Annotated in this window: 55 protein-coding genes, 1 pseudogene and 1 riboswitch (2 of these 57 running past the window's edge); of the genes and pseudogenes, 39 read left to right on the plus strand and 17 right to left on the minus strand. The window is 66.0% G+C overall.

Annotation, left to right across the window (positions count from 1 at the left end):
- Positions 1–1,529 carry the final stretch of a carbamoyl-phosphate synthase large subunit gene (gene carB / locus A5788_RS07905; RefSeq protein WP_005202689.1) on the plus strand. It extends 1,807 nt beyond the left edge of the window, so only the last 1,529 of its 3,336 coding nucleotides appear in the window; its start codon lies off the left edge, out of view; it ends in the stop codon at positions 1,527–1,529.
- Positions 1,529–2,371, plus strand: coding sequence for an orotidine-5'-phosphate decarboxylase (gene pyrF / locus A5788_RS07910; RefSeq protein WP_005202690.1), 843 nt, complete (start codon positions 1,529–1,531; stop codon positions 2,369–2,371). Before carB ends, pyrF begins: the two co-directional genes overlap by 1 nt.
- Positions 2,372–2,451: 80 nt before the next feature.
- Here the strand turns inward: pyrF and A5788_RS07915 are convergent, their stop codons facing one another.
- Entirely contained in the window at positions 2,452–3,006 is a 555-nt protein-coding gene (locus A5788_RS07915) for a hypothetical protein (RefSeq protein ID WP_005202691.1), read from the minus strand.
- Between the two features lie 613 nt (positions 3,007–3,619).
- On the opposite strand from A5788_RS07915, the gene mihF reads away from it, so the two are divergent.
- The 12 genes and pseudogenes from mihF to ribD all read left to right on the plus strand — a co-directional run bounded on the left by mihF (position 3,620) and on the right by ribD (position 15,709).
- A complete protein-coding gene (mihF, locus tag A5788_RS07925; RefSeq protein WP_064870783.1) occupies positions 3,620–3,934 on the plus strand; it encodes an integration host factor, actinobacterial type in 315 nt (104 codons plus the stop codon).
- Positions 3,931–4,533, plus strand: coding sequence for a guanylate kinase (gmk, locus tag A5788_RS07930; RefSeq protein ID WP_197494644.1), 603 nt, complete (start codon positions 3,931–3,933; stop codon positions 4,531–4,533). Before mihF ends, gmk begins: the two co-directional genes overlap by 4 nt.
- On the plus strand, positions 4,530–4,829 hold the full coding sequence (gene rpoZ / locus A5788_RS07935) for a DNA-directed RNA polymerase subunit omega (protein ID WP_005202695.1): 300 nt from the start codon (positions 4,530–4,532) through the stop codon (positions 4,827–4,829). The genes gmk and rpoZ overlap by 4 nt, the downstream gene beginning before the upstream one ends.
- 12 nt (positions 4,830–4,841) lie before the next feature.
- The gene (gene coaBC, locus A5788_RS07940) at positions 4,842–6,086 is read left to right on the plus strand and encodes a bifunctional phosphopantothenoylcysteine decarboxylase/phosphopantothenate--cysteine ligase CoaBC (protein WP_064870781.1); all 1,245 of its coding nucleotides are present in this window, start codon (positions 4,842–4,844) and stop codon (positions 6,084–6,086) included.
- A 129-nt stretch (positions 6,087–6,215) separates the two neighbouring features.
- The gene (metK, locus tag A5788_RS07945; protein WP_005202699.1) at positions 6,216–7,427 is read left to right on the plus strand and encodes a methionine adenosyltransferase; all 1,212 of its coding nucleotides are present in this window, start codon (positions 6,216–6,218) and stop codon (positions 7,425–7,427) included.
- 64 nt (positions 7,428–7,491) lie between these two features.
- Positions 7,492–9,423 (plus strand): primosomal protein N', encoded by a 1,932-nt coding sequence (locus A5788_RS07950; RefSeq protein WP_005202701.1) that lies wholly within the window; start codon positions 7,492–7,494, stop codon positions 9,421–9,423.
- Between the two features lie 39 nt (positions 9,424–9,462).
- Positions 9,463–10,407, plus strand: a complete 945-nt coding sequence (fmt, locus tag A5788_RS07955) for a methionyl-tRNA formyltransferase (RefSeq protein ID WP_005202703.1) — start codon at positions 9,463–9,465, stop codon at positions 10,405–10,407.
- Positions 10,404–11,777, plus strand: a complete 1,374-nt coding sequence (locus A5788_RS07960; protein WP_064870780.1) for an RsmB/NOP family class I SAM-dependent RNA methyltransferase — start codon at positions 10,404–10,406, stop codon at positions 11,775–11,777. The genes fmt and A5788_RS07960 overlap by 4 nt, the downstream gene beginning before the upstream one ends.
- A 161-nt stretch (positions 11,778–11,938) precedes the next feature.
- Positions 11,939–13,198 (plus strand): annotated as a pseudogene (locus tag A5788_RS07965) (DUF222 domain-containing protein).
- A gap of 232 nt (positions 13,199–13,430) precedes the next feature.
- Positions 13,431–13,997, plus strand: coding sequence for a GtrA family protein (locus tag A5788_RS07970; protein WP_005202714.1), 567 nt, complete (start codon positions 13,431–13,433; stop codon positions 13,995–13,997).
- A gap of 10 nt (positions 13,998–14,007) precedes the next feature.
- On the plus strand, positions 14,008–14,706 hold the full coding sequence (gene rpe / locus A5788_RS07975) for a ribulose-phosphate 3-epimerase (RefSeq protein ID WP_231894377.1): 699 nt from the start codon (positions 14,008–14,010) through the stop codon (positions 14,704–14,706).
- Positions 14,707–14,725: 19 nt separating this feature from the next.
- Positions 14,726–15,709 carry a bifunctional diaminohydroxyphosphoribosylaminopyrimidine deaminase/5-amino-6-(5-phosphoribosylamino)uracil reductase RibD gene (gene ribD / locus A5788_RS07980; RefSeq protein WP_005202717.1) on the plus strand — a complete coding sequence of 328 codons (984 nt, stop codon included), beginning with the start codon at positions 14,726–14,728 and terminating at the stop codon, positions 15,707–15,709.
- Between the two features lie 3 nt (positions 15,710–15,712).
- Here ribD and A5788_RS07985 read toward each other — a convergent pair whose 3' ends face one another.
- Complete coding sequence (locus A5788_RS07985; protein WP_005202719.1) at positions 15,713–15,970, minus strand: lipopolysaccharide assembly protein LapA domain-containing protein; 258 nt, start codon at positions 15,968–15,970, stop codon at positions 15,713–15,715.
- Between the two features lie 185 nt (positions 15,971–16,155).
- Positions 16,156–16,313, plus strand: a riboswitch (FMN riboswitch).
- Between the two features lie 120 nt (positions 16,314–16,433).
- On the opposite strand from A5788_RS07985, the gene A5788_RS07990 reads away from it, so the two are divergent.
- The 13 genes from A5788_RS07990 (at position 16,434) to ppc (ending at position 31,067) form a co-directional block, all read left to right on the plus strand.
- Positions 16,434–17,084, plus strand: coding sequence for a riboflavin synthase (locus tag A5788_RS07990; protein ID WP_005202721.1), 651 nt, complete (start codon positions 16,434–16,436; stop codon positions 17,082–17,084).
- Between the two features lie 5 nt (positions 17,085–17,089).
- A complete protein-coding gene (locus tag A5788_RS07995) occupies positions 17,090–18,442 on the plus strand; it encodes a bifunctional 3,4-dihydroxy-2-butanone-4-phosphate synthase/GTP cyclohydrolase II (RefSeq protein ID WP_039854555.1) in 1,353 nt (450 codons plus the stop codon).
- A complete protein-coding gene (gene ribH, locus A5788_RS08000; protein WP_005202726.1) occupies positions 18,439–18,927 on the plus strand; it encodes a 6,7-dimethyl-8-ribityllumazine synthase in 489 nt (162 codons plus the stop codon). The genes A5788_RS07995 and ribH overlap by 4 nt, the downstream gene beginning before the upstream one ends.
- Positions 18,928–18,944: 17 nt before the next feature.
- A complete protein-coding gene (locus A5788_RS08005) occupies positions 18,945–19,430 on the plus strand; it encodes a PH domain-containing protein (RefSeq protein WP_085941911.1) in 486 nt (161 codons plus the stop codon).
- 48 nt (positions 19,431–19,478) lie between these two features.
- On the plus strand, positions 19,479–21,527 hold the full coding sequence (gene uvrC / locus A5788_RS08010) for an excinuclease ABC subunit UvrC (RefSeq protein WP_064864401.1): 2,049 nt from the start codon (positions 19,479–19,481) through the stop codon (positions 21,525–21,527).
- The gene (rapZ, locus tag A5788_RS08015) at positions 21,520–22,422 is read left to right on the plus strand and encodes an RNase adapter RapZ (RefSeq protein WP_064864403.1); all 903 of its coding nucleotides are present in this window, start codon (positions 21,520–21,522) and stop codon (positions 22,420–22,422) included. Before uvrC ends, rapZ begins: the two co-directional genes overlap by 8 nt.
- Entirely contained in the window at positions 22,419–23,429 is a 1,011-nt protein-coding gene (locus A5788_RS08020) for a gluconeogenesis factor YvcK family protein (protein WP_064870779.1), read from the plus strand. Before rapZ ends, A5788_RS08020 begins: the two co-directional genes overlap by 4 nt.
- A 108-nt stretch (positions 23,430–23,537) precedes the next feature.
- The gene (gene whiA, locus A5788_RS08025) at positions 23,538–24,515 is read left to right on the plus strand and encodes a DNA-binding protein WhiA (RefSeq protein ID WP_039854557.1); all 978 of its coding nucleotides are present in this window, start codon (positions 23,538–23,540) and stop codon (positions 24,513–24,515) included.
- Between the two features lie 140 nt (positions 24,516–24,655).
- A complete protein-coding gene (gene gap / locus A5788_RS08030; protein WP_005202735.1) occupies positions 24,656–25,678 on the plus strand; it encodes a type I glyceraldehyde-3-phosphate dehydrogenase in 1,023 nt (340 codons plus the stop codon).
- On the plus strand, positions 25,678–26,889 hold the full coding sequence (locus A5788_RS08035; RefSeq protein WP_005202736.1) for a phosphoglycerate kinase: 1,212 nt from the start codon (positions 25,678–25,680) through the stop codon (positions 26,887–26,889). Before gap ends, A5788_RS08035 begins: the two co-directional genes overlap by 1 nt.
- A complete protein-coding gene (tpiA, locus tag A5788_RS08040; RefSeq protein ID WP_005202739.1) occupies positions 26,889–27,677 on the plus strand; it encodes a triose-phosphate isomerase in 789 nt (262 codons plus the stop codon). The genes A5788_RS08035 and tpiA overlap by 1 nt, the downstream gene beginning before the upstream one ends.
- 149 nt (positions 27,678–27,826) lie before the next feature.
- Complete coding sequence (gene secG, locus A5788_RS08045; protein ID WP_005202741.1) at positions 27,827–28,060, plus strand: preprotein translocase subunit SecG; 234 nt, start codon at positions 27,827–27,829, stop codon at positions 28,058–28,060.
- A gap of 172 nt (positions 28,061–28,232) precedes the next feature.
- Entirely contained in the window at positions 28,233–31,067 is a 2,835-nt protein-coding gene (ppc, locus tag A5788_RS08050; protein ID WP_005202743.1) for a phosphoenolpyruvate carboxylase, read from the plus strand.
- Between the two features lie 33 nt (positions 31,068–31,100).
- Here ppc and pgl read toward each other — a convergent pair whose 3' ends face one another.
- The 5 genes from pgl to tkt form a co-directional block, all read right to left on the minus strand.
- Positions 31,101–31,853: a 6-phosphogluconolactonase gene (gene pgl / locus A5788_RS08055; protein WP_005202746.1), complete on the minus strand. Its 753-nt coding sequence runs from the start codon at positions 31,851–31,853 to the stop codon at positions 31,101–31,103.
- Positions 31,850–32,767, minus strand: a complete 918-nt coding sequence (locus A5788_RS08060; protein WP_005202747.1) for a glucose-6-phosphate dehydrogenase assembly protein OpcA — start codon at positions 32,765–32,767, stop codon at positions 31,850–31,852. The genes pgl and A5788_RS08060 overlap by 4 nt, the downstream gene beginning before the upstream one ends.
- A 61-nt stretch (positions 32,768–32,828) precedes the next feature.
- Positions 32,829–34,364: a glucose-6-phosphate dehydrogenase gene (gene zwf / locus A5788_RS08065; RefSeq protein WP_064870778.1), complete on the minus strand. Its 1,536-nt coding sequence runs from the start codon at positions 34,362–34,364 to the stop codon at positions 32,829–32,831.
- A 5-nt stretch (positions 34,365–34,369) separates the two neighbouring features.
- A complete protein-coding gene (gene tal / locus A5788_RS08070; RefSeq protein ID WP_064870777.1) occupies positions 34,370–35,491 on the minus strand; it encodes a transaldolase in 1,122 nt (373 codons plus the stop codon).
- A gap of 97 nt (positions 35,492–35,588) precedes the next feature.
- On the minus strand, positions 35,589–37,667 hold the full coding sequence (tkt, locus tag A5788_RS08075) for a transketolase (protein ID WP_064870857.1): 2,079 nt from the start codon (positions 37,665–37,667) through the stop codon (positions 35,589–35,591).
- A 329-nt stretch (positions 37,668–37,996) separates the two neighbouring features.
- Between tkt and A5788_RS08080 the strand changes: the two genes are divergently transcribed.
- Positions 37,997–38,992 carry a heme o synthase gene (locus A5788_RS08080; RefSeq protein WP_064863169.1) on the plus strand — a complete coding sequence of 332 codons (996 nt, stop codon included), beginning with the start codon at positions 37,997–37,999 and terminating at the stop codon, positions 38,990–38,992.
- Between the two features lie 27 nt (positions 38,993–39,019).
- Here the strand turns inward: A5788_RS08080 and A5788_RS08085 are convergent, their stop codons facing one another.
- Positions 39,020–39,982: a quinone oxidoreductase family protein gene (locus A5788_RS08085; RefSeq protein ID WP_005202755.1), complete on the minus strand. Its 963-nt coding sequence runs from the start codon at positions 39,980–39,982 to the stop codon at positions 39,020–39,022.
- Positions 39,983–40,036: 54 nt separating this feature from the next.
- Positions 40,037–40,555 (minus strand): phosphoribosyltransferase, encoded by a 519-nt coding sequence (locus A5788_RS08090; RefSeq protein WP_005202757.1) that lies wholly within the window; start codon positions 40,553–40,555, stop codon positions 40,037–40,039.
- A gap of 80 nt (positions 40,556–40,635) precedes the next feature.
- Here A5788_RS08090 and A5788_RS08095 point away from each other — a divergent pair, with 80 nt between their 5' ends.
- Entirely contained in the window at positions 40,636–41,028 is a 393-nt protein-coding gene (locus A5788_RS08095) for a hypothetical protein (RefSeq protein ID WP_005202760.1), read from the plus strand.
- Between the two features lie 22 nt (positions 41,029–41,050).
- Here A5788_RS08095 and A5788_RS08100 read toward each other — a convergent pair whose 3' ends face one another.
- The 4 genes from A5788_RS08100 to mptB form a co-directional block, all read right to left on the minus strand.
- The gene (locus A5788_RS08100; RefSeq protein WP_064870776.1) at positions 41,051–42,112 is read right to left on the minus strand and encodes a COX15/CtaA family protein; all 1,062 of its coding nucleotides are present in this window, start codon (positions 42,110–42,112) and stop codon (positions 41,051–41,053) included.
- Positions 42,109–42,915: an ABC transporter permease gene (locus A5788_RS08105; protein WP_064864415.1), complete on the minus strand. Its 807-nt coding sequence runs from the start codon at positions 42,913–42,915 to the stop codon at positions 42,109–42,111. Before A5788_RS08105 ends, A5788_RS08100 begins: the two co-directional genes overlap by 4 nt.
- A complete protein-coding gene (locus A5788_RS08110; RefSeq protein WP_064870775.1) occupies positions 42,912–43,883 on the minus strand; it encodes an ABC transporter ATP-binding protein in 972 nt (323 codons plus the stop codon). Before A5788_RS08110 ends, A5788_RS08105 begins: the two co-directional genes overlap by 4 nt.
- A gap of 118 nt (positions 43,884–44,001) precedes the next feature.
- Complete coding sequence (gene mptB, locus A5788_RS08115; protein WP_064870774.1) at positions 44,002–45,777, minus strand: polyprenol phosphomannose-dependent alpha 1,6 mannosyltransferase MptB; 1,776 nt, start codon at positions 45,775–45,777, stop codon at positions 44,002–44,004.
- A 117-nt stretch (positions 45,778–45,894) separates the two neighbouring features.
- Between mptB and A5788_RS08120 the strand changes: the two genes are divergently transcribed.
- The 8 genes from A5788_RS08120 (at position 45,895) to A5788_RS08160 (ending at position 52,932) form a co-directional block, all read left to right on the plus strand.
- Positions 45,895–46,668 carry a helix-turn-helix transcriptional regulator gene (locus A5788_RS08120; protein ID WP_051993727.1) on the plus strand — a complete coding sequence of 258 codons (774 nt, stop codon included), beginning with the start codon at positions 45,895–45,897 and terminating at the stop codon, positions 46,666–46,668.
- Positions 46,665–48,098 (plus strand): Fe-S cluster assembly protein SufB, encoded by a 1,434-nt coding sequence (gene sufB / locus A5788_RS08125; RefSeq protein ID WP_005202775.1) that lies wholly within the window; start codon positions 46,665–46,667, stop codon positions 48,096–48,098. Before A5788_RS08120 ends, sufB begins: the two co-directional genes overlap by 4 nt.
- A complete protein-coding gene (sufD, locus tag A5788_RS08130; protein ID WP_005202777.1) occupies positions 48,098–49,285 on the plus strand; it encodes a Fe-S cluster assembly protein SufD in 1,188 nt (395 codons plus the stop codon). Before sufB ends, sufD begins: the two co-directional genes overlap by 1 nt.
- Positions 49,286–49,490: 205 nt before the next feature.
- Positions 49,491–50,264: a Fe-S cluster assembly ATPase SufC gene (sufC, locus tag A5788_RS08140; protein ID WP_005202779.1), complete on the plus strand. Its 774-nt coding sequence runs from the start codon at positions 49,491–49,493 to the stop codon at positions 50,262–50,264.
- A gap of 3 nt (positions 50,265–50,267) precedes the next feature.
- Positions 50,268–51,551, plus strand: coding sequence for a cysteine desulfurase (locus A5788_RS08145; protein WP_005202783.1), 1,284 nt, complete (start codon positions 50,268–50,270; stop codon positions 51,549–51,551).
- Position 51,552: 1 nt separating this feature from the next.
- Positions 51,553–52,023, plus strand: a complete 471-nt coding sequence (gene sufU / locus A5788_RS08150; protein WP_005202785.1) for a Fe-S cluster assembly sulfur transfer protein SufU — start codon at positions 51,553–51,555, stop codon at positions 52,021–52,023.
- Positions 52,020–52,445, plus strand: coding sequence for a metal-sulfur cluster assembly factor (locus tag A5788_RS08155; RefSeq protein ID WP_064864423.1), 426 nt, complete (start codon positions 52,020–52,022; stop codon positions 52,443–52,445). The genes sufU and A5788_RS08155 overlap by 4 nt, the downstream gene beginning before the upstream one ends.
- A gap of 118 nt (positions 52,446–52,563) precedes the next feature.
- Complete coding sequence (locus tag A5788_RS08160; protein ID WP_005202788.1) at positions 52,564–52,932, plus strand: J-domain-containing protein; 369 nt, start codon at positions 52,564–52,566, stop codon at positions 52,930–52,932.
- Here A5788_RS08160 and A5788_RS08165 read toward each other — a convergent pair.
- Both A5788_RS08165 and A5788_RS08170 read right to left on the minus strand, forming a co-directional pair.
- Complete coding sequence (locus tag A5788_RS08165; RefSeq protein WP_039854566.1) at positions 52,913–53,389, minus strand: VOC family protein; 477 nt, start codon at positions 53,387–53,389, stop codon at positions 52,913–52,915. The two genes, A5788_RS08160 and A5788_RS08165, sit on opposite strands and share 20 nt — an antisense overlap.
- Positions 53,390–53,391: 2 nt before the next feature.
- Positions 53,392–54,543, minus strand: a complete 1,152-nt coding sequence (locus A5788_RS08170) for an FAD-dependent monooxygenase (protein ID WP_005202792.1) — start codon at positions 54,541–54,543, stop codon at positions 53,392–53,394.
- 93 nt (positions 54,544–54,636) lie between these two features.
- Here A5788_RS08170 and A5788_RS08175 point away from each other — a divergent pair, with 93 nt between their 5' ends.
- A complete protein-coding gene (locus A5788_RS08175) occupies positions 54,637–55,239 on the plus strand; it encodes a TetR/AcrR family transcriptional regulator (RefSeq protein ID WP_005202793.1) in 603 nt (200 codons plus the stop codon).
- 4 nt (positions 55,240–55,243) lie between these two features.
- Here the strand turns inward: A5788_RS08175 and A5788_RS08180 are convergent, their stop codons facing one another.
- A complete protein-coding gene (locus A5788_RS08180; protein WP_197494639.1) occupies positions 55,244–56,380 on the minus strand; it encodes a lycopene cyclase family protein in 1,137 nt (378 codons plus the stop codon).
- Positions 56,377–57,153, minus strand: a complete 777-nt coding sequence (locus tag A5788_RS08185) for an SDR family oxidoreductase (RefSeq protein ID WP_039854571.1) — start codon at positions 57,151–57,153, stop codon at positions 56,377–56,379. Before A5788_RS08185 ends, A5788_RS08180 begins: the two co-directional genes overlap by 4 nt.
- Positions 57,154–57,269: 116 nt before the next feature.
- Here A5788_RS08185 and A5788_RS08190 point away from each other — a divergent pair, with 116 nt between their 5' ends.
- Positions 57,270–57,671, plus strand: the 5' end (the start) of a protein-coding gene (locus A5788_RS08190; protein ID WP_005202799.1) for an ABC-F family ATP-binding cassette domain-containing protein. The gene runs 1,227 nt beyond the window's last position; only the first 402 of its 1,629 coding nucleotides appear in the window; the start codon lies at positions 57,270–57,272; the stop codon falls past the right edge of the window.

Here is a 57,671-nt window from a genome sequence, read left to right on the forward strand (position 1 = left end):
GCTACGAGACGGTCATGGTCAACTGCAATCCGGAGACGGTCTCGACCGACTACGACACCGCCGACCGCCTCTACTTCGAGCCGCTGACCTTCGAGGATGTGCTCGAGGTGTACCACGCGGAGTCGCAGTCGGGCACCGTCGCGGGAGTGATCGTCCAGCTCGGTGGGCAGACACCGCTCGGACTCGCCGACCGTCTCGAGGCGGCCGGGGTACCGATCGTCGGAACCAGCCCTGCGGCAATCGATCTCGCGGAGGATCGCGGTGAGTTCGGCAAGGTGCTCACCGCAGCCGGACTGCCCGCGCCAGCGTTCGGCACGGCCACCTCGTTCGAGGAGGCACGCGATACCGCCGCCCGGATCGGCTATCCGGTGCTGGTGCGCCCGTCCTACGTGCTCGGCGGTCGCGGCATGGAGATCGTGTACGACGAGGCATCGCTCGCCGACTACATCTCGCGCGCAACAGAATTGACGCCCGACCATCCGGTGCTCGTCGACCGCTTCCTCGAAGACGCGGTCGAGATCGACGTCGACGCCCTGTGCGACGGCACCGAGGTGTACATCGGTGGCGTCATGGAGCACATCGAAGAGGCCGGCATCCACTCCGGCGATTCGGCGTGCGCACTGCCGCCGATCACGCTCGGCCGATCGGATCTCGAGATGGTCCGACGCTCCACCGAGGCATTGGCCAAGGGCATCGGCGTGCGTGGACTCATGAACGTGCAGTACGCGCTCAAGGACGACATCCTGTATGTCCTGGAAGCGAATCCGCGTGCAAGCCGCACCGTGCCGTTCGTGTCGAAGGCGACGTCCGTCCCGCTCGCAAAGGCGTGCGCGCGCGTCATGCTCGGCGAAACCATCGCCGAACTGCGTGAGCAGGAACTGCTGCCCGCCACGGGAGACGGCGGCACCGCGCCGATCGACGCTCCCATCGCGGTCAAGGAAGCAGTGTTGCCGTTCAACCGCTTCCGCCGCTTCGACGGCACGGGAGTCGACGCGCTGCTGAGCCCGGAGATGAAGTCGACGGGCGAGGTCATGGGAATCGACGCCGATTTCGGGCGGGCCTTTGCCAAGTCGCAGACCGCGGCATACGGCTCACTGCCCACGCAGGGCGCCGTCTTCGTGTCGGTGGCCAACAAGGACAAGCGCGCGCTGCTGTTCCCGGTCAAACACCTCGCCGACCTCGGGTTCACCATCCTGGCCACCGAGGGCACCGCAGAGGTTTTGCGACGCAACGGAATCGTCGCGACGACGGTGCCCAAGCACTTCGAGGCCAAGCCGGGGGAGCGCACGATCGTCGACGCGATTCTCGCCGGTGAGGTCGCGATGGTGATCAACACGCCCTACGGCCAGTCGGGGCCGCGCGTCGACGGCTACGAGATCCGCAGTGCCGCCGTCACCGCCGGAATCCCGTGCATCACCACCGTGCAGGGAGCCAGCGCCGCGGTGCAGGGCATCGAGGCCGCGATGCGAAAAGAGATAGGCGTCGAATCGCTGCAGCGTCGGCACGCGACGCTGGTCAACGAGGGGTGATGAGTGTGACACGTTCGGACACAACAGGTTTCGCGGTTCACTACCGATCTGCTGTTGCCGAACGTGGCAGGCTGTGCGCCGGGATCGATCCCCACGTCGAGTTACTCGAGCAGTGGGGGTTGCCCGTCGACACCACTGGGCTGCGGCAGTTCGCCGACGTCTGCGTCGACGCGCTCGGCCCGGTCGCAGCCGTGATCAAACCGCAGGTGGCGTTCTTCGAGGCGTTCGGCGCAGCGGGATTCGCGGTGTTGGAGTCTGTCATCGCGGGGTGCCGCGCGGCGGGTGCCGTCGTACTCGCCGATGCCAAACGCGGCGACATCGGCTCGACGATGCAGGCGTACGCCCACGCGTGGCTCGACGAACGGTCACCACTGTGCGCCGACGCCGTCACCGTCTCGCCGTATCTGGGATTCGGCTCACTGTCGCCTGCGATCGACGCCGCGCGGCACGGGGGGCGCGGAGTCTTCGTGCTCGCACGCACATCCAACCCCGAGGGGGCAGGAGTGCAACTCGCCACGACGGGCGACCGGGCAGTCGGACAGACGATCGTCGACGACGCCGCTGAACAGAACGCTGACGGATCGGCGACGGTCGGGCTTGTCGTCGGAGCGACCCGTGCGCACGGGCTCGATCTGAGCGCACTGAACGGCCCCATCCTGGCTCCCGGTCTCGGGGCGCAGGGTGCGACGGCCGCCGACCTCCCCGAGGTCTTCTCCGGCGCCGACCCGGCCTGGGTGCTGCCCGCGAGTTCCCGCGGAGTGCTGCGCGTCGGTCCCGATGTCGCTGCGCTGCGGACGGCGTTCGCGCTTGCTCGCGACGAGGTAGAGGCCGCTCTGCGCTGATCGTCGGACGTTCCGAGGACTCCGACGACGAAACGCCCGCCCGACACTGTCTGTGCCGGACGGGCGCCTGCTTGTTCCTATCACCACAGGTCGTAGACGGCGTTCGCGTTGGGGAATCCGCTCGCGACCGAGGCATTGACGAAGTAGTGACCACCGGTGGTGCCGGTCATGTTGGTGTTCACAGCGCCGCGGACGTTCTCCAGCTCGTAGATCGCACGCGGGCCGAAGGCACCGACCTGGTAGTTGACGAACACCGTCTCCGACGGTGCGTTCGGTGCGCTCGCGGTGACGACCTCGCTGGCCCCCGGGGCCAGGGCGAACTGAGGTGCGTTGATCCACTGACCGGAGCCAGGCGTACCGCCCGCGTAGAACTCGGTGTGATTGGTGTGGTTGGTGATGGTCATGGCGACGGTCGGCTCTCCCGGGTGGTTCACCGGCAAGGTGCCCGCGTGTGCAGCGCCGACTCCGGCGGCAGCCAGCGTGCCGGCGATGCCGAGTCCTGCGACAACCGCCGCGGTGCGGATCGCGAAGGTCTTCCGGTGACGCGGCTTGGTCTGCTCGGTGCTTGCGGTGTTGGCGGTCTCGGTGCTTGCGGCGGCGGTGTTGGTCTCGGGGGTGGTGGTGTTGGCGTTCATGGTGTTTCTCCTTGCGACGGGGCCGCGTCCTTGGGGGGCGTGGTCGCTGTTTCTGACACCAATGACTTTGCCGCTCAGAAGCCCTTCGCAACCTCCGCCGACGGGCTGATCAGCAGGATGATCAGCGCATCCCCCGATCGGTGGATGTGGGCGTCAGCACAGGGGAGCGTCGAGGACGCGGCCGCGCGACACGCTCAAGCTGTGCATCAATTCGCGGAGTTTGTCGGTCGCAACTGCTGTCACAGCAGTACCAGGCGAGATTCGATGAGCATCGACGACGTCGAGGCGTCCGAGACACACGTGTCGCGGAGTCGACTCTGTGACCTGCGGTTTTGTGTGGATTCGTGGTCTGTCACAGCGAACGCGTAGGCTCTGCCGAGTCGTCGGTGAGCAGGGAGTTTCCCAACCCTCTACATCACCGAGGCCGACCGAAAACGCGGGGGTGCCTCTCGCAAATGCCTGTTCAGATGGGTACGGTCGCTTTCGCTGCAGTCATTCGACGTGATGGCGCCCCTGATCGGGCGAGTACACGTCGAGACACGCGGCCACACGCCACCGGAGCCTGCCCCGGGCGCCGGTGTAGTCAGTTCTAGAACGAAAGACGGAGGAACCCGTGGCGCTTCCCCAGTTGACAGACGAGCAGCGCGCCGCTGCGTTGGAGAAGGCAGCTGCCGCTCGCCGAGTACGCGCCGAGCTCAAGGAGCGTCTCAAGCGCGGCGGCACCGATCTCACGCAGGTGCTCAAGGATGCCGAGACCGATGAGATCCTCGGCAAGATGAAGGTCTCGGCTCTGCTCGAGGCGTTGCCGAAGGTTGGCAAGGTCAAGGCGCAGGAAATCATGACCGAACTCGAGATCGCCCCGACGCGCCGCCTGCGCGGCCTCGGCGATCGTCAGCGCGCGGCGCTGCTCGAGAAGTTCCCGTCCTGAGCGGGCAGAACACACACACGAGGGGCCGACTGGTTATTCTGGTCGGCCCCTCGGCCGTGGGTAAGTCGACCGTCGTGAGGCGAGTCCGCGAGCTCGTGCCCAACCTGTTCTTCAGCGTCTCCGCCACGACCCGCGCGCCGCGCCCGGGCGAGGTCGACGGGCGTGACTACTACTTCGTGTCCGACGCCGAGTTCGATCGCATGATCGCCGACGACGAATTCCTCGAGTGGGCAGAGATCCACGGCGGACTCCAGCGATCGGGCACGCCGGCGAAGCCTGTCGAAAACGCCCTCGCGACCGGTCAGCCGGTACTGTTGGAGATCGACCTGGCCGGTGCACGCAACGCGGTACGCCGACTTCCCGAGGCCATCACCGTCTTCCTCGCGCCGCCGAGTTGGGACGATCTCGTCGAACGACTCGCAGGTCGCGGCACCGAAACACCCGAGGCGGCGCAGCGTCGTCTCGAAACCGCCAGAACCGAAATGGACGCGCAGGGCGAGTTCGACCACGTGGTGGTCAACAACGAAGTCGACTCAGCCGCCCGCCAGTTGGTATCCTTGCTGGTTGGATCCGACAATACAAAGCAGGAGTTCGCGTGAGCACGCAGACCAATTTCGACACCCCCGAGATCGTCGACGCACCGTCGTACGACACCCCGCTCGGTATCACCAACCCTCCGATCGACGATCTCCTCGAGCGCGCGTCGTCGAAGTACGCCCTGGTGATCTACGCAGCCAAGCGCGCACGTCAGATCAACGACTACTACAACCAGCTCGGCGACGGCATCCTCGAGTACGTCGGCCCGCTGGTCGAGCCGGGTATGCAGGAGAAGCCGCTGTCGATCGCCATGCGCGAGATCCACTCGGATCTGCTTCAGCACACCGAGGGCGAGTAGCACTCACAGGAGATGTCCACTCCGGACGCCAAGCGGCGCATTCTGGTCGGTGTCGGCGGCGGCATCGCCGCATACAAGGTGTGCTCGGTCATCCGACACTTCACCGAGGCCGGACACGAGGTGCGGGTCATCCCGACCCGTGCAGCTCTCGAGTTCGTCGGCAAGGCAACCCTGGAAGCACTGTCGGGTCATCCCGTCTCGACCGAGGTCTTCGACCACGTCGACGAGGTGCCGCACGTGCGATTGGGCCAGGCTGCCGACCTGGTGATCGTCGCACCGGCCACAGCAGACCTGATGGCCCGTGCCGCGACGGGACGGGCCGACGACCTCCTCACCGCGTCGCTGCTGACGGTCACCTGTCCGGTGATGTTCGTGCCCGCCATGCACACGGAGATGTGGGAGCACCCCGCAACGCAGGCCAACGTCGCCACATTGCGTGAGCGCGGCGCCACTGTCGTGACACCGGCGTCCGGTCGGCTGACCGGTCGCGATACCGGCGCCGGGCGCCTACCCGAGCCGCAGGAGATCGCGCTGCTCGGCGAGTTGCTGCTCGACCGCTCCGACGCGCTGCCCTACGACCTCGCGGGTGCGCGCATCGTGATCAGCGCGGGAGGCACCCGTGAGCCGCTCGACCCCGTGCGCTACTTGGGCAACCGCAGTTCCGGGAAACAGGGCTTCGCACTTGCACGCGCCGCGGCACAGCGTGGCGCTCACGTCACCGTCGTCGCGGGTTCGACCAATGAGGCAGGCGAGCCTGCAGGCGTCGAGGTCATCCATATCGAGGACGCGCGCCAACTCGCCGACGAGATGACCAAGCGTGCCGCAGACGCCGACGCGGTGATCATGGCCGCTGCCGTCGCCGACTTCCGCCCGGTCACCGTCAACGACACCAAGATCAAGAAAAACGACGACGGCCCCGCACCCATCGAGCTGACGACCAATCCGGACATCCTGCGTGGACTCGTGCAGTCCAGGGAGTCCGGTGCCATCCCGTCCGAGGTGGTGATCGTCGGCTTCGCCGCGGAGACGGGCGACGACCAGGGTGGTGTGCTCGACCACGGCCGCGCGAAGCTGCGCCGGAAGGGATGCGACCTGCTCGTCGTGAACGCGGTCGGCGACGGCAAGGCGTTCGGCACCGAGGACAATACGGGCTGGTTGCTCGCGGCGAACGGCAACGAGACGTCGCTTCCGTACGGTTCGAAAACACTCATGGCGAGCCGAATACTTGACGAAGTTCGCGCTTTGCTGCCTGATTAGGTTCGCCCTCCACCTCGTCAATCGAATGTCCGGACGAGTGTGTAGTTTGTAATCCACGAGACCACCAACGGCGACCATTCGAGTTTGCCGTGTGCTCCCACTGGGGGGACACGAGTTTGAGAGGATCAGATGACCAGCTCTGCGTCACGCCTGTTCACCAGTGAGTCGGTCACGGAGGGCCATCCGGACAAGATCTGCGACGCGATCAGCGATTCGGTCCTCGACGCCATCCTCACCGACGATCCGAAGGCCCGCGTTGCCGTGGAGACCCTCGTCACCACAGGGCAGGTTCATGTGGCGGGAGAAGTCACGACCACCGCCTACGTCGACATCCCCGGCATCGTCCGCAGCAAGATTCTCGAGATCGGCTACGACTCGTCGACCAAGGGCTTCGACGGCGCGTCATGCGGTGTGAACGTAGCGATCGGTGCGCAGTCGCCCGATATCGCGGGTGGTGTCTTCAATTCGCACGAGAGCCGCAGCGGCATTTCCGAGGACGAGATCGACGCGCAGGGCGCGGGCGACCAGGGACTCATGTTCGGGTACGCCACCGACGAGACCCCCGAGCTGATGCCGGTTCCGATCGCGCTCGCTCATCGGTTGTCACGTCGGCTGACCGAGGTTCGTAAGAACGGCACGCTGCCGTACCTGCGACCCGACGGCAAGACCCAGGTCACCATCGAATACGACGGCGACAAGCCGGTCCGACTCGACACGGTCGTCGTCTCGACCCAGCACGCAGCCGACATCGACCTCGAGAAGATGCTCACCCCTGACATCAAGTCGCAGGTGATCGATCCGGTCCTCGCCGAGCTGGATCTGCCCGGCTTCACCACCGAGGGCTACCGACTGCTGGTCAACCCCACGGGCAAGTTCGTGCTCGGCGGTCCGATGGGCGACGCAGGCCTGACCGGACGCAAGATCATCGTCGACACCTACGGCGGCATGGCTCGCCACGGCGGCGGTGCGTTCTCGGGTAAGGATCCGTCGAAGGTCGACCGCAGCGCGGCGTACGCGATGCGGTGGGTCGCCAAGAACGCTGTCGCTGCCGGTCTTGCCAGCCGCATCGAGGTGCAGGTCGCCTACGCCATCGGCAAGGCAGCTCCCGTCGGACTCTTCGTCGAGACCTTCGGCACCGAGAAAACCGATCCCGAGGTAATCCGCAAGGCGATCTCCGAGACGTTCGATCTGCGTCCGCTCGCGATCATCCGCGACCTCGACCTGTTGCGCCCCATCTACGGCCCGACCGCGGCCTACGGCCACTTCGGACGCACCGATCTGGACCTGCCCTGGGAGAACACCGACCGGGCCGACAAGCTGCGCTCGGCAGCGGGTCTCTAAGACATAAGCCGAAGTTCTGCAGAAAGAACGTGCAGCGTCGAAGCCGGTCGCGAAGGTCCTGCCCATGCTCGGGCTGGCCCATCTCGACCGGCCTTTCGACTATCTGATCGACGCCGAGCAAGATGCCGATGCCGCCCCGGGGGTCCGGGTGCGGGTTCGGTTCTCCGGCCGACTCGTCGACGGATTTCTTCTCGACCGCGTCGAAGAATCCGAGCATCCCGGCAAGCTGGGGTGGCTCGAACGGATCGTCTCGCCCGAGCCGGTGCTCTCACCCGAGATGATGCTCGTCTGTCGTGCGGTGGCCGAGCGCTACGCGGGCACGATGTCCGACGTGATCCGACTTGCGGTGCCGCCTCGACACGCGCGCACCGAAAAGGAGGAGACGCCTGCACCGACGTCGGACGTCGTCGTTCCCGAACCTGACGGGTGGCGTGCGTATCTCAACGCCGACTCGTTCCTCGACTCGCTCGCCGAGGGTGCTCCGCGGGCGTTGTGGCAGGCGACGCCGGGGGAGGACTGGCCGGCACGACTCGCCGAGCTCGCGGCGCAGGTCGCCGCGGCGGGGCGCGGTGTGGTCGTCGTGGTACCCGATCAACGTGACCTCGACCGATTGTCGGCGGCGTGCGAGCCGCTGCTCGGCGACCGGTGCGTGACCCTCGCCGCAGGACTCGGCCCGACCGCCAGGTATCGGCGATGGTTGTCTGTGCGTCGAGGCGCGGTCGACGTCGTACTCGGAACCCGCAGTGCGGTGTTCGCCCCCGTGCACGATCTGGGGCTGATGGTCATCTGGGACGACGGCGACGACAGCCTCGATGAGCCGCGAGCGCCGTATCCGCATCCACGCGAGGTCGCGGTGTTGCGGGCGCACATCGAGCGCGCCGGACTCGTGATCGGTGGTTTCGCACGAACCGCCGAGGCGCAGGTGCTCGCCGAGGCCGGCTGGGCCCACGACCTCGTTGCCGCGCGAACGACGGTCCGCGACCGCAGCCCCAGGATCGACGCGATCAGCGACGAGGATGCGCGCGTGGCACGTGATCCGTTGGCGCACAGCGCACGCATACCCGAGGTGGCGTTCGACGCCGCGCGAAAAGCCATCGCCGCCGACACCCCGGTCCTGTTCAGCGTGCCTCGGCGCGGATACATCCCGTCGCTCGCGTGCGCCCGGTGTCGTACCCACGTGCGCTGCAGGTCGTGTCATGGGCCGGTGCAGATGGGCGCCGACCAGCAGCTCACCTGCCGATGGTGTGGCCGGATCGAGCTGCGTTTCCGCTGCGTCGAATGTGGCGGTACCCAGGTCAGGGCGCTCACGACGGGCGCACGCCGTACTGCCGAGGAGTTGGGACGCGCGTTTGCGGGTGTCCCGGTGCTCACCAGCGGCGGCTCGTCGATCCACGACCGAGTCGACGGTGGGGCGCGCGTCGTCGTGTCGACGCCGGGTGCAGAGCCGGTTGCCGACGGCGGTTACGGAGCGGCGATCGTCCTCGACACGTGGGCGCAGCTCGACCGATTCGACCTGCGTGTCGACGAGAACGCGGTCCGCCGCTGGATGGCGATCGGTGCGCTGATCCGTGCGCGCCACGAGGGCGGTGCGATGGTGATCGTTGCCGACGCGTCGCTGAGCCCGGTGCAAGCGGTCATCCGGTGGGATCCGGTGGGTTTCGCCGCGCACGAACTCGGCAATCGGGTCGAGTTGGGTTTTCCGCCCGCGGTGACGATGGCCTCGATCGACGGCGACACCGCGTCGATCAACGCGTTCACCGATCTGATCGAATTGCCCGCCGGCGCAGACGTTCTCGGTCCTGTGCCACTGCCACCGGGCGTCCGGCCCCCCGCTGGTGTTCCCGACGGCGCCGAGATCGAACGCATTCTGGTGCGGACCGATCGCCGACACGGGCGAGAACTGACGGCGGCGCTGACCGAGGCGCAGGTGCGCCGCAACACACATCACGAGACCGGGCCGATCCGTGTGCAGGTCGATCCACCTACCATCGGATGAGCGCAATGTCTGCGCCCAACGACGCCGAAGGAGTCTGACGTGCGGATCGTGTTCGCCGGAACACCCGAGGTCGCGGTGCCCTCATTGCAGCGACTGCTCGAGTCGGCCGACCATGAGGTCGTCGGTGTGATCTCGCGACCCGATGCGGTCGCGGGGCGTGGTCGTAAGGTGTCGCGGTCACCGATCGCCGAACTCGCCGATGTGAACGGCATCGAGGTCATCACTCCGCGTCGGATGTCCGACGCGGAGGTCGCCGACGCACTCGCGCGGTGGCAACCCGACGTCGGAGCCGTGGTCGCCTATGGCGGGCTGATTCCGCCCGACGTTCTCGAGATCCCACCGCACGGGTGGATCAATCTGCACTTCTCGGTGTTGCCCGCATGGCGCGGGGCCGCACCGGTACAGGCCGCGATCGCCGCCGGTGACGAGACCACGGGCGCCAGCACCTTCCTGTTGGAGAAGGGCCTCGACACCGGCCCCGTCTACGGCGTGCTGACCGAGACGATCCGGCCGACCGACACCAGCGGAGAGCTGCTGGAAAGGCTGTCCGACGCAGGGTCGACGCTCCTTCAGTCCACTCTCGACGGGATCGCCGCGGGTGCGTTGTCGCCGGTGCCGCAGCCTGCAGAGGGAGTCAGCCACGCACCCAAGGTCGAGGTCGACGACGCGCGGGTCCGGTGGGATCTGCCCGCGCACCTGCTCGATCGACGTATCCGTGCCCACACTCCCGCACCTGGCGCGTGGACGACACTCGGCGACGCGCGCGTGAAGCTCGGCCCGGTCGGCCTCGTCGGCTCCGACGACCCGTCCGCGCCGAAGGATCTGGCTCCCGGGCGCGTCGTCGTCACCAAGAAGGTGGTGTTCGTCGGTACGGCCACAGATCCCGTGCGGCTCGGGTGGGTGCAGCCGCCGGGCAAGAAGCAGATGCCCGCCACGGATTGGGCGCGTGGTGCGCGACTCGACGACGAGACGGTGCTGTCATGAGTGATCCGAAACTGCGGAAGAAGGCCGCCGATCCGGTACGCGAGGTCGCACGCGACGTCCTGCGCGCGGTCCGTGAGCGCGACGCCTACGCCAACCTCGTACTCCCGAAGCTGTTGCGAGAGCGCAAGATCACCGGACGCGACGCCGCGCTGGCCACGGAACTGACTTACGGCACCGCGCGTGCACTCGGCACTCTCGACGCGATCATCGCCGCGGCCGCGAATCGTCCGGTGTCCGAGATCGACGGCGACGTTCTCGACGTACTACGTCTCGGTGCCTACCAGTTGCTGCGTACCCGCATCGGCGCACACGCGGCGGTCTCGACGTCCGTCGATCTTGTTCGTAGCGAAAAGGGCATGGGCCCTTCGGGTTTCGTGAACGCCGTGCTGCGCAAGATCTCTCAGCGCGATGAGGACCTGTGGGTCGACGAGTTGGCACCGCCGATCTGGGACGACCTCGTCGGGAACCTGGCGTTCCGATACGCGCACCCGCGCTGGATCGCGGAGGTGTTCTCCGACGCTCTCGGTGGCTCCGCGGGCGAACTGCAGGCCGCGCTCGCCGCCGACGACGACCGGCCACCCGTACATCTCGTCGCCCGCCCGGGACTCATCACCGCAGAGGAATTGGCGCTGACGAGCGGTGGCGAGGTCGGTCGTTACTCGCCGTACGCCGTGTACCTGCCGGGTGGCGACCCGGGCGACATAGAGGCCGTGCGACAGGGCTATGCGGGAGTTCAGGACGAGGGGAGTCAGCTCGTTGCGCGAGCCGTCACCGCCGCCGACATCGGTGAGGACGGCGGTCGATGGCTGGACATGTGCGCAGGCCCCGGCGGTAAGGCTGCGTTGATCGGCGCGATCGCCGACATCGACGGTGCGCATCTCGACGCCGTCGAGGTGAGCGAACACCGCGCCGACCTGATCCGGGGTGTCACCCGCGACATGCCTGTCGACGTCCACGTCGGCGACGCGCGCAATCTGACGCCCGAGACTGGCTTGGCCCCCGGCTACGACAGAATTCTGCTCGACGCCCCGTGCTCGGGACTCGGCTCGCTTCGTCGTCGACCGGAGGCCCGCTGGCGGCGAACTCCCGACGACGTCACCGAACTCGTGGGTCTGCAGCGTGAATTGCTCACGGAGGCTTTGCGAATGGTCCGCCCCGGCGGCGTCGTCGTCTATTCGACGTGCTCGCCGCACCCCGCGGAGACGACCGAGCTCGTCGCCTCTGTTCTCGACGACGTCCCGGAGGCTCGCCAACTCGACGCCCGACCACTCGTCGGCACCGAGGAGATCGGCGACGGCCCACACGTACAACTCTGGCCCCATCGGCAGGGCACCGACGCGATGTTCCTGGCCGCGCTGACGAAGGAGTGATCACTGCTCCTCGACGTGCTCGCACCGTCGCCTTCCCGATCGAAAATGCCTGCGACGCCGCCTGATTCGAGGTAGTCTAGAACAAACATTCGACGGCGTCCGGGGGTCTCGTGTTCGCAGAAACCAGCGATCTGGAATCGCTGGTTTCTGCGCTCGGTGAGATGCCTGCCGCCGAGTCCGAAGCCGATGCCGCCGCTCGGCTCACCGTTCTGGAAGAGATCAAATCCGCCTGTGCCGCAGCACAAGCGCGTGAGGCGGCGCGGTTGGATGAACTCCGTCGCGCCGATGAACAGCAGCGTGGAGTACCGAAAACCAGGCAAGGCCGGGGACTGTCGGCTGAGATCGGAATTGCGCGAAAAGCCTCTCCGCAGAAGGGGTCTCAGTATCTCGGGTTCGCGCGGGCGATCGAGCACGAGATGCCCCACACACGCGACGCGCTGGCGTCGGGTCGGCTGACGGAATGGCGTGCCACAATCCTGGTTCGCTAGACTGCCTACCTCACCCGCGAAACGCGCGAGGAGATCGACCGACGGGTCTGCGCGGATCCGACGACGCTCGACGGCGTCGGCGACTGTCAACTGGAGGCACTCGCGAAGCAGCACGCGTACGAGTTGGAACCCCGGGCCGTGGTGGATCGAAAAGCGAAGGCCGAGAAGGATCGTCGAGTATCGGTACGTCCGGCGCCCGATCTGATGACTCAGTTGTCCGCGCTGCTGCCGATGAAGCAGGGAATCTCGGTCTACGCGGCACTCAAGCGGTACGCCGACTCGGTCGTCGGTGCAGACGACCGCAGCCACGCGCAGATCATGGCCGACACGCTCGTCGAGCGGGTCACGGGACAGGCATCAGCCGGCGCCGTGCCCGTCGCGGTCAACCTCGTCATGTCGGCCGACACGATGCTCGGGGGTGAGAAGGCGGCGGAGGTTCCGGGATACGGGCCGATTCCGGCGTCTGTTGCGCGCAGGCTCGTCTCCGAGGGCTTCGATCCCGACAGTGAGACCACCTCGACCCTGAGACGCCTCTACGCAAGGCCGTCCGACGGCACCTTGGTCTCGATGGATGCCAAGTCGCGGTGCTTTCCCGCGGCGCTGGCGCTCTTCGTCGCCCGGCGCGACAGACGATGCAGGGTTGCCTACTGCAACGGCCACGTCGAACACATCGACCACATCCTCGCCCACCGCAGCGGTGGAGCAACGACAGCCGAGAACGGGGAGGGGCTGTGCCGTCTTCACAATCTGGTCAAGGAACTGCCCGGTTGGAAGTACCGTCGGCGCACCGAGTTCGGCGACATCACCGTGATCGACGTCATCACACCCTCGGGGCGCGAGCACCGAAGCACGTCGCCGCCCGCTGTCGGCTTCCGGCCGGCGGGGGAGAGCGCGCTCGAGACCGAACTGGCGGCGCTGATCAACGCAGCGTGACGTCGGTTGCGTAGCCGACGATGACGAGGGGTTCCGCCGACCTCGTCGTCGACGACGACGAGCGCACATCACCTATGGCAGATGGGCGAAATTCACCGCATTCAGAGCACACAATTATCGTCATTTCCGACGGCGCGCTGATTCTCGGTGCGGGAGTTTGAGCGTTGACCACGTATATTGCCCATACGTGAACGATCTTCGCGCAGCCCGGTACGCCGAACACATACGTAGCATGGGCCAGTTTGTCCGTTTCGGCATTGTCGGAGCGTGCGGAGTCGTCGTCAATATGGTCGTCGCGATCCTGCTGAACAAGGCCCACGGTGGTACCACGAAGGCGAACGACGTGGTGTGGCACGTCAGCGGCACCGACTTCAACCTTCGCTTTACGGTTATCGTCTGGATCGTCGGATTTCTCGTGGCGAATTGCGTGAATTTCCAGCTGAACCGCACGTGGACGTTCAAAAGTGCCAAGCATGCGAGCTGGTGGTCGGAGTTTTGGCCATTTCTCGCCGTCGGCAGCGTCGCTGCGATCGTCGGCATGTTCCTGAAGGTCGGCTTCACCAATCCGACGTCGCCGATCTACCTCTCGTCGTCGTTCTTCCACGAGGGTGCAGGCCTGCATTCGCGCGAGTACTGGGCCCAGATCATCACGATCGTGATCACGATGCCCATCAACTTCGCCGTCAACAAGCTGTGGACGTTCCGCGCGGTGCGGACACCGATCGCCGCGCGTGAAGAGCAGGTGCCGCCGGCTGCCTCCGCGGAACCTGCCACATCGTCGGGCCCGGTGGACAGTTAGATTGACTGCCATGACTGACGCCAACACGCCGATGATCGCGCCGTCGATTCTCTCCGCCGATTTCGCCAATCTCGCAGCCGAATCTGCTGCGGTCGCGCATCCGGGCAGCACTCGCGCCGACTGGCTGCACGTCGACGTGATGGACGCACATTTCGTCCCCAACCTCACGCTCGGGCTCCCGGTCGTCGAGAGCCTGCTCAAGGCAACCGACATCCCCCTCGACTGCCACCTGATGATCGACGACCCCAAGCGCTGGGCGCCGCCGTACGCCGAGGCCGGGGCCTACAACGTCACCTTCCACGCGGAGGCGACCTCGGATCCCGTCGACGTTGCGCGCGACATCCGCGCGGCAGGGGCAAAGGCCGGCCTCGCGATCAAGCCGAACACGCCGCTCGAGCCGTATCTGGAGATCCTGCGCGACATCGACACGCTGCTCGTGATGAGTGTCGAGCCGGGCTTCGGCGGACAGAAGTTCATCGCAGAGGTGCTGGAGAAGGTCAAGATCGTGCGCACAATCGTCGACTCGTCGGATCTGCGACTGCTCGTCGAGATCGACGGCGGAATCAACGCCGACACCATCGAGCAGGCCGCCGAAGCGGGCGTCGACTGCTTCGTCGCGGGTTCGGCTGTCTACGGTGCCGACGATCCCGGTAAGGCTGTCGCAGCGTTGCGCGAGCAGGCCGCCACGGCCAGGGCTCGTGTCGACTGACAAACCCCTCGATTCCTCGATGCGGTCAGCCATCGAGGAATCGGTCGGCGCACTGGGGCTCAGCTCTCCCAACCCGCCCGTCGGGGCGGTGATCGTGTCGCCCGATGGCGAGATCATCGCGCGGGGCCACACGCAGCCGCCTGGCGGGCCGCATGCCGAGATCATGGCGCTGCGTGCTGCGGGAGACGCCGCGCGCGGCGCAACCGCGGTGGTGACACTCGAACCGTGCAATCACACCGGCCGCACCGGCCCGTGTTCGCAAGCCCTGATCGACGCGGGGATCGCGCGCGTGGTGTTCGCGGTTGCCGACCCCAACCCCACCGCCAGCGGGGGAGCAGGGCGGCTGCGCGACGCGGGCGTCGACGTCGAATCCGGTCGCCTCGACGTTGAGGCGCGCACCGGCCCACTGCGCCACTGGCTGTTCACGCAGGAGCACGGCAGGCCGTTCGTCACCGCGAAGATCGCGTCGACCGTCGACGGTCGGGTGGCCGCACCCGACGGCACGAGTCGTTGGATCACCGGCCCACAGTCACGGGCGCGCGCACACCGCCAGCGCGGACAGATCGACGCCATCGTCGTCGGCACCGGAACCGTGCTCGCCGACGATCCCTCGCTCACCGCACGCCTGCCCGACGACACTCTCGCGCCACACCAACCGGTCCGGGTGGCGATGGGGTTGCGCGACGTCGAGACCTCGGCCCGCATCCGCGACGACGCCGCGCCGTTTCTGCAGGTGCGCAGCCACGATCCGGCAGATGTCCTCGCCGCGCTACCCGAGGCCACCTGGGTGCTCGTCGAGGGCGGACCGGCGATCATCGGCGCCTTCATCGACGCGGGTCTCGTCGACGAGATCGAGGCCTACGTCGCGCCGACGGTGCTCGGCGCAGGTGCTGCTTCGGTCGATCGGCCAGCGCTCACGACCCTCGCGCAAGCGCAGCGATTTGTCACCACCGACGTCGAGCGACTCGGTGACGACGTCCTCATCCGCATGGCGCGCGACTGAACCCTACTTTCGCTTCAAGCGGTTCCGGCCGATGAACCATCCCGCGATCACGCCCGCGAGCGCGATGATCGTGAGGACGAGCCACAACGACGCTCCGACGTGGATGAACAAGAAATTGATGCGCACGTGCTGCGTGTTCTGCGCGATGAAGATGACGCCCACAACGATGAGCACGAGTGGAATCCAGTTGCGTGCGGCGAGTCCGAGCAACTTCGACGACGTCGTCTGCCCTGTTGAACTGCCCTCGGTGTTCGCGGTCATTGCGACACCGCCTTCCCATGAGTTTGAACCAAAGCGGCTGTACTGAACTTTGCGGTTGTACTGACTCTGCGGTGGGCGATGAACGCCCGCTGATCGGAATTATCACCCGGTGAGGGGCACCGGTGGCGGATTGCGGGTTTCGGGTGAGTGTCGCACCGCTTCACCTGCGTGCTAGCGTCGAATGCAGACGTTCTCGGGGCGGGGTGAAAGTCCCCACCGGCGGTGAGTGGTCGCGATCAGGTCGCGTCGACAAGCCCGCGAGCGCCCGGCCGCCAGGTCGGGGTCAGCAGATCCGGTGTGATTCCGGAGCCGACGGTCATAGTCCGGATGCGAGAGAACAAGACGGCACAGGTGTGCCGCCCTGTCCGCCCCACGCGGGTTGCCCATTGTGTTCGCGCAGAACACGGCGGGTTATCCGGAACGCAGTGGGTCGCCCGCAACGAGGGCAGGACAGGAGCGCATATTGTTCACCGGCATCGTCGAAGAACTCGGCACGATCGTCGCGCGCGACGACCTTTCGGATTCGGCCCGATTCACCATTTCCGGACCGCTGGTCACCTCTGACGCCTCACACGGAGACTCGATCGCGGTCAACGGTGTGTGCCTGACCGTAGTGGAGTTGTCGTCCGACGGCGCGTTCACGGTCGATGTGATGGCCGAATCCCTCAATCGCAGCTCGCTCGACGTCCTCGCGACCGGCAGCCGCGTCAACCTCGAACGCGCCATGGCCGCAGACGGCCGCTTCGGTGGGCACATCGTCCAGGGTCACGTCGACGGAACCGGCACGGTGACCGCGGTGACGCCCTCCGAGCACTGGACCGTCGTGCGGATCGCCGTTCCCGACACACTGTCGCGCTACCTCGTCGAGAAGGGATCGATCACCGTCGACGGTGTGTCCCTCACCGTGTCCGCCATCGGTGGCGACCCCGCTGGGCAGGGGCAGAGCTGGTTCGAAATTTCCCTGATCCCCACCACGTTGAACGAGACGAACTTGGGTACGGCGCAGGTGGGTGCCGTGGTCAACCTCGAAGTCGACGTCATCGCCAAGTACGTCGAACGTCTTGCGTCGGCAAACACCACCGCAACACCCGCGGACGCAGCAGGAGTGAAGTGACACAGATGAGTACCGAAAACACCGTTGCCGACCACACCGTCGCCGACCACACCGTCACCGACAGCACGGCCACGCACACGACGGTCGACTTCGACACCGTCGAGCGCGCCATCGCCGACATCGCTGCCGGCAAGGCAGTCGTTGTGGTCGACGACGAGGACCGCGAGAACGAGGGCGACCTGATCTTCGCCGCCGAGAAGGCAACTCCGGAGCTCGTTGCCTTCATGGTGCGCTACACGTCGGGCTACCTGTGTGTGCCGCTCGACGGCGACACCTGCGACCGACTCGGCCTACCCCCGATGTACTCGGTCAACCAGGACAAGCACGGCACCGCCTACACCGTGACGGTCGACGCGCGTGAGGGCATCGGCACAGGCATCAGCGCGTCCGACCGCGCGACGACTATGCGCAAGCTCTCCGACCCGGCCAGCACGGCCAACGACTTCACCCGACCGGGCCACGTCGTGCCGCTTCGCGCCAAGGACGGGGGAGTCCTTCGACGCCCCGGACACACCGAAGCCGCTGTCGACCTCGCGCGCCTCGCAGGCTTCACCCCGGCGGGCGTGATCTGCGAGATCGTCTCGCAGAAGGACGAGGGTTCGATGGCGCAGACTCCCGAACTGCGGGTCTTCGCCGACGAACACGACCTCGCACTCATCTCGATCGCCGACCTCATCGCGTGGCGTCGTCGGCACGAGAAGCACGTCGTGCGCGTCGCCGACGCACGCATCCCGACCCGGCACGGAGAGTTCCGCGCGGTCGGCTACACGAGCATCCACGACGACGTCGAGCACGTCGCGTTGGTGATGGGCGACATCGCGGGAGACGACGGAACCGGCAGCGACGTGCTGGTCCGCGTGCACTCCGAATGTCTGACCGGTGACGTGTTCGGATCACTTCGCTGTGACTGCGGTCCGCAACTCGACGCCGCGATGGAGATGGTCGCCGCGGAGGGCCGCGGTGTGGTGCTCTACATGCGTGGCCACGAGGGCCGCGGCATCGGGCTGATGCACAAGCTGCAGGCCTATCAGCTGCAGGACGCGGGTTCTGACACCGTCGATGCCAACCTTCAGCTCGGGCTGCCCGCCGACTCGCGCGACTACGGACTCGGCGCACAGATCCTCGCCGACCTCGGCGTCACCTCGATGCGGTTGCTCACCAACAACCCCGCGAAGCGGGTCGGTCTCGACGGATACGGTCTGCAGATCGTCGAACGCGTGCCGATGCCGGTGCGCGCGAACAAGGAGAACCTGCGGTATCTGCGCACCAAGCGCGACCGCATGGGCCACGACATCATCGGACTCGACGAACCGCTAGCCGACGGCGCAGCGGTCGCAGGTGAGGCAGGACAGGCATGAGCGGCCCGGGCGAACCCGAACTCGACCTCGGCGATGCAGGCGATATCTCGCTCGCCATCGTGTCGTCGCAGTGGCACGCAACGATCTGTACCGCGCTCCTCGACGGTGCCGTGCGGGAGGCAGCCAAGCGCGGCGTCGATGACCCGACCATCGTCCAGGTCGCCGGGGCCATCGAGCTGCCGGTCATCGTGCAGGCGCTGGCCCGGACCCACGACGCCGTGGTGGCGCTCGGGGTCGTGATCAAAGGCGAGACGCCACATTTCGAATACGTCTGCGACGCCGTGACCGCGGGACTGACCCGTGTCTCGCTCGACGAGTCGACGCCGGTCGGCAACGGCGTCCTGACCACGCTCAACGAGCAACAGGCACTCGACCGTGCCGGTCTGCCCGACTCCAAAGAGGACAAGGGTGCACAGGCAACGGCCGCGGCGTTGGCGTCGGCGCTCACGCTGCGTGCGTTGAGCACCGCCGGATCGCCCACGTGACCGAGAGCCGTCAGCACATGGCGTCGACCGACACGTCCGAGCGCGGCGATGCCGAGTGGGACATGGTCTACCGACCACGCCGACTCGCGCGGATCGCCGTCGTCGTCGCCGTCGTCGTGCTGGCCATCCACATCGTCTTCGGTGTGCTGCTGACGATCTCCGACACCGGCCCGGAGAACATCGGGGCGTCGGACCAGGCGGCGATCATCATCATCGGACTGATCATCGCGGCCGCCATTCTGCTGTTCACCCGACCGCGGCTACGCGTCGGAAAGCAGGGCGTATCGGTGCGCAACCTGTGGGGAGACAGACTGTTCGAGTGGGATCGAGTGCGCGGTTTGACCTACCCCGACCGCGGATTCGGTGCGCAGTTGCTCCTGCCTGCGGACGAGCACATCCCTGTGCTCGCGGTCCAGGCGGGCGACGGGGACAGAGCCGTCGAGGCGATGGATCGCTATCGCGAACTCGCGGCGCGGTACCAGAGCGGTTCGACACCGACCTGACCGGCGGGTGCACCGCTCTGGTCGGTGCCGCGTACTAGCCTGGAATCCGTGGCAGACCCGACTACCTACCGTCCCGCACCGGGGACGATTCCGACCGACCCCGGGGTCTACCGTTTCCGCGATGCACATGGCCGCGTCATCTACGTCGGCAAGGCCAAGAACCTCCGCTCGCGTCTGACGTCGTACTTCGTCGACGTCGCGTCGCTGCATCCACGTACGCGCCGGATGGTCACCACCGCGGCGTCGGTCGAATGGACGGTCGTCGGCACCGAGGTCGAGGCGCTTCAGCTCGAGTACAACTGGATCAAGGAATTCGATCCTCGGTTCAATGTCCGCTATCGCGACGACAAGACCTACCCGATGCTCGCGGTCACCATGAACGAGGAGTATCCGCGGCTGTTCGTCTACCGGGGTCCACGTAAGAAGGGCGTCCGGTACTTCGGTCCCTACTCCCACGCCTGGGCGATCCGCGAGACCGTCGACCTCCTCACCCGCGTCTTCCCGGCCAGAACCTGCTCGGCAGGCGTGTTCAAACGCCACCGCCAGATCGATCGTCCGTGTCTGCTCGGCTACATCGACAAGTGCGCTGCACCGTGCATCGGTCGTGTGAGTGCCGACGAGCACCGTGCAATCGTCAACGACTTCTGCGACTTCCTCGCCGGACGTACCGACCAGATGATTCGACGCCTCGAACGCGAGATGAACACGGCGGCAGAGCAACTCGACTTCGAACGTGCGGCACGGCTGCGCGACGACGTCGGTGCGATGCGACGCGCGATGGAGAAACAAGCCGTTGTGCTCGGTGACGGCACCGACGCCGACGTCGTCGCGATGGTCGGCGACGACCTCGAGGTCTCCGTGCAGATCTTTCACGTCCGCGACGGTCGTGTGCGCGGGCAGCGAGGGTGGGTCGTCGAGAAACCCGACGACGAGTCACCCGCCGAGCAGGTCGCGCAGTTCCTCACACAGTTCTACGGTCGGCAGGACGATCTCGACGGCAGCGAGGCGATCCCGCGAGAAGTACTGGTCCCGGAGCTGCCACCAGACGAGGAGCAACTCACCGCGTGGCTGTCGGGGTTGCGCGGGTCGAAGGTCAGTCTGCGCGTGCCGCAGCGTGGCGACAAGCGCGCACTCTTCGAGACCGTCGAGCGCAATGCGGGCGAGGCGCTCGCCCAGCACAAGCTCAGGCGCGCAGGCGATCTCACCACCAGGTCGGCCGCGCTGACCGAACTACAGGAAGCGCTCGGACTCGACCAGGCACCCTTGCGCATCGAATGCGTCGACATCTCGCACGTCCAGGGAACCGATGTCGTCGCATCGCTCGTCGTGTTCGAGGACGGACTGCCCCGCAAGTCCGACTACCGGCACTACTCGATTCGGCAGGCGGCAGGCGACGGACACTCCGACGACGTGGCATCCATCGCGGAGGTGACCCGCAGGCGGTTTCTGCGGCACCGCGCCGACCAGGACGCCGCCGCGGCGGCCGCGGTGCAGGTGACATCCGGCGAGATCTCCGCGCGTGCGGTCGATTCCGCGCCACCGCCGCCGAAGAAGTTCGCGTATCCGCCCAACTTGTACGTCGTCGACGGCGGCGCGCCTCAGGTCCACGCGGCGGCAGCCGTTCTCGACGAACTCGGCGTCAACGACGTCTCCGTCATCGGCCTCGCCAAGCGTCTCGAAGAGGTGTGGGTGCCCGGCGACGACGACCCGGTCATCCTGCCGCGCAACAGCGAGGCGCTGTTCCTGCTGCAACGCGTACGCGACGAAGCTCACCGGTTCGCGATCACCTTCCACCGCAGCAAGCGCAGCAAACGAATGACCGAATCGGTACTCGACGGCGTCGCCGGTCTCGGGCGCGCACGCCGCACCGCCCTGGTCACCCACTTCGGTTCGGTTGCCCGACTGCGCGAGGCGTCGATCGACGAGATCGCACAGGTTCCCGGCATCGGTGAGGCGACGGCGCGCGCTGTCCACGACGCGCTGGAACCCGTCAACGCGGGCGCTCCGGCCCAGAGTGGTGTTTCAGATCAGAACGGTGTGTCAGATCAGAACGGTGTCCCAAGTGTTCCAACCCAGACGGGAGCAGAGAGTGGCTGAGATCGCCGACGACGATCAACTCGTCGTGCTGTTTGTGGCAGGCATGTCGGGTGCGGGCCGATCGACCGTCGCCAACATCCTGGAGGACGACGGTTGGTACGTCGCCGACAACGTCCCCGCCCCGTTGCTCTCGACGCTGGTCGAGACCGTGCGCGAGTCCGACCCGCCGGTCACCCGGCTGGCGGTGGTGCTGCGGGCTTCCGATCCGTCGATCGGTGCGCAGTTGGAGTCCCTGCGCACCGAACTCGAACTCGCGGGGATCGCCACCAAGGTGTTGTTTCTCGATGCGACCGATTCCGTCCTGGTTCGCAGATTCGAGCAGGTTCGTCGTCGACATCCGTTGCAGGGCAAGGAAACTCTCGTCGAAGGTATCGCTCGCGAGCGTGTCATCCTCGCCCCGATCAAGAACTCCGCCGACCTTGTCGTCGAGACGTCGTCGTTGACGGTGTCGAAGCTGCGTGAGCTCGTCGAAGAGGTTTATCCGCACGACGGCGAGCCACGACTGTCCGTCGCGGTGCAGTCGTTCGGGTTCAAGTACGGGTTGCCCATCGACTCCGACATGGTGGCCGACGTCCGATTCCTGCCCAACCCCTACTGGGTGTCGGAACTGCGCGAGAAGAACGGACGCGACGCACCGGTTCGCGACTACGTGCTCGGGCACGACGAAGCGGGGCATTTCCTCGATCTCTACACCGACCTTGTCGGTGTCGTCGGAAAGGGCTATCTACGCGAGGGTAAGCGCTACATGACGATCAGCGTCGGCTGCACCGGCGGCAAGCATCGCAGTGTCGCGATCGCCGAGGAACTCGCGTCGCGGTTGAAAGCTGCGGGAGACGACGCCGGTTCGACGCGATACGACGTGCGTGTGATGCACCGCGATCTGGGGCGCGAATGAGCAGCCCGGACCGCATCGTCGCGCTCGGTGGAGGCCACGGCCTGTACGCGACGTTGACGGCGATGAGGTACCTCAGCCCGAACGTCACGGCGGTGGTGACGGTTGCCGACGACGGTGGTTCGTCCGGCAGGCTCCGAAGCGAACTCGACATCATCCCTCCCGGCGATCTGCGGATGGCGATGGTCGCGCTGATGAGCGCACCCGCCGCGCTCGACGATCGAGGCGACAACCCCGAACCGGGCGCGATGGAACGCTCGCGTCACGAACTGTGGGCACGCACGCTGCAGCATCGTTTTGGTGGATACGGCGCACTCGCAGGGCATCCCGTCGGCAACCTGCTCCTCGCGGGCCTGTCCGGGGTTCTCGGCGACCCGGTCGCGGCCCTCGATGAATTGGGCAGACTTTTCGACGTCGACGGCCGGGTGCTTCCGATGTCGACCGGGCCGTTGGAGATCGAAGCGGATGTGTCCGGTCTCGAATCCGATCCACGGATCAGTCGGGTCATCCGGGGACAGGTCGCGGTCGCGACGACGCCGGGCAAGGTGCGTCGCGTGCGTCTGCTGCCGCCCGACCCGCCTGCCTGTGACGATGCTCTCGACGCCATCGCCGCTGCCGACCTCGTCGTACTGGGACCCGGCTCGTGGTTCTCGAGCGTCATCCCACACGTGCTCGTGCCCGCGCAGCGAAAGGCGTTGCGGCAGAGCGCAGCCCGCAAGATGCTGTTCGTCAATCTGGCGCCCGAACCAGGGGAGACGCCGGGCTTCTCGGTCGAGCGTCACCTCCATGTCCTGCACGCGCACGACGACACGTTGTCGATCGACGACGTCGTCGTCGACTCGGCATCTGTACCGTCGGGTGCCGAGCGTGATCACCTGGTGCGGGCGGCGAAGAATTTCGGCGCACAACTGCGCGTCGGGGATCTGGCCGTCCCCGGTCAGCATGTGCACGACCCCGTCAAGGTTGCGTCGCTGGTGAAGCAACTGTGCGAAGGTGAAGGCACCGACTAGGCTGGGTCCATTGTCTGAGGCGCGGACGTTGCGAGACTCGGGTGTCTGAAGTATCGCCCGAGCGAGGGGTGTGGGAACCAGGTGACAGGAGGCAAGGGACCGGTGGCAATGACCGCGGCCGTGAAGGACGAGTTGAGCCGGCTCACGGTGACACAGGTGAGTTGCCGCAAGGCCGAGGTGTCTGCGCTGTTGAGGTTCGCAGGGGGCCTGCACATCGTCGCGGGTCGCGTGGTGGTCGAGGCCGAAGTCGACATGGGCAATGTTGCGCGCCGCCTTAGGCGCGACATCCACGACCTCTACGGCTATGCCTCAGAAGTCCACGTGCTCCGTAGCGGGGGCATCCGCAAGAGCGCTCGCTACATCGTGCGGGTCACCAAGGACGGCGAGGGACTCGCGCGTCAGACCGGCCTTCTCGACCTGCGTGGCCGCCCGGTCCGCGGACTGCCCGCGCAGGTGGTCGGTGGCAGCGTCGCCGACGCCGAAGCCGCTTGGCGCGGAGCATTTCTCGCGCACGGATCACTCACCGAACCCGGTCGTTCGTCGGCCCTCGAGGTCAGTTGTCCCGGGCCGGAAGCGGCCCTCGCGCTCGTCGGCGCCGCGCGTCGGCTCGGTGTGTCGGCCAAGGCTCGCGAGGTGCGCGGTGCCGACCGCGTGGTGATCCGCGACGGCGAGGCCATCGGTGCGCTGCTCACCCGCATGGGCGCACATGACACGCGATTGGTGTGGGAGGAACGACGGATGCGACGCGAGGTGCGCGCGACCGCGAACCGCCTCGCGAACTTCGACGACGCCAACCTGCGACGGTCCGCGCGTGCCGCCGTCGCCGCGGCCGCTCGTGTCGAACGGGCATTGGAGATCCTCGGCGACGAAGTCCCCGATCACCTCATCGCGGCAGGGCAACTGCGTGTCACGCACAGGCAGGCGTCGCTGGAGGAGCTCGGTCAACTCGCCGATCCGCCGATGACCAAGGACGCCGTTGCGGGACGGATCCGACGCCTGTTGTCGATGGCCGACAAGAAGGCTCGCACCGAGGGGATTCCCGATACCGAGTCGGCGGTCACGTCGGATCTTCTCGACGACGCCTGACGCTAGCGACCCTAATGGGTGCCGGAGGTGTTCGAGACCACTAGGCTGGACGGTGACTGGGTTCGCGGAGGCGCTTTGGCTCCGCCCCATGACCCGGGCCGTGAGGCCCGAGACCGATGAAACCGCTTAAGGAGCACACAGTGACTGTTCGGGTAGGCGTCAACGGATTCGGCCGAATCGGCCGCAATTTCTTCCGTGCCGTTGAGGCACAAAAGAAGCTGGGCCAGACCGACATCGAGATCGTCGCGGTCAACGACCTGGCCGACAACAAGTCCCTCGCACACCTGCTGAAGTTCGACTCCGTCGGCGGCATCCTCGACGAGGACGTGTCGCTCGAGGGTGAGGACACCATCGTCGTCGGCAACCAGAAGATCAAGGCGCTCGAGGTCCGCGAGGGTCCGGCAGCGCTTCCGTGGGGCGATCTCGGCGTCGACGTCGTCGTCGAATCGACGGGCATCTTCACCAACGCGGAGAAGGCGAAGGGACACCTCGAAGCCGGCGCGAAGAAGGTCGTCATCTCGGCACCCGCGACCGGTGAGGACATCACCATCGTCATGGGCGTCAACGACGACAAGTACGACGGCAGCCAGAACATCATCTCCAACGCGTCGTGCACCACCAACTGCCTCGGCCCGTTCGCGAAGGTGATCAACGACGAGTTCGGCATCATCAAGGGCCTGATGACCACGGTCCACGCCTACACCGCAGACCAGAACCTGCAGGACGGTCCGCACAAGGACCTGCGTCGCGCACGCGCGGCGGCGATCAACATCGTGCCGACCTCGACCGGTGCCGCCAAGGCCATCGGACTCGTGCTCCCCGAGTTGAAGGGCAAGCTCGACGGCTTCGCGCTGCGTGTGCCGATCCCGACCGGCTCGATCACCGACCTCACCGTCGAACTCGAGAAGGGCGTGTCGGTCGACGAGATCAACGCCGCGATGAAGGCTGCCGCCGACGGACCGCTCAAGGGCATCCTGCGTTACTACGACGCACCGATCGTCTCCTCGGACATCGTGGGCGACCCGCACTCGTCGATCTTCGACGCGGGCCTGACCAAGGTCATCGAGGGCAACCTCGCCAAGGTCAGCTCCTGGTACGACAACGAGTGGGGCTACTCCAACCGTCTCGTCGACCTCTCCGATCTGGTGGGTAAGTCGCTGTAATGAGTGTGAAGACTCTGAAAGACCTTCTGGCCGAAGGCGTTTCAGGGCGCGCGGTGCTGGTCCGGTCGGATTTCAACGTTCCGCTCGACGGAACGAAGATCACCGATCCGGGCCGCATCATCGCGTCGCTGCCGACGCTCAACGCACTGATCGACGCGGGCGCCAAGGTTGTCATCGCCGCCCACCTCGGTCGTCCCAAGGGCGAACCGGACCCGAAGTACTCGTTGGCGCCGGTCGCAGAGCGCCTCGGTGAAGAACTCGGACGCAACGTCCAGCTCGCCGCCGACGTCGTCGGACCCGATGCGCTCGCGCGCGCCGAGGGATTGACCGACGGCGACGTGCTGCTGCTCGAGAATGTTCGATTCGATGCCCGCGAGACGTCGAAGGTCAATGCCGAGCGCGAGTCGATGGCCGCCCAGCTCGCCGAGCTCGTGGGCGACGACGGCGCGTTCGTCTCCGATGGTTTCGGTGTGGTCCACCGCAAGCAGGCGTCGGTGTACGACGTCGCCAAGCTGCTGCCGCACTACGCGGGTCAGCTCGTCGAGCGTGAGGTCGACGTGTTGACGACGCTGACGACCGATCCGGCGCGGCCCTATGCCGTCGTGCTCGGTGGCTCGAAGGTGTCGGACAAGCTCGGCGTGATCGAATCGCTGGCCCCCAAGGTCGACACCCTGGTCATCGGCGGCGGTATGGCGTTCACTTTCCTTGCCGCGCAAGGACATTCGGTCGGTAAGTCGCTGCTGCAGGAAGATCAGATCGACGTCTGCAAAGACCTGCTCGACCGGTTCGCCGACGTCATCCACCTTCCGGTCGACGTCGTCGTCGGCGACAAGTTCGCCGCCGATGCCGAGTCCGACACCGTCTCGGTCGAGGACATCCCCGACGAGTGGATGGGCCTCGACATCGGGCCTGAGTCGGTCAACCGCTTCGCCGCGGTGCTGACCGGGGCCAAGACCATCTTCTGGAACGGCCCGATGGGCGTGTTCGAGTTCCCGAAGTTCGCCGCGGGCACCAAGGGTGTGGCCGAGGCGATCATCACCGCGACCAACAACGGCGCGTTCAGCGTCGTCGGCGGTGGCGACTCGGCTGCTGCCGTGCGCACGCTCGGGCTGCCGGAAGAGGGCTTCTCGCACATCTCGACGGGTGGCGGCGCGTCGTTGGAGTTCCTCGAAGGCAAGGAGCTTCCGGGTCTGAAGGTGCTGGAGGACTGATGGCTGCTCGTAAACCGCTCATCGCGGGCAACTGGAAGATGAATCTCAACCATCTCGAGGCGATCGCCCTGGTGCAGAAGATCGCGTTCGCGCTGCCGGCGAAGTACTTCGAGAAGGTCGACGTGACGGTGATCCCACCGTTCACCGACATCCGCAGCGTGCAGACCGTCGTCGACGGCGACAAGTTGCTGCTCACCTACGGTGCGCAGGATCTGTCTGAGCACGATTCGGGTGCCTACACCGGCGAGATCAGCGGAGCGTTCCTCGCGAAGCTCGGCTGCACCTTCGTCATCGTCGGGCACTCCGAGCGTCGGACCCTGCACGGTGAGACCGACGAGGTGGTGTTGGCCAAGACCAAGGCGGCGCTGCGTCACGGGCTGACCCCCATCGTGTGCATCGGCGAGCACCTCGACGTCCGTGAGGCCGGAAACCAGGTCTCGCACAACGTCGAACAGCTCAAGGCGTCGTTGGCAGGTCTCTCGGCCGAGGAGATCGGCAAGGTCGTCGTCGCCTACGAACCGGTCTGGGCGATCGGCACCGGCCGTGTTGCCAGTGCGCAGGACGCCCAAGAGGTGTGTGGCGCGGTTCGCGGTGCGCTTGCGGAACTGGCCGACGAGGCCACCGCGGCGACGGTCCGTGTGCTCTACGGCGGCTCCGTCAACGCCAAGAATGTCGGCGACCTCGGGGCACAGCCCGACGTCGACGGCGCACTTGTCGGCGGTGCATCGCTGAAGGCCGACGATTTCGCAACGCTCTCGGCCATCGCGGCAGGTGGTCCACTGCCCTGAGGGGTGGTGCCCACACGCCGTGGGTCGCTCGCGGGGTCATAGCTCCCGACGCGTAGACTGTGGCAGGTTGGTTTCGTCATGCGCGCTCATGTGTGCAACGAGGCCAACCTGCCCTCTGCCGTACACGACGAAACAGGAATGCTCACCGGATGAAGCTCGCGCTCGAAATCGGTCTGATCGTGACCAGTGTTCTGCTGGTCGTCCTCGTGCTGCTGCATCGCGGCAAGGGCGGTGGCCTGTCCTCGCTGTTCGGCGGCGGCGTGCAGTCGAGTCTGTCGGGTTCGAGCGTTGTCGAGCGCAATCTCGACCGGTTGACGGTCTTCGTCGGCCTGGTGTGGTTCATCCTCATCATCGGCGTCGAACTCGACATCAAGTACTCCTGACCAAGATCACGTACTTCTGACACTTTCAGCACGGGGGCCGCGCACAGTGCGCGGCCCCCGTGCTGTGTCTGCCCAAGTTGTGCTGTCGGCCCCTTCTTGTGCTGTGTCTGGTCTGTCGTGTTCGGTTCGCGTCGAGATGCCCCGTTCGCTGAATACCTGAATACTTGAGGACATGACCTCAACCGATCCGTCCCACGGTGCCCCGGCCTGGCGTCCATCGACGTCCATCGATGATCTGATCTCCGTTGACGACGAGGGGCGAGCCCTCACCGAACCGTTGCGTGAGGACATCCGGTTGCTCGGCGGCCTACTCGGCGATGCGATCAGAGAGCACGCGGGTGACGAGGTCTTCGATCTGGTCGAAGCTGCGCGCGTCGCTGCTTTCCGAATCCGACGTGCGGAGATCGACCGCGACGAGCTCGCCGACATGTTCACCGATCTCGACATCGACACCGCGATGCCGGTCATCCGTGCATTCGGCAACTTCGCGCTGTTGGCGAATCTCGCCGAGGACATCCACCGCGAGCGTCGTCGTGCCATTCACGTGCGCGCGGGCGATCCTCCGCAGGACAGCAGCCTCGCCGCCACCTACGCGAAGCTCGCGGCCGCCGACCTGTCCGACGCCCAGGTGGGAGCGGCGCTCGCCGACGCGACGGTCGTCCCGGTGATCACCGCCCATCCGACCGAGACCCGACGCCGCACGGTCTTCGACGCGCAGAACCGCATCACCGAGCTCATGCGCTTTCGCGGACGCACCAACCTCACCTCCGACGAGGACGCCGAGGTCATCGAGGCGATCGAGCGCCAGATCCTGACACTGTGGCAGACGGCACTCATCCGTCTCGAACGTCTCACCATCCAGGACGAGATCCGGTCCGGCCTCCGCTACTACGACGCCTCGTTCTTCGACGTCGTACCGAAGATCAACACGTCGGTGCGGTCGACACTGCAGGCGGCGTACCCCGACGCCGGCCTGTCCGACGAGCCGATCCTGCGGATGGGTTCGTGGATCGGCGGCGACCGTGACGGCAACCCGTATGTGACCGGCGATGTGGTCGCGTTGGCGACGTCCCTCGCGGCGCGCACCGCGATCGGACACCACCTGTCCGAACTTCGGCTGCTCCGTCAGGAGCTGAGCATGTCGGCGCGGTTGATCGAAACCAGCGGGCGGCTCGTCCAACTCGCGGGTGTCGACGCAGACGACCCGGCGACCGACGAGCCATTCCGGTTGGCACTCAAGCACATTCGTGCGCGACTCGTCGCGACGGCTGAAGCGTTGTTCGGCCCGGACGTGCTGCAGAAGGAGGATCTCGACCTCATCGACGGCAAGCCGCCGTATGCCGATTCGGCCGAACTCCTCGCCGATCTCGACGTCGTCGACGAAGCGCTCCGCGAGAATCGTGATGAGGCCATCGCCGACGATCGGCTGCTGCGCCTGCGTGAGGGCGTCCGGACGTTCGGATTCAATCTGTCGGGTCTGGACATGCGGCAGAACTCCGACATGCACGAAGAGGTCATCGCCGAGCTGCTGGCGTGGGCGGGCGCCACACCCGACTACTTGTCGTTGTCCGAGGAGGATCGCGTTGCGGTGCTGTCGGCGGAGCTGCAGGCCCGCCGTCCGCTCACCAGGCCCGATTCGGACCTCTCGGAGCTCGCACGCAAGGAACTCGACATCGTTCGCGCTGCTGCCGCCGCCGTCGCGGCATTCGGCCCGCAGTCCGTACCGAACTACGTCATCTCCATGTGTACGTCGGTCAGCGACATGTTGGAGCCGATGATCCTCCTCAAAGAAGCAGGCCTCATCGACATCGACGACGACGGCAAGCTGGTCTCGACGGTGCGGATCGTCCCGCTGTTCGAGACGATCGAAGATCTCCAGCAGGGCGCCGAAACGCTGCTCGCTGCGCTCGATTTGCCGTTCTACCGCGATCTCGTCGATTCGCAGGCCGGGATGCAGGAGGTCATGCTCGGATACTCGGATTCGAACAAGGACGGCGGGTACATGGCCGCCAACTGGGCGCTCTATCGCGGTGAGCTCGACCTCGTCGAGGCGGCCAAGAAGGCGGGTATCCGCCTGCGTCTGTTCCACGGTCGCGGTGGCACGGTCGGTCGCGGTGGCGGCCCGAGCTACGACGCGATCCTGGCCCAACCGCCGGGGGCGGTGCAGGGTTCGCTGCGTATCACCGAGCAGGGCGAGATCATCGCGGCCAAGTACGCGGAACCCGTTGTCGCCGAACGCAATCTGGAAACGCTACTCGCGGCAACCATCGAGTCGTCGTTGCTCGACGTCGAGGGTCTCGGTGATGAATCGGAACAGGCGTACCAGAATATGGACGAGGTAGCGGCCCTTGCCCGTGCCGCGTACTCGAAGCTCGTGCACGAGACGTCCGGGTTCGTCGAGTACTTCACCACGTCGACACCGCTGTCGGAAATCGGCGCACTCAACATCGGCAGCAGGCCCGCGTCGCGCAAGCAGACCGAGAAGATCTCGGACCTGCGCGCCATTCCGTGGGTGCTGTCGTGGACGCAGTCCCGTGTGATGCTGCCGGGGTGGTACGGCACCGGCACGGCCTTCGAGCAGTGGGTCGGCGACGACCCGCAGCGACTCGAGACCCTCCATCGGTACTACGAGAAGTGGCCGTTCTTCCGCACGGTGATGTCGAACATGGCGCAGGTGCTCGCCAAGTCGGACATGGGTCTCGCGCACCGGTACGCCCAGCTCGTTCCGGATGAAGCGTTGCGCGACAAGGTATTCGGGATGATCGTCGACGAGCACGAGCGCACCCTCGCGATGTACGCGAAGATCACCGGCACCGATGATCTTCTCGCCGACAACGCCGCACTGAAGCGTTCGGTGTACAACCGATTCCCGTATCTCGAGCCGTTGAATCTGCTGCAGGTGGAACTGCTGCGGCGGTTCCGTGCAGGCGACGACAGCCCGCGGGTCCGACGTGGCATCCAGCTCACGATGAACGGTCTGGCGACGGCGCTGCGTAACAGCGGCTAGCGCGGCCGACGGCAGCCGCCGCCGACCGGGGAACTATACCGAGAGTTTTCCGGCGGCGGCGTCGTCGAGGAACCACACGGTCTCCGACGTTCCGTGCGCACCCGCACACGGCCAGTCGTCGCGCGACGCCCCCGAATGTGCGGCGGCCACAGCGTCGGCCTTGTCGGCGCCGGACACCAGGAACCACACCGCCGACGACCGATTCAGCGCGGGGAAGGTCAACGTGATCCGACGCGGCGGTGGCTTCGGCGAGTTCTCGACCGGAACAACTGTCCGCACGTTCTCTGCGGTCGCGTCGGTGTGGGGGAAGAGCGAGTTGATGTGACCTTCGCCGCCCATCCCGAGTAGGTGCAGATCGAACGCTGGGGAGATGCCGTTATCCGCGTTGGCCGCGAGGACGGCCGCGTAATCCTGTGCGGCAGCCTCGATGTCGTCGCCGAACGGTCCGTCCGACGCCGCCACCGGATGCACTCGGGCCGGGTCGACCGGCACATGCGCGAGAAGGGCCTCGGTGGCCTGTCCGACGTTGCGTTCGGGGTCGTCGTTCGGAACGAAACGTTCGTCACCCCAGTAGAAGTCGATCCGCGACCAGTCCAGCGGGCTCGTGTCGACCTCGCCTCCCGGTGCCAGAGCGCGCAGAATGCCGATCCCGTTGCTTCCTCCGGTCAGCACCACCGACGCGACGCCACGCTCCTTCTGCGCACGTGACACTATGTCGACGAATCGTGCTGCCGCCGTGGTGGTCAGCATGTCGCGGTCGTCGAACACGAGGGTTTCCGTCGTCATACCGGCGCTCCCTGTGCCTGTAGCTCCACCGCGCCGCGCAGGGCGAGTTCGTACATGTCATCGGTGTCGAGTCGGCGTAATTCCTCTGCCAGGCAGATCGGCAGGTCGCGGTGCATCATCGCCACACGGCCGTCGGGTTTGCCCGGGGCACTCAGTACGGCGTTGCCGTTCTGGTCGATCGACATGACCGTGGTGCCCTCGTCACGGTGAAGACGTACCTCGAAGCTGCCGATGTACCGCCGTGTCGGAACGCCGAGCGTCGAAAGAAGCCATCCCGCAAGCAGATCGACGCTCGGGGAGGTCGCGGGTCCGGTCACCTCCGCAGCAGTGATGGGGGTGTGCGGAGGCCGCTCGACAGCCGACGCGAGCAGGGCTCGCCACCCGGTGATCTGCGTCCACGCGAGGTCGGTGTCGCCGGGAGCGTACGTGGCCAACCTGCGTTCGAGGACCGTCTCCGGGTTCGCCGACTTCGTCGCGTCGAGAATCCGCCGACGCCCGATCTTGCCCATCGTGTCCTTGGCGGGATCCTCGGGCGCGGCACCGGGCCACCACGTCACGATGGGGGTATCGGGCAGCAGGAACGGCGTCACGACGCTGCGTGGATGATTCGCCAGCTCACCGTGAAGCGTCAGGAGCACGACCTCCGACGCACCCGCATCACCACCGACACGGATCTCCGCGTCGAGTCGTGACTGTTCGCCGCGCGGATCGCACGAGATCACGATCACCCGGCTCGGGTGTTCGCTACTGGCACCGATGGCCGCTTCAATGGCCGCCTCGGTCGGTTCGCCGTGTTCGGCGACGACCACCAGGGTCAGCACGCGTCCGAGGCTGATGGCGCCTCCGGACTCGCGGACCATGACGATCTTCTTGGCGACCTCGTTGGTCGTCGTGTCGGGCAGGGTGACGATCATCAGTGCCTCCTCGGCGCGGGCGGGGGATGCGGCAAAAACCGGACGATCGGGCTCGGCCGGGTCAGGGTCGACGCCACGTTCGTCCGGTGCGGGCCATCATTTCGTCGGCGGAGTCGGGTCCCCAGGTGCCCGACTCGTAGGTGTCGGGACGCCCGGACTGCGCCCAGTGGTCGAGGACGGGATCGAGGATCTTCCACGACAATTCGACCTCGTCGTTGACCGGGAACAGCGACGGCTCACCGAGCAGCACGTCGAGGATCAGCCGCTCGTAGGCCTCGGGAGATGCTTCGGTGAACGCCGTGCGGTAACTGAAGTCCATGTTGACGTCGCGGACCTCCATGCTCGACGCGGGCACCTTCGACCCGAACCGCAGTCTGATGCCCTCGTCCGGCTGCACTCTGATCACGAGTGCGTTCTGCGACAGCTCCTCGGTCATCGTCTTGTCGAACGGAAGGTGCGGTGCACGCTTGAAGACCAGTGCAATCTCGGTCACCCTGCGGCCCAAGCGTTTTCCCGTGCGCAGGTAGAAGGGCACGCCCGCCCAGCGTCGTGAATCCACCTCGAGCGCGATCGCCGCGTAGGTCTCGGTGATGGAGTCGGCGCTGAACCCTTCCTCCTCCAGGAGTCCCGGGACCTTCTGGCTGCCCTGCCAGCCCGGCCCGTACTGGCCGCGCGCAGTGTTCTCGTCGAGAGGCAGGATGTTGCTCGTCGCCGAGAGCACCTTGATCTTCTCGGCCTGTAATTGCTTGGGCTCGAACGAGATCGGCTCCTCCATCGCGACCAGTGCCATGAGTTGGAGCAAATGGTTCTGGATCACATCGCGCGCGGCACCGATGCCGTCGTAATAGCCGGCACGTCCGCCGAGGCCGATGTCCTCGGCCATGGTGATCTGGACGTGGTCGACGTAGTGCGAACTCCACAGCGGATCGAACAGTTGGTTCGCGAAGCGCAGCGCGAGAATGTTCTGCACCGTCTCCTTGCCGAGGTAGTGGTCGATGCGGAACACCGACGACTCCGGGAACACGGCATTGACGATGGCGTTGAGTTCCTTCGCCGACTGCAGATCGTGGCCGAACGGCTTCTCGATCACCACGCGGCGCCAGTTGTCGCCCTCCTCGGACGCCAACCCACTGCGCTCGAGTTGCTCGCAGACCGTCGGGAAGGCGTTGGGTGGAATCGACAGGTAGAACGCGTGATTGCCGTCGGTGCCGCGCTCCTTGTCGAGGCGCAACAGCGTTTGCTGCAGACGATCGAACGCGGCGTCGTCGTCGAAGGAGCCCTGAACGAAGCGGAACCCCTCCGACAGCCGCTCCCACACCTCCTCCCGGAACCCGGTGCGGGCATGCTCGCGTACGGCGTCGTGCACGACCTTCGCGAAATCCTCGTCGTCCCAGTCGCGTCGGGCGAACCCGACCAGCGCGAACGAGGGCGGCAGGAGGCCGCGATTGGCGAGGTCGTACACCGCGGGCATCAGCTTCTTGCGTGCGAGATCTCCGGTGACACCGAAGATCACGAGACTGCACGGGCCTGCGATGCGGGGGAGGCGCTTGTCACGCGGGTCGCGGAGCGGGTTCTTCCATCCCTCGGTGCCTGCCACCTACGTCAGCTCTTCTTCGCGGCGGAGAGCTGCTCCTCGGTGGCACCGAGGAGATCGGTCCAGGCGTCGACGAACTTCGACACGCCCTCGTCCTCGAGGACCTTGAACACGTCCGAGAAGTCGACGCCGACAGCGGCGATCGCGTCGAAGACCTCACGCGATTCCTGCGCGCGGCCCACGATCGACAACGTGTCGACCCAACCGTGGTCGGCGAACGCGTCCATGGTCTTGCGCGGCATGGTGTTGACGGTGTTCGGTGCGACGAGTTCGCTGACGTAGAGCGTGTCGGCGTAGTCGGGATTCTTGGTTCCCGTCGATGCCCACAGCGCCCGCTGCGGCAGCGCTCCCTGTTCGCGGAGTGCGGCGAATCGGGAGTCGATCTCGAACGCCTGCTGGTAGGCGTGGTAGGCCAGGCGAGCGTTCGCGAGTGCGGCAGAGCCCTTGAGCTGCACGGCCTGTGGCGTGCCGATCGCGTCGAGGCGCTTGTCGACCTCGGTGTCGACGCGGGAGACGAAGAACGACGCAACCGAGTGGATCTTCGAGATGTCGTGTCCCGCAGCGAGTGCGGCGTCGAGTCCGTTCAGGTAAGCGTCGATGACCTCCTGGTAGCGCTCGACCGAGAAGATCAGGGTGACGTTCACGCTGATGCCCTCCGCGAGGGTGCGGGAGATCGCGGGCAGGCCCTCCTTGGTCGCCGGGATCTTGATCAGCGCGTTGGGACGGTCGACGATCTTCCACAACTCCACGGCCTGCGCGGCGGTGTTGTCGGTGTCGTGTGCAAGACGCGGATCGACCTCGATCGACACCCGACCGTCGAGTCCGTTCGTGCTGTCGAAGACGGGCTTGAGGACGTCGCAGGCGTTACGGACGTCGTCGGTGGTCAGCGTCCGGACCGCACTGTCGACGTCGGTGTCGCGCGCGGCCAGTTCGTTGATCTGGTCGTCGTACGCGGTGCCCTTCGACAATGCGGCCTGGAAGATCGACGGGTTGGTCGTCACACCGACCACCGACTTGGTGTCGATCAGTTCCTGGAGCTGTCCCGAGCTGATCAGATCTCGGGACAGGTCGTCCAGCCACACCGAAACCCCGGCTGCGGACAATTCTGCGAGCTTCTCGTTCTGTGTCACGGTTCTCTCCTCCGGCAGTGCGTTCCTTGTGGGAGCGCCTCTAGTGGGTGTGCCTCGGTTGGGATTTCGATGTTCAGTTGTGGATCTCGTCCGGTGATCAGCCCGCCACTGCGCGTAGCGACGCCGCGACGACGGCTTCGGCGGTGATGCCGAACTTCTCGAAGAGGACCTTGTAGTCGGCCGATGCGCCGTAGTGCTCGAGCGACACGATCTGATCGCCGTTGCCCACCCAGCGGTACCACGGCATCGCGATACCAGCCTCGACCGATACCCGTGGCACTGCGGGAGGCAGCACCGAGTCGCGGTAACCCTGTGGCTGTTCGTCGAACCACTCCATGCTCGGCATGGACACCACGCGGGCCGCGATTCCCTTCTCGGCCAAAGTCTTCTGTGCCTCGAGTGCCAACTGCACCTCGGAGCCGGTGCCGATGATGACGACCTGCGGGTCGTCGTCGGAGTCGCTGAGCACGTAGGCGCCCGCGGCGACTCCCTCGACCGACGTTCCCTCGAGGACCGGGACGTTCTGTCGGGTGAGCACCAGGCCGACGGGATGGTTTCGACGCGTCAGGAGATGCGCCCATGCCGCTGCGGTCTCGTTGGCATCAGCGGGACGTACGACGTCGAGGTGGGGGATGGCACGCAGCGCGGCGAGATGTTCGACGGGCTGATGGGTCGGGCCGTCTTCGCCGAGTCCGATCGAATCGTGCGTCCACACGTAAATCGGATCGATCTCCATGAGTGACGCCAGCCGGACCGACGGACGCATGTAGTCGGCGAACTGGAGGAACGTACCGCCGTATGCCCGTGTCGGTCCGTGGAGCACGATCCCGGAGAGCACGGCGCCCATCGCATGCTCGCGAATGCCGAAGTGCAGTGTGCGGCCGTACGGATTGGCCGACCACTTCTTCGTGGAGATCGCGGTCGGGCCGAACGACGCCGCCCCGTCCATGGTGGTGTTGTTCGAGCCTGCGAGGTCGGCCGAACCGCCCCACAGCTCGGGCAGGATGCCGCCGAGTGCTGAGAGCACCTTGCCCGACGCCGCGCGGGTCGCGAGGTCTTTGTCGCCGGGAGCCCACGTCGGGATCACATCGCGCCAGCCCTCGGGCAGCTCATGTGCATACAGGCGGTCGAACAGCTTCTTGTTCTCGGGGTTGGCGCCTGCCCAGGCGTCGAACGCCTTGGTCCACGATTCCTTGGCCTCGATCCCGCGCTCGACGAGTTTGCGGGTGTGGCTGATGACCTCTTCGGAGACGTCGAAGTTCTTGTCCGGATCGAATCCGAGAGCTTCCTTGGTCTTGGCGACCTCGTCGGCGCCGAGAGCCGAGCCGTGGACGGCGCCCGTGTTCATCTTGTCGGGAGCGGGGTAGCCGATGATGGTGCGCACGCAGATCAGCGACGGCTTGTCGGTGACCTTCTTGGCCGCCTCGATTGCCGCCTCGATCGCGACGACGTCCTCGCCGCTCTCGACCGTCTGCACGTGCCAGCCGTATGCCTCGTAGCGCAGCGCGGTGTTCTCGCCGAGCGCGATGGTGGTGTCGTCCTCGATCGAGATCTGGTTCTGGTCGTAGAACACGATCAGGTTGCCCAGCTCCTGGGTGCCCGCGAGCGACGACGCCTCGGACGTCACGCCCTCTTCGATGTCGCCGTCGGAGGCGATGACGTAGATGAAGTGATCGAAGGGGCTGGCTCCTGGCGCGGCGTCGGGGTCGAAGAGGCCACGCTCGTAGCGCGACGCCATGCTCATGCCCACGGCTGACGCGAGTCCCTGACCCAGCGGACCCGTCGTGATCTCGATGCCCTTGGTGTGACGGAACTCGGGGTGTCCCGGCGTCAGCGAATCCCAGGTGCGGAGCGCTTCGAGGTCGCCGAGTTCGAGTCCGAATCCGCCGAGGTAGAGCTGGATGTACTGCGTGAGGCTCGAGTGTCCACACGACAGGACGAAGCGGTCACGACCGACCCAGGTGGTGTCGACCGGGTCGTGACGCATGACGCGCTGGTAGAGCGTGTAAGCCAGTGGAGCGAGACTCATCGCGGTGCCGGGGTGTCCGTTGCCGACCTTCTGGACGGCGTCGGCAGCAAGAATGCGAGCCGTGTTGACCGCGCGCGTGTCCACGTCGGACCAGTCCTCGGGGTAGGCCGCCTCGGTGCGTTCGCGGATCTCGTCGGTATCAGCCACGTGTGCCGTCTCCTGTACGTGTTGGGGTGCCTGCGTGATGCGTGTGGTGCTGGTGCGTCGGGCGAACGCCAACTCGCGGGCGTTACGTCCGAGTGCTGATGCAGGGCCTTTCGACCCACGATGACCAGAGTAATCGGCCGGTGCCGTCGGTGTGGGGGGTGGCCGGTAACGATCGTCATGTCAGCCGGTCTTCGCAGGTCGGCTACGGCGCGGAGCCTCAATTCTTTGATCGAACACCCCAGCGTCTACCATGCTGAGTAGTAGTCGGAAATGCCCGCGAGCCGAATCGTCGGCGGGGCAGGGGAGTTGACGTGAGGATCGGTGAGCGTGTGAGCGGAGATGGTTCCGCCACTTCTCGCGGCACGTCCGAGGTGGATTCTGACCGCCCCGTCAGCGAATCGAACACGACCGCCGACACGAGTTTCGTTGCTCGCGTACGCGGCACGGTGATGGCGTACATCGCGCTCACCAAGCCTCGTGTCATCGAATTGCTGCTGGTGGCGACCATCCCGGTCATGCTGCAGGCAGATCGTGGACACGTCGACCTCAGAATCATCGCGTTCACGCTGCTCGGTGGTTGGTTGGGTGCGGCGAGCGCCAATACGCTCAACATGGTCGTCGACGCCGACATCGACAAGAAGATGCGACGCACCGCCAAGCGTCCGCTCGCCCGTCACGCGGTGACGAGAACCAATGCGTTGATCTTCGGATTGCTGCTCTGGGTGGCGTCGTTCGCTGTCCTGTGGTGGTCGGCGAACCTTCTGAGTGCGCTTCTCGTATCCGCCACGATCATCTTCTACGTCGGGGTCTACACCCTGATCCTCAAGCGCCGCACCTGGCAGAACGTGGTGTGGGGCGGTGCAGCCGGATGCATGCCGACGCTGGTCGGCTGGGCGGCGGTCACGGGTTCGCTCAGTTGGCAGCCGATCGTGCTGTTCGGTGTGATCTTCTTCTGGACGCCGCCGCATACCTGGGCACTGGCGATGCGCTACCGCGAGGATTACAAGGCCGCAGGCGTGCCGATGCTGCCGGTGATCGCCACCGAGGAGCACGTCACCCGCCAGATCCTCATCTACACGTGGCTCACCGTGATCTGCTCGTTCCTGCTCATCGGAGCTGCGAGCTGGATCTACGCCGGCGTCGCGGTGTTGGCAGGCGTGTGGTTCCTCAACCGTGTGCACAAGCTCTACCGCGACACTCGACGCGGCGTCGAGGTGGCACCGTTGAAGGTGTTCCTGCAGTCGAACGAATACCTCGCGGCGCTGTTCTGCGGACTCGCCATCGACGCCGTCGTCAACCTGCCGACCATCGCCAGCTACTTCTGACGAGTGGCCGCAGGTTTCGTGACCGCCTCACGGAATGAGTGCGGTTGCTCCCGTGGTGATCCGGTTCTCCAGGTCGGTTTGGGCCTGCGCGGCGTCGGCAAGGCGATATTCCTGGCCGACTCGGGCATCGAGGCCGTCGAGAACGGCGTCGAAATATTCACCCGAACGCCACCGCAATTCGTCCGTGTTCGCGATGAAATGGCCGAGCGTCGGGCGCGTCACCGACAGTGAGCCCGCCGGGTTGAGCCGCTGGATATCGAACGGCGGGACAGGTCCGCTCGCCGCCCCGAACACGACGACGATCCCGCGCACCGCGGTCGAGGCCAGTGACTGTTCGAAGGTGTCGGCTCCGACGCCGTCGTACACCACCGGCACGCCCTTGCCGTCGGTGAGTTCACGGACCTGTCCGACGAGGTCGTCACCGTATCGCAGGACGTGGTCGGCGCCTGCCTGCGTCGACAACGCTGCCTTCTCGTCTGTCGACACCGTGGTGATCACCGTGATGCCGCGACGCTTGGCGAGCTGCGTCAGGATCAGGCCGACGCCGCCGGCGCCCGCGTGGAGCAGGATCGTGTCACCGGAAACCGGGTGTGCGCTGCCGTCGAGCAGATAGTGGGCGGTGAGGCCGCGCAGCATCGTCGAGCCTGCAACGACGTCGGGAACGCCGTCGGGGACCGGGATCGCGCGGGCGGCGCGCACCGCGACGAGTTCGGCGTACGAACCGGGCGCGTCGACCCACGCGATTCGTTGGCCCGGCTCGAGGTCGGTGACCTCGCTGCCGACCGCGATAATCTCTCCCGCACCCTCGGTGCCCGGGACGTAGGGCGGGGTCGACGGGTACATGCCGCGTCGTAGATAGGTATCGATGAAGTTGACCCCGATCGCGCTGGTCCGCGCGATCACCTCGTCGGGAGCGGGGATGGGGTCGTCGACCGTCCCGTAGTTGAGCACCTCGGGACCGCCATGATGTGTCACCTGAATTGCGCGCATGAGTCGTTTCTACACGGCGCCGAATTCTGGCCGTCGCCGGTACCGAACGCCGCGCTAGGGGTTTGATTCGCTGCTGGAGTTCCGCGTGCCGACGACCGGCGGGTCGACCGACCACGGGAAGTTGATCCACTTGTCCGTGGTGCGCCAGCAATAGTCGGGAGTCGTGATGGTGTGCGGCTTCTGGTAGATCACCGCATTGCGGACCTCGGCGACGCGACCCTGCTGCTCGCAGAAGTCGTCGACAAGTTTGAGCGTCTTTCCGGTGTCTGCGACGTCGTCGACGACCAGCACCCGCTGATCGTGCAGGCCGCTGCTCTCGAGCAGCGAGGGGAGCATCACGGGCTCGGACAGCGTCTCACCGATGCCGGTGTAGAACTCGACGTTGAGCGAGAGCATCAGCTTGCAGTCGAGGGCATATGCCATTGCTCCGGCGGGGATGAGACCGCCGCGGGCTATCCCGATGATGATGTCGGGGACGTAGCCGTCGTCGGCGACCATCTGAGCAAGCTCGCGGCAGGCGACGCCGTTGAGTTCCCAGGTGAGGATTTCGCGCTCCTGCGCGGGCGAGTTCATAGATGACAACTCTGCCAAGTCTGCGGCTGCCGCACACCTCGGATGGGCCACCGGCCGCCGGTCGGTATGCTCTACAGACCATGAGCGACGAGCAGAACACCGAAACCGCCGAGAGTGACAGCGTCGAGAGCTCGGCAGCGCCGGTCAAGGCGCCTGCCGCGGTCGTCGCGTCGATCAAGAAGTTCGTCGCCACCGAAGGTGGGGCCGCGAAAGCCGTCCTGCAGCCCATCGGCACCGCCGGGGTGCGCATCACGCTCGTCGGGGAGTCCAACGGATACCTCGGCGACCGGGTCGTCGACGACGTCGCGACCGCGCATGCCGTCGTCGACGCCGTGCCCGGCCTTGAAATCGGGGAGTGGGATCGGGAACTGACGTCGAAGGCGACCGTGTCGCCCGAGCACTATCGCAAGATGGCCGGCTGGGTTGCCCACTCCGAGCACTTCCCCAAGGCGCGCAACAGCGCGATCATCTGACGGTTCGGCGGGGCGGTCCCGATCAGTTGACGGGTGCGTCGCCGCGTTCGCGCTGGCCGACCTGGTCGGTTTGATCCCCGCCCGATAGTTGAGCACTGTCCGCTCGCTGATCACTGCCGAACCACAGCACGAGCCACGTGGCGCCGATCATCAGCAGCGCGCTACCGAGCATGTGCGCGATGACCAACGCCATCGGAAGGTAGGTGGCGTACTGGATGCCGCCGATCACGCCCTGCAGTGCAAGCAGCCCGACGTAGATGAGCGCGGCACGGGTCTGCGGCAGTTGGAGAACCCGTGCGGTGACGGCCACCGCCAACGCCAGACCCACCAGCACGAACACGAAGTCGGCGTGCAGCTGCGTCATCGCGCCCGGGTCGAGTCCGTTGCGCGGCGCGTCGGCGTCACCCGCGTGAGGGCCCGATCCCGTGACGACGGTCCCTACGTAGATGGTCGCCCAGGTGAGGACATAAATCAGCCACGACAGGGCGCTGCCGAGGCGGGCCGCCACGATGTTCGTCGTCTTGTCACGCTCGTGCGGCGAGGTCCGGAACACCAGAACGGTTGCCAACGACACCAACGCCATCGACAAGACGAAGTGCAGCGAGACGACCCACGGATTCAGATCGGTGAGCACCGAGATGCCGCCGATGACTGCCTGGAACGGGATGCCGAGCGCGATGAGTGTTGCCAGCCAGCGGTCGCCGCGCGTCGAGCCGCGTCGACGGAACACCGCGAGCCACGTCCCGATGGCCACGACGACCAGGACCCAGGTGAGCATCCGGTTGCCGAACTCGATGGCTCCGTGCATCCCCAGCGCCTGATGTGGAACGAAGGAACCGTCGGTGCACTGGGGCCACCTCGGGCAGCCGAGACCGGAACCGGTGAGGCGTACCGCGCCGCCGGTGACGACGATGCCGACATTGACGACCAACTGTGCGATGGCCCAGCCATAGACCGAACGCGCCGTCGGGTCTGCGAATCCGGGGACGCGGCCGAACAGGCCACGACGCCGGGTCGTGGTGTCCTGCGATGCGGCATCTGGGGATTCGGGGGAGCGCTCGGTACGCGTATCTGACGTCGTCATTGGAATCGGAACCACCTCACCGCCAGCGCAGAGCCGATGGCGGCCCAGGCCAGCAAAACCACTACGCCGAAGACGTCGACACGCCCATCGGCAGCTTGTTGCAGCGCTTCGGTCAACGCGCCGGATGGCACCACGCGAGCCACCCACCAGACCGAGTCGGGTACACGCGACGACATCACGACGAGGCTGCCGATGCCCAGCATCGCGAACCACAGAAGATTGGCCAGCGCCAGGACGATCTCTGCCTTGAGTGTTCCGCCGAGCAGCAATCCGAGAGCGGAGAACGCAGCCGTGCCCAGCGCGATGATCAGCGCGCCGATCAGCAGGCCGACGGGTTCGGGACGCCATCCGAATGCGACGCCGATCAATCCGAGCAGGATCGCCTGTGCGATGACGACGATGACGACTGCCATCGCTTTGCCCGCGATGATGCCCCACCGCGGAATCGGCGTCGCCCCAAGCCTTTTCAGTGCGCCGTACCGTCGGTCGAACCCGACGGCGATGGCCTGTCCGGTGAATGCGGTCGACATGACCGCGACGGTCAGGATGGCTGGCACGAAGGTCGCCGCGCGTTCGGCGTTGGTCGTGCCGAGGTCGGTGTCGAGGGGTAGCAGACACAATCCGATCAGCAGGGTGATCGGGATGAACATCGTCAGCAGCAACTGCTCGCCGTTGCGCAGCAGCAGGGTCAACTCGAGCCGCGTCTGCGCGGCGAGCATCGCGGGAAGCGACGCGGGTTGCGGGTGCGGGGCGAAGGTTCCCGGCGGGAACTGCGACGTCGACCGTGTGCGTGCGGCGGTCATCGACGTAACTCCCGTCCGGTGAGGTCGAGGAAGACGTCCTCGAGGCTGCGGGTCTCGACGCGCAGATCGGTGGCGAGAACGTTGATCTTGGCGCACCACGCGGTCACCGTCGCCAACACCTGTGGTGTCACGTCGCCGCTGACCAGGTAATTGCCCGGCAGTGGTTCGGTACAGCGATAGTCCTCGGGCAGCGCGAGTTCGAGCATCGTCAGGTCGAGCCCGCGCGGTGCGGTGAACCGCAGTTCGTTCTCGGCCCCGCGACTCGTCAGCTCCGCCGGGGTGCCGTTCGCCACGACCTTGCCGTGGTCGATGATCACGACCTGGTCGGCGAGTTCTTCTGCTTCGTCCATGAGGTGGGTGGTGAGCAACACCGAGACGCCGTCTCCGCGCAGACGGTCGATGATCTCCCAGACCACCAGGCGTGCCTGGGCGTCGAGTCCTGCGGTGGGTTCGTCGAGGAAGACCAGTTCGGGTCGGCCGACGATGGCACACGCGAGCGAGAGCCGCTGCTGCTGACCACCGGAGAGGCGTCGGAACGGGGTACGCGCGGCCGATTCGAGACCGAGAGCGTCGAGCAGCCAATCGGGATCGATGGGGTCGGCTGAGTACGCGGCGCACAGCCGCAGCATTTCCTCGGCGCGAGCACCGGGATAGGCGCCGCCACCCTGCAGCATGACGCCGATCCGCGTGCGGAGTCTGTCGTTGTCGCGCCAGGGGTCGAGGCCGAGCACCGACACGCTGCCCTCATCGGCGTGCAGGAACCCCTCACAGATCTCCACCGTCGTGGTCTTGCCCGCTCCGTTGGGGCCGAGGAGCGCGAGGACGGTTCCGGACTCCAGATCGAGGTCGAGCCCATCGACGGCGGCCCGGTCGTCGTAGCGTTTCACCATTCCGCGAACGCGCACCGCGGCGTCGGGTTTTGTCGTCGAGCCCGTCGAGACGGATCCGCGAGAGCGACGATCGGTCATCGGATCGTCTGCCGGCGATGGTGAAGGTGAAGCCGTGCTGCGCACACGCCAAGACTATGCGGTGAGGGGTGCTGGAGAGAAAACGGTGCTGCTCCCGACGCCCCCGTGCCCGACGTCGTCACGCGTCGGTGTTCGACGTCGAGCGGCTGCGTCTGTGCCGGGTGAACGGCAGATCCTCGAAGAACAGCGCCGTCAGTATCGCGACCATGATCACACAGGCGAGCAGGCCCTGCGCGAGCACGACGCCGCTCGTGTTGGAACTTGTCGGCATGACCACGATCGCGATGATCGCCGACGCCGCGATGCTCAATACGCGGAACCATGGACCGGTCGCCCACGCGGCGAGGGGAATGACGGCCCACAGCAGGTACCAGGCCTGCACGAACGGGAAGAACAAGACGACGGTGGCCATCGCGATGCCGAGCCCGCCGAGCGGGTGGAGTCGTCCGGCGAGCGTCGCCAGCATCCAGCGGACGACGAAAATCGCGGCGATGAGCTGCCCGATCGGGCGCGCGACGTCGAGGATGGCCTGCGTCTGATCACCGAGACCGAGCCACACGCCGACTCTGCCGGTACTCACCGACATCAACGTCGGCATCGACATCCAGGATCGGACGATCTCGCCCGTCGACAGCGTCGTCGTCCACCCGAAACCGAGTCCTGTGCCGGCACAGATACCCACGACGACTATGGCGAGAATCACGAAGAGGAAGGCTGCAGACGCCGCGAGAGCGCGCACCGAATCCCGCGACCGCGACCACCAGGTACTCACCGGAGCATGACGAAGTGCGGGCAGCGTGGCGCCCCACCGTCTCGCGAGGGCGACGCCGACGAATCCGAGGGCGAGCATCGATGTGACTTTCACCATGGACGACGCCGCGATCACCGCCGTGCCCGCGATGAGCAACCAACCCGCCTGGGTCGGCCAGAATCCGGAGCCTCGCAGCCTCCCGCTGCTGTAGATCCCCGCGAAACACAGCTCCAGTCCGACGAGCATCAGGCCGAGCATGAGCGCCTCGTTGTGGATGCCTCCGACGAGGTGCAGGATCACGAGCGGATTCATCGCGCCGAGCCACAGCGCGGCAACTCCCGACACCCCGCAGCGCCGTGCGAGGCGGGGCAGCGCCCAGACGATCAAGCCAACCCCGAGCAATGCCACGAGTCGATGCAGGAAGATCGCCGCGGTGATGTTGTCGCCGGTGATCTTGGTGATGCCCTCACCGATCCAGATGAAGAACGGACCATACGGCGCGGGGGTGTCACGCCAGAGATTGGGTACGGATCGCGTGAGGACGTCGTCGACGCCGAGTCCGCGAACAGGACTCACCGAGTACGGATCCATGCCGCGTTCGGCGATGGCGCTCTGTGCCAGATAGGAGTAGATGTCCTTGCTGAGCAGGGGTGGAGCGACGAGGATCGGGGCGATCCAGAGCAGCAGCGTGCAGTCGGCCTGGCGTCGGGTCATGCGCCGCTGCGGGCTTCGACCCTCCAGCACCTCGACGCTGAACCGGCCGACCGCGAAGCGTCCGATCATCAGCCACGCGACGACGAGCATCAGCGTTCCGCCGATCGACATCGTCAGCGCCGTGCTCCACATCCGGGACGGCAGCGACAGGAGGCGCATCCCCGCGACGGGGTTCTGCAGCACGGGGATCTGACCGGTACCCAGCGAACCGATCAGCAGGAGCACCGAACCGGTGGCTCCGAAGATCTTGATCCGGAAGAGTCGCCGATTTTCCTCCGCGTTGAGTGGGCCGACTTCCTGCTCGGTCTCGTGCAGTGTTGCCACCGACCGGCCGTAGTCGCCCGTCGTGTCCGAATCCGTGTCGGCTTCTCGCGCAGACTTCAGCCCGAGGTACGTCGCAGCACGACGCAGGACACTGGTTTCTGACACGAGACGACTGTAATGGTTGCCTCGTCGTGTCCTTCCGACGCCGCACCCGAGTCACCGCTTAGGTCACCCTTGCTGGAAGCGGGGAAGTAATTACGTCACACTGGCGTTGTGAAAACCATGCGGAGTGATGCAGTGCTGTCTGCCGACAGCGCCCGTCCCGGTGTGGTCGCCGATCCAGGAGCCATGCACGCCGACGGGCAGACGCGTGCTGCCGTGGTGTCGCTGCTCGTCGAAGACGGGCCACTGACCGCGGGAGAGATCGCCGAGCGGTTGGGTATCAGTCCAGCAGGCGTGCGTCGTCATCTCGACGCGCTCGTCGATGCCGGTGATGCCGAACACGCCTCGCCCGGTTTCGGCCGGGGCGGTGAGCGCGGTCGGGGCAGGCCTGCGAAGTGGTTCCAATTGACGGCGACCGGTCGCGGAAAGCTTCAACACGCATACGACGACCTCGCCGGGGCAGCCATGCGCAAGCTCCGCGAGATCGCCGGTGAGGAAGCGATCGGCGAGTTCGCACGTGACCGGATCGAGGGCATCGTCGACGGGGTACGTCCCGTAGCGGAGTCCGGCTCGGTCGCCGACACCGTCGAAGAGATCGCCGACGCTCTCACCAGCGCCGGTTACGCCGCCAACACCAGATTGGTCGGCTCCGGCGTCCAGATTTGCCAACATCACTGCCCCGTGGCACATGTCGCGGCTGAGTTCCCCGAACTCTGTGAGGCAGAAACCGCGGCGTTCACCGAGCTTCTCGGTACGCACGTACAACGTCTCGCGACGATCGCCAACGGCGATTGCGCGTGTACAACGCATGTCCCCCTGATGATCGGCGACAACCAGCCCGGCAATGACGCCGTCGCCGACCCGAAGCAGACGAGTCGAAAGGCCCAGCGATGACAGTTACAGATGGACAGGCTCCATTGACCCAAGAGGAGACCATCGCCTCACTCGGCACGTACGGATACGGGTGGGCCGATTCCGACGTCGCAGGAGCGAGCGCGCAGCGTGGACTCTCAGACGCCGTGGTCGCCGACATCTCGTCGAAAAAGAGCGAACCGGACTGGATGCTCGAGAACCGCCTCAAGGCGCTGCGCATCTTCGACCGCAAGCCCATGCCGCACTGGGGTGCCGAGCTCGACGGCATCGACTTCGACAACATCAAGTACTTCGTGCGCTCGACCGAGAAGCAGGCCGCTTCCTGGGACGACCTGCCCGAAGACATCAAGAACACCTACGACAGGCTCGGCATCCCCGAAGCCGAGAAGCAGCGTCTCGTCGCAGGCGTCGCGGCGCAGTACGAGTCCGAGGTGGTCTATCACCAGATCCGTGAGGACCTCGAGCAGCAGGGCGTGATCTTCCTCGACACCGACACCGGTCTCAAGGAGCATCCCGAGCTCTTCCGCGAGTACTTCGGATCGGTCATCCCGGCGGGCGACAACAAGTTCTCCGCGCTGAACACCGCGGTCTGGTCGGGCGGTTCGTTCATCTACGTGCCCCCGGGCGTGCACGTCGACATCCCGCTGCAGGCCTACTTCCGGATCAACACCGAGAACATGGGCCAGTTCGAGCGCACGCTGATCATCGTCGACGAGGGTGCCTACGTGCACTACGTCGAGGGCTGCACCGCACCGATCTACAAGACCGACTCACTGCACTCCGCCGTCGTCGAGATCATCGTGAAGAAGGGTGGACGCTGCCGCTACACCACCATCCAGAACTGGTCGAACAACGTCTACAACCTGGTCACCAAGCGTGCCAAGGCCGAGGCGGGCGCCACGATGGAGTGGATCGACGGCAACATCGGCTCGAAGGTCACGATGAAGTACCCGGCAGTCTGGCTGACGGGCGAGTACGCCAAGGGCGAGGTGCTCTCCGTCGCATTCGCCGGTGAGGGTCAGCATCAGGACACCGGATCGAAGATGGTCCACCTCGCGCCGCACACCTCGAGCAACATCGTCTCCAAGTCGGTGGCACGCGGCGGCGGACGAGCGTCGTACCGCGGTCTGATCAAGGTCAACAACGGTGCGCACGGCAGCCGTTCGACGGTGAAGTGCGACGCACTGCTCGTCGACACCATCAGTCGTAGCGACACCTACCCGTACGTCGACATCCGCGAGGACGACGTCACGATGGGTCACGAGGCCACCGTCTCCAAGGTCAGCGACGATCAGCTCTTCTACCTGATGAGTCGCGGACTGACCGAGGACGAGGCGATGGCCATGGTCGTGCGCGGATTCGTCGAGCCCATCGCGAAGGAACTCCCGATGGAGTACGCGCTCGAACTCAACCGCCTCATCGAACTCCAGATGGAAGGAGCCGTCGGCTGATGGCTGATCCGACAATCCCGGTCTCGGTTCCGGGCAGCACAGTCGCGCCCGTCAACAAGGGTGAGTTGTTCACCTCATTCGACGTCGAGGCGTTCGAGGTTCCCAGCTCACGTGAAGAGGCGTGGCGATTCACCCCGTTCCGACGCTTGCGCGGTCTGCACGACGGCAGCGCGACGGCCGACGGACAGGCAACTGTCTCGGTCACCGGCGCAGGTGACGGCGTCACCGTCGAGACCGTCGGACGCGACGACAAGCGACTCGGTCAGGGTGGAGTGCCGTTCGATCGCATTGCGGCGCAGGCGTATTCGTCGTTCACCGAGGCTACGGTCATCACCGTCGCCCGCGAGGTCGAGGTCGGCGAGCCGATCGTGATCACACTCGAGGGCCCCGGCGTCGACAAGACGGCGTTCGGTCACGTGCAGATCCGCCTCGAGCCCTTCGCGCGTGCGGTCGTCGTCCTCGACCAGAAGGGCAGCGGAACCTACGCGGAGAACGTCGAATTCATCGTCGACGACCAGGCAGCGTTGACCGTCGTCAACGTCCACGACTGGGCCGACGACGCCGTGCATGTCGCAACGCACCACATCAAGGTGGGTCGCGATGCCGTGCTGCGTCACTTCGCGATCAGCCTCGGCGGCGACCTCGTCCGCCTCTCACCGCTGGTCCGCTACGCGGCGCCGGGCGGCGACGTCGAACTCTGGGGTCTGTACTTCGCCGATGCCGGACAGCATCTCGAACAGCGACTCCTCATCGACCACAACCAGCCGAACTGCCGCTCCAACGTGGTGTACAAGGGTGCGCTGCAAGGAGATCCGTCCGGCGACCGCAGTCGTGAGGCGCACACGGTCTGGATCGGCGACGTGCTGATCCGTCCGGAAGCCGAGGGCACCGACACGTTCGAGCTCAACCGCAACCTGCTGCTCACCGACAACGCGCGTGCCGACTCGGTGCCGAACCTCGAGATCGAGACCGGCGAGATCGTCGGCGCAGGCCACGCCAGCGCCACCGGCCGATTCGACGACGAGCAGCTGTTCTACCTGCAGGCCCGCGGCATCCCGGAAGACCAGGCCCGACGCCTCGTCATCCGTGGATTCTTCGGCGAGGTCATCGCCAAGATCACGGTGCCCGAACTGCGCGAACGTCTCTCCGCCGCCATCGAACACGAACTCGAGATCTCCGGCGCCTGATCGCGCGTGGACCGCTGATCGAGCTTCAACCCGCTGATCGAGACCGAACCCGCCGATCGAGACCGAACCCGCTGATCGAGACCGAACCCGCTGATCGAGACCGAACCCGCTGATCGAGCTTGTCGAGATCACCGAACCCGCCGATCGAGCCCCGAACCCGCTGATCGAGCTTGTCGAGATCACCCAGCCCCAGAAAGAAAGCCACATGAGCACACTCGAAATCCGTGACCTGCACGTCGACGTCGCGCAGTCCGACACCGACGCCGAGCCGATCCACATCCTCAAAGGCGTCGACCTGACGGTGAAGTCGGGGGAGACCCACGCACTGATGGGCCCCAACGGCTCCGGCAAGTCGACGCTCTCCTACGCGATCGCAGGCCACCCGAAGTACAAGGTCACCAGCGGCACCATCACCCTCGACGGCGAGGACGTGCTGGAGATGAGCGTCGACGAGCGCGCCCGCGCAGGTCTGTTCCTCGCGATGCAGTACCCCGTCGAGGTTCCCGGCGTCTCGATGTCGAACTTCCTGCGCACCGCGGCGACCGCCGTCCGTGGCGAGGCTCCCAAGCTGCGCCACTGGGTCAAGGAGACCAAGGAGGCGATGACCGCACTCGAGATCGATCCGTCGTTCGCCGAGCGCTCGGTCAACGAGGGCTTCTCCGGTGGCGAGAAGAAGCGTCACGAGATCCTGCAGCTAGACCTGCTCAAGCCGAAGTTCGCAATCCTCGACGAGACCGACTCCGGCCTCGACGTCGACGCGCTGCGCGTCGTCAGCGAGGGCGTGAACACGTACAAGGCCGAGGAAAACGGCGGCATCCTGCTGATCACGCACTACACGCGAATCCTGCGCTACATCAAGCCGGACTTCGTGCACGTGTTCGTCAACGGTCGGGTCGTCGAATCCGGTGGGCCCGAGCTGGCCGACGAGCTCGAAGAGAACGGTTACGTCCGCTTCACGACGGCTGCTGCGGCGGGCTGAGCCATGTCGACGGAGACCGTGGCCGACAAGGCTTCGACGCTCGACGTCGACGCCATCCGTGCCGATTTCCCGATTCTGTCCCGCACGGTGCGCGACGGAAAGCCGTTGGTCTACCTCGATTCCGGTGCGACCTCGCAGCGTCCGGTCCAGGTGCTCGATGCCGAGCGTGAGTTCCTGACGACCCACAACGCCGCGGTGCATCGTGGCGCGCATCAGCTCGCAGAGGAGGCCACCGACGACTACGAGGGCGCCCGCGAGAAGATCGCCGCCTTCGTGGGTGTCACCGCACCCGAGACGGTGTTCACCAAGAACGCGACCGAGTCGCTGAACCTGGTCACCTACACGCTCGGCGACGACCGCAGCGCACCGCTGTTCGGTGGTCGACAACTCGGCGAGGGCGACACAGTCGTCATCACCGAACTCGAGCATCACGCGAATCTCGTTCCGTGGCAGGAGCTATGCCGACGTACCGGCGCGACCCTGCGCTGGTACGGCGTGACCGACGACGGCCGCATCGACCTCGATTCACTCGAGCTCGACGACACCGTGAAGGTCGTCGCGTTCACGCACCAGTCCAACGTGACCGGTGCCGTGGCCGACGTCGACGAGTTGGTTCGCCGAGCTCGTGCTGTCGGTGCGCTCGTCGTGCTCGACGCCTGCCAGTCGGTTCCGCACATGCCAGTCGATTTCCGTGCGCTCGACGTCGATTTCGCGGCGTTCTCCGGGCACAAGATGCTCGGACCGTCGGGTGTCGGTGTGCTGTACGGCAAGGCAGAGCTTCTTGCTGCGCTGCCTCCGTTCATCACCGGCGGATCGATGATCGAGACCGTCACGATGGAGGCAACCACCTACGCCGATCCGCCTCAGCGGTTCGAAGCAGGCGTGCCGATGACCTCGCAGGTCGTCGGATTGGGTGCGGCCGTCGACTATCTGTCGGCAATCGGGATGGATGCTGTTGCCGCGCATGAGCATTCGCTCGTCGAGCACGCACTGCATTCGCTCGGAGAGATCGAGGGACTGCGCATCGTCGGACCCACGACGACCGAAAACCGCGGTGGTGCAGTCTCGTTCGTCGTCGACGGCATTCACGCACACGACCTCGGGCAGATCCTCGACGACGAGGGTGTCGCGATCCGCGTCGGACATCATTGCGCATGGCCGCTGCACCGACGTTTCGATGTTGCGGCGACGGCCCGTGCGTCGTTCGCGGTCTACAACACGCATGACGAGGTCGACGCTCTCGCCGCGGCAATCGTCAAGGCGCAGAAGTTCTTCGGAGTCGCCTGACATGCGTATGGAGCAGATGTATCAGGACGTGATCCTCGATCACTACAAGCACCCGCACGGGCGCGGGCTGCGCGAGCCGTTCGGCGCCGAGGTCCATCACGTCAACCCGACGTGTGGTGACGAGGTGACCCTGCGCGTCGCGCTCTCCGACGACGGCAATACCGTCACCGACATCTCCTACGACGGGCAGGGTTGCTCGATCTCGCAGGCGTCGACATCGGTGCTGTTCGACCAGCTCGAGGGCGCCAGCGTCGACGACGCCTTGGCGACGGTCGCATCGTTCAACGCGATGATGACCTCCCGCGGCTCCGACGAGGGCGACGAAGACGTCATCGGCGACGGCATCGCGTTTGCCGGAGTGAGCAAGTATCCGGCACGCGTCAAATGTGCACTGCTGGGCTGGATGGCGTTCAAGGACGCCCTGGCGCAGTCGGTGGAAGAACGTGAATCAGAACAGGTGGAAGCCCCATGACCGAACAGCCTTTGGCAGAGACTCCGGCAGTCGAGACGCCCCCGGTCGAGACCCCCGCAGCTCAGACACCCGCAGCTCAGTCACCCGTGAGTGCACCGAGCACCTCGCTGCCCCAACTCGAGGACGTCGAGGAGGCGATGCGCGACGTCGTCGACCCGGAGCTCGGTATCAACGTCGTCGATCTCGGACTCGTCTACGGCATCGAGATCACCGACGACGCCGTCGCCAAGATCGACATGACACTGACGTCGGCGGCGTGTCCGCTGACCGACGTCATCGAGGACCAGTCACGCGCAGCGCTCATCGGCAGCGGCTTGTGCACCGAGTTGGAGATCAACTGGGTGTGGCTGCCGCCGTGGGGCCCCGACAAGATCACCGACGACGGCCGCGAGCAGCTGCGCGCGTTGGGATTCACTGTCTGAGCCGTCGGAGACACGGAGACGCGGGGACACGGTGACTGGACATATGGACGAACCCGAAGGACGGTTTCGTCGTGTCCGCCGCTGGAAGCCGCCCACGTACGAAACGCGCGTGGAGAAGATGATCCGCGAGGCCACCGAGCGCGGCGAGTTCGACAACCTGCCGGGCATGGGCAAGCCGCTCGACCTCTCCGATACCGACGACCCCGACTGGTGGGTCAAGCGCAAGATCCGCGACGAAGGACTCGATTCGACGGCCCTGCTGCCCGCTTCGCTGCAACTCCGCAAGGAGGCGCAAGGCTTTCCCGATTCCCTGGCCGACATCGCCGACGAATCAGCAGTGCGCGAGATCCTGGCCGACTTCAATCGCCGTGTGCGCGAAGCACATCTGACCACGCGGGCGGGGCTGCCGTCGGTCGTCACTGCCCACGTCGTCGACGTTGACGAGATCGTCGAGCAGTGGCGGTCGCTCAGGCGGGGGAGTCGGTGATTCGGTGCCCGGCGACCGGCTGCACGATGATGGAGCGGTCGAACATGGCCGACTCGAATCCGTCTGCCGGATCCGTGTAGATCTGAATCGTCATGCCATCCGGTGTGGAGAGGCGAACGACCTGCCCGATGTAGCCGGTGATCGGTGGGCTGTGCGGCACTCCGAGTCGGTCGAGGTGTTCGATCCATTGCTGCAGCGCGGCATTGTCGACCACGCCGAAGGTGACCGGATCGAAGCCCGCGATTCCCTGCGCCGCAGCGGGATCAAGTCGCAGTTCGATTAGTTCCGCGATACCGGGAATCGAGATCACGACGGCGTAGCGATGACCGGTCCTATCGTAATGGTCGAATCTCGTGATGTGGGTGGCGTCGAAAACCCTTGTGTACCAGTCGATACTCAGCTCGAGGTTGGTGACCGGGAACTTGAGGTGGTGCAGTCCGGTGAGTGTCGTCGCCATGATCACGCCACGAGCTCTGCCATGTGCAACGCCATCTGCTTTCGGGCGGGTGGCAGATGCCCGATCGCATTCATGGCGAGGTCTCGGATCTTCATCGCCACCGGATTCTCGGCAACCGATGCGGTCGTCATCAGGTTGGTCAGCAGCACGGTCGACGCAGCGATCGGACGCCTCCGGTGTTCGTACGTGTCGAGATGCACTGTGGGAGTGGGCGAGAGCGCTGCCGCGAGCACCAGGCCGAGTTCGTAGGCATCCTGGATGCCGAGGTTCATGCCCTGTCCGCCGGCAGGGCTGTGCACATGTGCGGCGTCACCCGCGAGGAAGATGTGGCCCTTCCGGAAGTGCTCGGCGATGCGGTGATGAACGTGGAATTGGGATCCCCAAGCGATGCGCGAGACTCTCGCTCCCCGTGGACCGCGAGTGTCGAGCACGTTCTGCACGAGGGCAACGTCGACGTCGTCGACCTCCTCCGGCCACGTGAACAGCACCCTACGGCGGCCCTCGGGCAAAGGACCACTCACGACGATTCCGTTGGGGGAGAAGAAGTTCTGCACCTCGTCGAAGCGCAGCGGCCACTCGTCGAACTCGGCGTCGGCGAGTACGAAAGACTGTGGATAGTCGCCTCCGACGAACTCGATGCCAGCCGATTCGCGGACCACCGAATGCGTGCCGTCGGCTCCGACGACGAACCGGGCTCGTACGGTCTCGAGGCCGTCAGGTCCATCGACATGGACGTCGATGCCGGACGCTGTCTCGTCGAGTCCGGTGACCCTGTATCCGCGGGTGATGTGACCACCGAGTCGGTGCAGGTTCTCGGTGAGTACTTCTTCGGTCCGCCACTGCTGGATCGTGGTCACGTGCGGATACCGCGTGTCGAGATCGGCGAATCGCAGTCCGTTGAGCAGCTTCTCGCGGTTGCGGAACGTGAAGTAGGGGACCACGACGCCCTCGTCCACGAGAGTGTCGGCGACGCCGAGCTCCTGCAGGATCTCCATTGTCCGTGCCTGAATGGCCGCGGCCCGGGAGGCGTTGTGCCCTTCGGGTTGTTCGTCGAGGGTGAGTACGTCGCGTCCCGCGCGTGTCAGGACTGTCGAGGCGACAAGTCCGGTCGGGCCTCCGCCCACGATCAGCACGTCGATGTTCTCGGGCAACATGACCTTCTCCTTGATGGTGTGAGGATCTGTGCGAGAGCTGGTCAACACCTGTTGGCCAACACGTGTTGATCATAACTCGCTAGACTGGGGATCATGCAACCCCCGACGGCGACCAACAGGGAGCGGCCGACCAAGAAGGAGCGAGCGCAGCGCTCCCGTGCCGCGATTCTCGCCTCGGCACAAGAACACTTCGCGCGCAGCGGATTTGCCGGTGCCACCGTGCGGGCCATCGCGCAGGATGCAGACATAGACCCGTCCATGGTGATTCGTTATTTCGGCGACAAGCGGGGCCTGTTCACCGCCGCGACCACCGTCGACGTCGAGGTCCCGGACCTATCGGTGTTGCCCGAAGAGCAACGCGGTCGAGCAGTTGTCGAACACTTCCTGCGCATCTGGGACGACGGTGCTTCGAGCGATCTGCTCAGCGTGTTGCTCCGCAGTGCAATGACGGACCCGGTGGCGCGGGATCGGGTGGTGGAGATCGTCGAGGCGCATATGCTGCCCATGGTTACTGCCGTGGTTTCCGATGAGGACGAGGCGCCGACACGCACGGGTTTGATTGCCGGTCAGGTCCTCGGTTTGGCGTTGAGCCGCAAGGTTCTCGAGCTTCCACTGACCACAGACATTCCCGCGCAGGTCCTGGTGAACAGCGTCGGAGCGACGATTCAGCAGTACCTGACGGCACCGCTCGACTGACAGCTCAGACGTCGGACCAGCTGTGGCCGGTCGCCGCACCGCGCGCGATGGCCATCCCGGTTCGCATACCGACGCCCTTCACCACGCGGCCCATCGCCTCGAGTGTGCCCGGGAGGTTGTCACGCTCGCTGAGGTAACTGCGTTGGGCGTCGATCGGCATGGTGAAGAAGGCGTCGAAGAAGTCGAGGGTCTGCTCGGCCGAGAGATCCAGCAGCGCCGACAGACCGCGGATTCGGAGTTCGTGCACCGAACGTGCCGACGTCGGCCACAGGGCCGCTGCGGGGTCGGCGCCGTCCGCAATCGCGGTCGCGACGTCGTCGGCACAGGCCAGCGAGGTGGCGACGCTGTAGCCCGTCGTCGGATTCTTCATCCCGCCCGCCGCGCCGAACCGGAAAACCGAGTCTCTCCACGGCGTCGTCGACGCGCCGACGAGCGGGAAGTTCACCACCTCGGTGCGGAGCGCGGTCGGCTCATGGTCGCCCAACCGCACCCGGAGACGATGTTCGAGCTCTGGGATCGACAGCGCGGGATGCCCTGCGAGACAGGTCTCTTCGAGCAGCACAGTCCCATCAGCGAGCGGCACGGCGTAGCGAAACGACGGAAGTGGTGAGCCTGCGGCACCGAGTCGGCGGGGACTCGCCCACTCCATCAGTAGCGTGTCGGCGCCGTCGAGTACCGCCGCCGCGTCCTTCGCGTCGACGACGATTCCGAACGCGGTTTGGTACGGGGCGTCATGCGGCAGCGCACCGCGACAGTCGATGATCTGATCGGCCTGCACGACCGAGCCGTCAGCGCACACCACCCGATCAGCGGACACCGACGTCGCTGCCGATGTCACGAGAGATATCCCGCCGAGGTCCAATTCGGTTGCGAGAGCGACATTGTCGAGAACTGTGTATCCGCGCGCGATGTGGTGACGGGTCCGCGCAGACACCTGCACGGCGTCGGTCTGCGCTGCTATGGCGTTGTCGCTCAACCAGTTCGGCAGTTCGTCGGTCCATGCCGCATAGGTGGCGTGCCACGCCCTGTCCGGGTGGGGATCGACGAGAGTGGTATCCACCCCGTGGTGGCGCAGGCGATGGGCCAGGCCTCTGCCCGCCGGACCGCCACCCACGACCACCGCCGAACGGGACACGGTCACATCGATCCGGTGGCCAACAGTCCGCCGTCGACCTGCAAGGTCTGACCGGTGATCCACGACGCGTTGTCGCTGACGAGGAAGGCGGCAGCCTGCGCGATGTCTTCCGGGTTACCGAGTCGCCGCAGCGGATAGCCGGCAATCGCGCGCTCTTCGTTGTCGCCCGCGATGAGTGCGTCGGCGAACTTCGTCTTGACGATGGCAGGCGCGATCGCGTTGACGCGGATCTGCTTGGGTCCGAGTTCCCACGCGAGCTCCGCGGTCAGGCGGATCAACGCGGCTTTCGACGCGCCGTAGGCGGCGATGACCCCGGTGGAGCGGATTCCGGCGACCGAGGCGATGTTGAGCACAGCTCCTCCTGATTCGGCCATGCCCGCCCGATAGGCCTCCTGCACGAACCCGAGGGCGGCGACCACGTTCGTGTCGAAGATCTTGCGTACCGCGTCGAGATCGGCGTCGACGAGCGGCCCATACGTCGGGTTGATTCCCGTGTTGTTGACCAGTATGTCGATTCCGCCCCCGAGCCGCACCGCGGTCGCAACGGCGTCGGCCCGATGAGCGGCGTCGCCGGTGTTGCCGGGACAGATGTCGACCTTCGCCCCGTCAACCGCAGTCCGGATCGACTCGGCTGCCTGCTGCAGCGGTTCGGGTTTACGGCCGGTGATGACCACCGTGGCGCCTCGACGGGCGAGTTCGGTGGCGATGGCCAATCCAATGCCGCGGCTCGCGCCGGTGACGAGTGCGGATCGCCCGGTGAGATCGGGTGTCGGCAACATTCCGGTGGGTTCAGCTGTGCGTTCGGTCACCCTGCCACCGTATCGAGCGACGTGAGGAAGTCGCGGCCGCCCGGGGAGGAAAAACCACGGGCCGGCGCACAGTAGACTGGACCGTCGTGATCACCGCGACCGACCTGGAAGTTCGAGCGGGCGCTCGGACCCTGCTGTCGGCGCCCGGCTCAGCTCTGCGTATTCAACCCGGCGACCGGATCGGCCTCGTCGGCCGCAATGGTGCAGGTAAGACGACCTCGCTGCGCATTCTCGCGGGCGAGACCGAACCCTACGCCGGGACGGTGACCAGGACCGGCGATCTCGGCTATCTGCCGCAGGACCCCAAAGAAGGCGACCTCGACGTCGTCGCCCGCGATCGAGTGCTGTCGGCGCGTGGCCTCGACGACATCATGCATCAGATGGAGAAGCAGCAGGCGTTGATGGCCGAGGCCGCCGACGACAAGGTGCGCGACAAGGCTGTCGCACGCTACGGGCGTCTGGAAGAGCGCTTCTCCGACCTCGGCGGC

Origin of the sequence: Gordonia sp. 852002-50816_SCH5313054-c (assembly GCF_001665925.1) — a bacterium.
GTDB classification, from domain to species: Bacteria; Actinomycetota; Actinomycetes; order Mycobacteriales; family Mycobacteriaceae; genus Gordonia; species Gordonia jacobaea.

Excerpts from the sequence above, each read along its gene's own strand:
- coaBC (WP_064870781.1), top strand. The coding sequence starts at position 4,842 with ATGTCCACTCCGGACGCCAAGCGGCGCATTCTGGTCGGTGTCGGCGGC.
- A5788_RS08110 (WP_064870775.1), bottom strand. The coding sequence starts at position 43,883 with ATGACCGATCGTCGCTCTCGCGGATCCGTCTCGACGGGCTCGACGACA.
- A5788_RS07950 (WP_005202701.1), top strand. The coding sequence starts at position 7,492 with ATGCTCGGGCTGGCCCATCTCGACCGGCCTTTCGACTATCTGATCGAC.
- A5788_RS08005 (WP_085941911.1), top strand. The coding sequence starts at position 18,945 with ATGGCGTCGACCGACACGTCCGAGCGCGGCGATGCCGAGTGGGACATG.
- ribH (WP_005202726.1), top strand. The coding sequence starts at position 18,439 with ATGAGCGGCCCGGGCGAACCCGAACTCGACCTCGGCGATGCAGGCGAT.
- A5788_RS08165 (WP_039854566.1), bottom strand. The coding sequence starts at position 53,389 with ATGGCGACGACACTCACCGGACTGCACCACCTCAAGTTCCCGGTCACC.
- sufU (WP_005202785.1), top strand. The coding sequence starts at position 51,553 with ATGCGTATGGAGCAGATGTATCAGGACGTGATCCTCGATCACTACAAG.
- A5788_RS08160 (WP_005202788.1), top strand. The coding sequence starts at position 52,564 with ATGATCCGCGAGGCCACCGAGCGCGGCGAGTTCGACAACCTGCCGGGC.
- A5788_RS08100 (WP_064870776.1), bottom strand. The coding sequence starts at position 42,112 with ATGACGACGTCAGATACGCGTACCGAGCGCTCCCCCGAATCCCCAGAT.
- ppc (WP_005202743.1), top strand. The coding sequence starts at position 28,233 with ATGACCTCAACCGATCCGTCCCACGGTGCCCCGGCCTGGCGTCCATCG.
- A5788_RS08155 (WP_064864423.1), top strand. The coding sequence starts at position 52,020 with ATGACCGAACAGCCTTTGGCAGAGACTCCGGCAGTCGAGACGCCCCCG.
- A5788_RS07960 (WP_064870780.1), top strand. The coding sequence starts at position 10,404 with ATGAGTGATCCGAAACTGCGGAAGAAGGCCGCCGATCCGGTACGCGAG.
- sufB (WP_005202775.1), top strand. The coding sequence starts at position 46,665 with ATGACAGTTACAGATGGACAGGCTCCATTGACCCAAGAGGAGACCATC.
- pyrF (WP_005202690.1), top strand. The coding sequence starts at position 1,529 with ATGAGTGTGACACGTTCGGACACAACAGGTTTCGCGGTTCACTACCGA.
- tpiA (WP_005202739.1), top strand. The coding sequence starts at position 26,889 with ATGGCTGCTCGTAAACCGCTCATCGCGGGCAACTGGAAGATGAATCTC.
- A5788_RS08145 (WP_005202783.1), top strand. The coding sequence starts at position 50,268 with ATGTCGACGGAGACCGTGGCCGACAAGGCTTCGACGCTCGACGTCGAC.
- A5788_RS07970 (WP_005202714.1), top strand. The coding sequence starts at position 13,431 with ATGGGCCAGTTTGTCCGTTTCGGCATTGTCGGAGCGTGCGGAGTCGTC.
- rpe (WP_231894377.1), top strand. The coding sequence starts at position 14,008 with ATGACTGACGCCAACACGCCGATGATCGCGCCGTCGATTCTCTCCGCC.
- A5788_RS08085 (WP_005202755.1), bottom strand. The coding sequence starts at position 39,982 with ATGCGCGCAATTCAGGTGACACATCATGGCGGTCCCGAGGTGCTCAAC.
- A5788_RS07995 (WP_039854555.1), top strand. The coding sequence starts at position 17,090 with ATGAGTACCGAAAACACCGTTGCCGACCACACCGTCGCCGACCACACC.
- sufC (WP_005202779.1), top strand. The coding sequence starts at position 49,491 with ATGAGCACACTCGAAATCCGTGACCTGCACGTCGACGTCGCGCAGTCC.
- A5788_RS08175 (WP_005202793.1), top strand. The coding sequence starts at position 54,637 with ATGCAACCCCCGACGGCGACCAACAGGGAGCGGCCGACCAAGAAGGAG.
- A5788_RS08170 (WP_005202792.1), bottom strand. The coding sequence starts at position 54,543 with ATGTTGCCCGAGAACATCGACGTGCTGATCGTGGGCGGAGGCCCGACC.
- metK (WP_005202699.1), top strand. The coding sequence starts at position 6,216 with ATGACCAGCTCTGCGTCACGCCTGTTCACCAGTGAGTCGGTCACGGAG.
- A5788_RS08060 (WP_005202747.1), bottom strand. The coding sequence starts at position 32,767 with ATGATCGTCACCCTGCCCGACACGACGACCAACGAGGTCGCCAAGAAG.
- A5788_RS08090 (WP_005202757.1), bottom strand. The coding sequence starts at position 40,555 with ATGAACTCGCCCGCGCAGGAGCGCGAAATCCTCACCTGGGAACTCAAC.
- A5788_RS08035 (WP_005202736.1), top strand. The coding sequence starts at position 25,678 with ATGAGTGTGAAGACTCTGAAAGACCTTCTGGCCGAAGGCGTTTCAGGG.
- secG (WP_005202741.1), top strand. The coding sequence starts at position 27,827 with ATGAAGCTCGCGCTCGAAATCGGTCTGATCGTGACCAGTGTTCTGCTG.
- A5788_RS07915 (WP_005202691.1), bottom strand. The coding sequence starts at position 3,006 with ATGAACGCCAACACCACCACCCCCGAGACCAACACCGCCGCCGCAAGC.
- sufD (WP_005202777.1), top strand. The coding sequence starts at position 48,098 with ATGGCTGATCCGACAATCCCGGTCTCGGTTCCGGGCAGCACAGTCGCG.
- pgl (WP_005202746.1), bottom strand. The coding sequence starts at position 31,853 with ATGACGACGGAAACCCTCGTGTTCGACGACCGCGACATGCTGACCACC.
- A5788_RS08120 (WP_051993727.1), top strand. The coding sequence starts at position 45,895 with ATGCGGAGTGATGCAGTGCTGTCTGCCGACAGCGCCCGTCCCGGTGTG.
- A5788_RS08020 (WP_064870779.1), top strand. The coding sequence starts at position 22,419 with ATGAGCAGCCCGGACCGCATCGTCGCGCTCGGTGGAGGCCACGGCCTG.
- A5788_RS08095 (WP_005202760.1), top strand. The coding sequence starts at position 40,636 with ATGAGCGACGAGCAGAACACCGAAACCGCCGAGAGTGACAGCGTCGAG.
- whiA (WP_039854557.1), top strand. The coding sequence starts at position 23,538 with ATGACCGCGGCCGTGAAGGACGAGTTGAGCCGGCTCACGGTGACACAG.
- A5788_RS08105 (WP_064864415.1), bottom strand. The coding sequence starts at position 42,915 with ATGACCGCCGCACGCACACGGTCGACGTCGCAGTTCCCGCCGGGAACC.
- A5788_RS07985 (WP_005202719.1), bottom strand. The coding sequence starts at position 15,970 with ATGACCGCGAACACCGAGGGCAGTTCAACAGGGCAGACGACGTCGTCG.
- ribD (WP_005202717.1), top strand. The coding sequence starts at position 14,726 with ATGCGGTCAGCCATCGAGGAATCGGTCGGCGCACTGGGGCTCAGCTCT.
- A5788_RS08185 (WP_039854571.1), bottom strand. The coding sequence starts at position 57,153 with ATGTTGCCGACACCCGATCTCACCGGGCGATCCGCACTCGTCACCGGC.